The organism is Amycolatopsis nivea (assembly GCF_004522235.1).
Classification (GTDB): Bacteria; Actinomycetota; Actinomycetes; order Mycobacteriales; family Pseudonocardiaceae; genus Amycolatopsis; species Amycolatopsis nivea.
Genome location: NZ_SDLT01000001.1, coordinates 281,390 through 335,687, shown reverse-complemented (window position 1 = coordinate 335,687; position 54,298 = coordinate 281,390). Strand labels below are relative to the sequence as shown.

Below are 54,298 nucleotides of genomic sequence, written 5' to 3'. Positions count from 1 at the left end.
GCGCAAGCTGGCCGGAGTGCTCGTTTTCCGCGGCCGTCTTGCTGGTCAGCCCGCCCGCCTCGGCGGCCGGTGCGGCAGTGAACGGCGGCGACGCGATGTACACCGTCTCGCCGGGCCCTGGGCGCGAGCCCTACTACTGCTCGGCCGGGTTCGCGATCCTGGTCAAGGACGTCCGTTACCTCCTCACCGCGGGGCACTGCACCGAGCACGGGCTCGACTGGAAAGACATCGGGCGCAATGTGGACAGCCACTTCCCGGTGACCGACTACGGCCGCGTCGAGGACCGCTCCGGTTCCGGGCACAGCCAGGTCGATCTGTACGACGGCAGCACCCAGCGGATCCTGCGCGCAGGCACCCCGCAGGTGGGGCAACTGGTGTGCAAGAGCGGCATGACCACGAAGAAGACGTGCGGAAAGGTCCTGGGCCTCAACCAGACCGTGAACTTCGGCGACGGCAAGCAGGTCGTCGGGACGATCGCCACGGACATCCCGGTCGGGGCCGGCGACAGCGGCGGCCCGTTGTTCTACGCCGGGGTCGGGTACGGGGTGCTGTCCGGCGGGAACAACCAGGTCAGCTTCTTCCAGCCGTTGCCTCCGGTGCTCGCCGCCTACGGAGCAACGCTCGCCTGAGCGCCAATGCCCGGAGCTTAAGAAGGTGCGGCAGGCACCTTTCCAGATGCGTTCGCCAGGGTCGACGGCGCGTCCGGGGCGGGATGTGGGGCCAGCGGTCCGTGAAGGGCTCCTTGAGGGAATCAGATTCCCTCAGGGAGCCCTTCACGGACCTCAAACATCAGTCAGATGACCATCAATTGGGCATTTCGGCACCGCTGGCGTCTCGTGTGGACGGTCAGCGGGCGGAATCGGCACGGCTTAAGTTTCTGGCATTGACTCTGATTCCCGCAGGTTTCTCTCACGGACGGCAAACCCGCGCACCGGGCGGGTGTCAGCGCGGCGCGGAAACCGCCCGACCACGCTGTCCGTCACCCGCTCGGAGCCTCTCCCGGGATCCCCGCGCGGACCTGCCGGTACAGCCGCGGCACCGTCGGCGCAGGCAGCGCCGACAACCGGCGCGGGCTGGCCGATCCGGTCGCGGCCAGATCGCACAAGACGTGGTAAAGGTGGCTCAGCGCGCGCAAAGCCGGGTCTTTCGCCCGCTCTCCGGCGGCTGCCGGGGTGTACGCGAACAGGGCCACATCGGCGCGCGCCAGCGGGCCCTCCGCGGCCGGTCGACCCGTTCCCGGGGGAGCCGCGGTCAATTCCTCGACCGCCTCGGCGAGCGCGGTGCACGCCGCCACCGGGCCTTCGGGATGTCGGGTGCACGAACCGGGCGACCGCATCGCGACCGCGAGCGCCCTGCCGTGCGTGGTCAGCGCGGCGTAGAGCGACAATCGGTGCCGCAACCGGGGCGAGGTCGTACCGCCGAGGACCGGGCGGGTGAGCGGGCGCGCGACCAGTGCGAGCTGGTACAGCCGGTGGTCGAGATCGCGGGCGAGCGCGTCGAAGTCCGCCTGCGCGCCGGGGTCCCGTTCGAGCCGGGCCGCGGCGGCGGTCAGCACCTCGTGCAGTGCGCCGAGGAGGTTGTTCCGCACCGTGCGCACAGTGTCCCGAGTGGACAATGGGGTGACGAGCAGCGCGACCAGCAGGCCGACCGCCGCGCCGATCGCGGTTTCCTCCAGCCGCAGCAGGAGCAGGCCGGGCGAGAACTCGTGCAGCACGCTGTAGAGCTGGCCGACCATGATCGTCACGAAGAAAATCATGTACGCGTACGACAGGCGGATCAGGTAGAAGCCGAAGAACATGCTCGCGCAGATGGTCGCCAGCACGGCCGTGGCGTTGCCCGCGGTCAGCGCGGCCAGGCCGATCGACGCGGCGAGTCCCACGAACGTGCCGAGCACCCGGTTGAAGCCTTTGAGGAAGGTTTCGGTGCGGGTGGCGGTGCCGGTGAACATGACGAACGCGGCCAGCACCGCCCAGTAGTAGCGGGCGTCGGACAACTGCTTGCCGGCCAGGATCGCCAGCGCGCCCGCGATCGCGCCCTGCACCGCCTGCCTGCTCACGAAATCGAGGCGGGACAACGGGTTCCACCCGGCGTGCCGGGCCGGGACCTCGCCCGCGGCCGCCGCCGAACCCGGCAGCGCGCCGAAGACCAGGCCCACCGCCGGCTGGAAATCGTCGACGGGTTCGGCCCCGGCCGCACCGGGCCGCCGCGCCCGTTCGAGCACCGGGGCCAGTTCGAGCGCGGCCGCCGCGAAGTGCCGGGCGGGCCACCACCCGCCCGCCGTGCCGCCCGTCCTCTCCGCCAGCGCGGCCAGCCGGTACGCGACCTGCGCCGCGCCCCGGTCGTCGTGCCGGGCCAGGCGGTCGGACACCTCCGCGGCCAGCACGGTCAGCCCGGAACCGCTGTCGACGAGCGCGCACGCGGAGGTCGCCAGCTGGTCGAGCAGATGGTGCGCGTCGACCATCGCGCGCCGGAGCGCGGCCGCTGAGAAGCCCTCCGGCACCGCACCGGGTTGTGCCGACCACGCCTCGATCATCAGCGCGGCTTCGGCGATCCGCGCCTGCCGCCGCTGCACTCGCCGCCGGAGCCGCGCGTCCTGATGCGGGTCTGGGCTGGTCAGCAGATCCGCGCAGGACCGGGCGAGCGCCCGGCCCCGTGCATCGAATGCGCGCACCACCTGGCCGAGCGTGCGTTTCGGGCTGGTGCGCAACACCGTCAGCGACAACAGCAGCACCCACGCCGACGCCACGACTACGGCGAGCAGCAGCGAAGGCAGCGTCGCGACGCTCGCGTGCAGGAACGACGCGAAGAAATACCCCATCCAGGCCATGAAGCCGTAAAAGAAGAAAACCGGCCCGAACCGGCGGACGAACACCGCCAGGAACATCACCACGACGAAGACGACGAGCATCAGGTCCGGATGCGCGCCGACCGCGGCACCCGGCGCCATCCCGGCCCCGAACGCGACTGGGAAGAACACCGCGGTCTTCACCTTGGTCCACGCGGGCGAATCGCCGAGGGCCATCGACCCCATCATCGCGACCACCGCACCGAGCAGCATCCCGACCAGCGCGCCCTTCGGATCCGCGCCGGTGAGATGCGCCAGCAGGTACTCCACCCCCAGCGCGGTGCCCATCGACACGGTCGCCGCGAGCGCCGAGCGCAACCGGCTCAGCCCCGGATCCGAGGCGGCCACCCGGTCCCGGATCTCCGTTGCCCTGGGCAGCATCCACCCCGCCTTCCCGTCCTCGTGCGCGATCACCGGTATGATACCGATATTTCCGCGACGCCTCTTCGGCTCATCGGAGGACCCGGGCCATGGACCAGCCCCCCGAACCGCTCGACGTGCTGGAACGCGCCACCGCGGTGCTGGTGCGCAATTTCGAGATGCTGCGCCGCCGCACCGACGTCTACGCCGAACTGGACCAGGCCGAGTACCTGATCCTGCGCACGCTCGACGACCTGGGCCCCGCCGACATCGGCACCCTGGCCGGCGCGCTGGGCCTCGACCCGTCCACCGCCGGACGGCAGGTCTCGGCCCTGCTCCGCAAGGAACTGGCCGAACGCAACCCCGTCAGCGACGACCGCAGACGCTGCGTCATCACCCCGACCGACCACGGCCGCGACCTCATGCACCGCACCCGGGCCCGGCGGCGATCCACCGTCGGGGAACTGCTGGGCGACTGGACGCCTGGCGAACTCGACACCTTCGCCGAACTGCTGACCCGCTACAACAACAACGTCACCCGCCGCTACCTCAGCGACTGACCTCGCCGGACGACCGGCCCAACGCAATCGCGCAACCGCCGAGCGACCGGACACCCGGCGAACTCGACGCCTTCGCCGGGCTGCTGACCCGCTACAACAGCGCGGTCACCCGCCGCTACCTCAGCGACTGACCTCGCCGGACGGCTGCCCGCCGCCGCCGAGGTCGATCCAGAACCGATCCTCGCCCCGCTTCCGACCATCTGGCACGCCGCCGTTCGAGAGGATCACCCGGCGCGAGGGTTCGTTGTCCTCGGCGCAGGTCAGCAGGACGCGGTCCAGACCGAGGCCGCGGCATTCCGCGAGCCCGGCGGCCAGCATCCGCGTGGCATGGCCCTGCCTCCGCCACGGGGGCACCACGTGATACCCGATGTGCCCGCCCGCTTCGGCGAGTTCGGCGGTGAGTTCGTGCCGGACCACCAAGGTTCCCAGGTAGTACTCGCCGGAGACGTACCAGAAGATCGTGGACGGCACTCCCCACCGCTGCCGCACCCCGCGCCGGGCGGCGACGAACCCGGCGAAGTCGTCGCTCGCCTCGTCGAGCCATTCAGTCGGGCGGCCTTCGAGCAAGCAGTCAGCCTGCTCGCCGACGAGGTACGACGTCCGCACCGCAGTCGTGGGCAAGACGAGACGCGGCGGTTCGACGAGACGGATCATCGGCCCAGTCTCCCTGCCGAAAGCCCGCCGCACAGCTCATTTTCGCGTCCGGGCGTCACGCCTTTGCGAGGTCCGCGTGCCCTTCCCGCAGCGCGCGCTTCACGATCTTCCCGCTCGGGTTCTTCGGCAGCGCGTCCACGAACACCACGTACTTCGGGCACTTGTACCCGGCCAGGTGCTGCCGGGCGTGCGCGAGCACCTCGTCCTCGGTGAGCGTGACGCCCTCGCGCGGCACAATCGCCGCGGTGACCGCTTCGATCCAGTGCGGGTGCGCGACGCCGAACACCGCGACCTCGGCGATCCCGTCGAGCAGGTACAGCGCTTCCTCGACCTCGCGGCTCGCGACGTTCTCGCCGCCGGTCTTGATCATGTCCTTCTTCCGGTCCACCACCGAGAGATAGCCCTCTTCGTCCAGCACGCCGAGGTCGCCCGAGTGGAACCAGCCGCCCTCGAAGGCCGCCGCGGTTTTCTCCTCGTCCTCGTAGTAGCCGAGCGTCGCGTGCGGACTGCGGTGCACGATCTCGCCGACCTCGCCGGGCGGCAGTTCGCGGCCGTCCTCGCCGACGATCCGGGTTTCGACGTTGATGGACGCCCGGCCCGCCGAACCCGCTTTCGCGAGTTGTTCGTGCGGGCGCAGAATCGTGGCGAGCGGAGCCATTTCGGTCTGGCCGTAGAAGTTCCACAGCTGCACGTCCGGCAGGCGGCGCGCGAGTTCGCGCAGCACCTCGGCGGGCATCGGCGACGCGCCGTAGTAGCCCTTTCGCAGGCTCGACAGGTCGGTCGTGTCGAACGCCGGGTGGCGCAGCAGCGAGATCCACACCGTCGGCGGCGCGAACAGCTTCGTCGCGCGTTCCCGTTCCACCGCGGCCAGCAGCGCCGCCGGGTCCGGGCCGGGCAGGATCACGCTCGTCGCGCCGAGGTAGACGTCGACCGACAGGAAGCAGTCCAGCTGCGCGCAGTGGTAGAGCGGCAGCGAATGCACCTCGATGTCGTCGCCGGTCATGCTGCCGTCGATCGCGCATGAGACATATTGGGCGATCAGCGAACGGCTCGACAGCAGCACGCCCTTCGGCCGCGATTCGGTGCCTGAGGTGTACATCAGCCGCAGCGGGTCGTCGTCCGCCACCAGCACCGCGGGCGCCGTTTCGTCGCCGGGCTGGTCGATCCAGTCCGCGACGCTCTCCCATTCGCCGCCGCTACCGCCGATCCGGGCCCGCAGCGCGTCGGTGCGGCCGGAGCGCTTCAACGCCTCCGCGGCGGTGTCGAGCAAGGCGTCCTCGGCGATCAGCCCGGACACCCCGGCGTGGCCGAGGATGAACGCGACCTCCTCCGCGCCGAGCATGAAGTTCACCGGCACCAGCACCACGCCCAGTTTGGCCGTGGCGAACACGAGCACCGCGTACTCCCAGCAGTTGCGGCTGAGCAGCGCGAGCCGGTCGCCCTTCGCGAGGCCGCGCTCGGCGAGCCGGTGCGCGCAGCGGTTGACCGCCGCGTCGAACTCGCGGTAGGTCGCGCGGCGCTCGCCGGAGACGATCGCGAGCTTGTCCGGCAGGCGCAACGCGGTGCGCCGCAGGAGATCCCCGACGGAATGCTGGCGGGCGTGCTGGATCGCTTCCGCCGTTTCGGCGCTGAACGGGCTCGGCATAGCGGGAGTCTCATCCACCGGCGCGGCGCGCGCAAGCAGGACCGGCGGCGGCCCTCGGTAGGCTCTCCGGCACCACCCGGGGAGGGGCGCGTGGACGAGACCGAAGCACCGACGCTCGACCGGCCGGACATCACCGGCCGGCTGCCCCGGTACCGGCTCGTCCGCCAGCTCGCACGCACCCGGATGAGCGAGGTCTTCGAGGCGGCCGACACGAGGGACGGGCGCGCGGTGGCGCTCAAGGTCGTCGGGCCGGAGTTCATGGCGGTGCCCGGATTCCGCACCCGGTTCGAGCGCGAAACCCGGATCGCGCGCGAGCTCGAGCACCCGAACATCGTCCCGGTGCTGGACGCCGGGTTCACCGAAGACGGCTACCTCGGCTACCTCGCGATGGAGTACGTGCGGGGCACGAACCTCGCGCGGACGCTCGCCGACCGGGGTCCGCTGTCGTTCAAGGAGACTCTCGGCATCGGCCGCGAGATCGCCGCCGCCCTCGACGCGGCGCACGACCGGCGGCTCGTGCACCGGGACGTCAAACCCGGCAACATCCTGCTCGACGCCGACGGCCGCGCGTACCTGTGCGACTTCGGCATCGCCCGCCAGCTCGACCTCACGCAGCTCACCGCGACCGGCGCGTTCCTCGGCACGGTCGGCTACGCCGCGCCCGAACAACGCCAGGGCAAACCGGCCGGACCGGCGGCTGACGTGTACTCGCTCGCCTGCGTGCTCTGCGAATGCCTGGCCGGCGCTCCCCCGGGCCACCACGCCGAACTCGGCCACCCCGGCGTGCGCGCGCTTCGCCGGTCGCTCAGCACCGATCCGGCCGCCCGGCATCCGACCTGCACCGCGCTGGTCGACGATCTGGTCGCCGCCGAACGCTGGGACCGGCGGCGCCGGTGGCTGCTGCGCGCGGGAGTCCCGGCGGTCGCCGCGGCCGGGCTGCTCGTCGCCTCGCTGACCACCGGCGCCCTGTCCGGGGTGGACGACGCCACGCTCGCCCGGATGCCTGCCGCCCTGCGGACCGACTGCGCGACCGCGGACACGCCCGTCTCCGGCGCGACCGCGACCATCACCTGTCACGACCCGTCCGGCCGCGCCGCGACGACCGCGCTGTACGCCGACCAGAAACAAGCCTCCGACGCCTACTCCGCCTTGCTGTCCCGCGTCGGCGAGACGGCCGGGCAAGGAGACTGCGCCGTCGCTTCGGGGGCCGAACATCGTTACCCAGCAACCGGTCCCGCACTCGGCCGCGTGTTCTGCCATGCCGGAGGCGGACAGTCCATGGTGGTCTGGAAGGACGACGCCGTCCGCGCGGTCACCACCGCCACGGCTTCGGCGAACGACGACGCCGCCCTGCGCGCCGCCTGGGTCGGCTGGACCGGGGCACCGGCATTCCCGACCCCGGACGAAACCGCCCTCGCCGAGATCGCCGCCGGGAACAAATGCCACCGCGCGGCACCAGCGGATCTCGGCAACTACCCCGGAGCCATCGCCGGAATCTCCTGCACGCCACGCGGGACCGGCGCCCGCGACGTGTCCTACTACCGTTTCCCCGACACCCGGACGCTGCGCGCCAGCTTCGACGGTCTCGTCACCGCCGCGAAGGCGCCGAGCGGGAAACCTTGTCCGGGCGCGTCGCCGAGCACCACCCGTTTCGACTGGCTGAGCGTCGACCTCGGCCAGGTGCTCTGCCGTCCCGGCCGCGAAGGTACCGTCGCGATCGACTGGAGCCTCGATTCCTTCCACGTCCTCGGCCACGTCGCCGGCGCCAGCCAGGAAGGCACCGGCGGCTGGTGGACGCAATGGCATCTCGCGCCGCTGAGCCGGATCGTCGCGCAGGTCAACCGCGAGTCCTCCCCCGCGTTCCCGACCCCGGCGGAAAACGCGCTGCTGCACCGGATCCCGCCAGCCTCGCGGATCAACTGCGTGCGCCCGTCCGCGGACCAGCGCTGGCAAGACCTCGGCGCGGTGCAAGCGGACGCCGCTGTCGCGTGTGGACAGACCAGCGGCGCCGGACTGGTCGTCTACTACCAACTGCCCGACGCCGCCACGATGAACCAGGTCTTCAACAGCACCCAGACCACCGAGAAGGCGTGCACCGACCAGCCGCCCGATTTCGCCGCCGACCGCCCGTACGCGCGCGGCGGCCGCACCGGACGCCTCGCCTGCGCGACCCTCCGGCCCAGCGGCGAGCGCTATCTCAAGTGGACGGACGACCAGTCGGGGATCCTCGCGGTCGCGCACCGCGGCACCGAGCCGTTCGCGATGATCGACTGGTGGAACCACGACTCCGGCCCGTCCTGAGCGCTCAGCCCTCCACGGAGCCGCCGATCGAGGCCGACCCGGTGACGTTCCCGTGCCCGCCGCTCGCGGTGTGCACGGATTCCTTGCCGTCCACGACGGAGTACATGTCCACCTGGCCGCTCGCGCCGGAATAGGTGATCTCCAGCGTCCACTGGTGCGGTTTCCCGTCGGCGGGCACGGTGAGCGACTGCCGCCACGGCATCTTCACCTGCCCGGTTTCCTTGGTGACGCCGTCCAAGGTGTAGGTGATCTGTTTCAGGGAACCGGAACCGGTCGCGTTCAGCACGAGCGTGTGCGGCTGGCGATCCGGCACCTGTTCCTTGACCGGCGCGGCGGAAGAAGACGACGGCGCGGGGGCCGGGGCGGGGCTGCCGGAGCACGCGGTCAGTGCGGCGAGGAGCGCGACCGGCGCGAACACCGTCCGGGCAGCAGTGCGAAGTTCCATGCGCGCACCGTACTGATCCGCGGCCGGGACCGGTCCCCGCTCGGGAAATCCGCTCAGCCGTCTTTCGCCCACACGCGCACGGCCACCGCGACCGCGATCCCGGCGACGCCGAGCACGATCCCCGCGACCAGCAGCCCGGACGCGATGAGCCCGAGCGCCGCGGCCGCGAACAGCGCGACCTCCAGGAAGAACCGGGTCGGCTCCGGACTGCGCCGCTTCGCCTTCGGCGCGATCACGAGCCCCCAGATCGCCGCCGCCAGCGCGGGCCACAGCACCGCGGACAGGATGTTCAGGAACACGTTCCCGCCCAGCCGCGCGCCGGCGACCGCGAGACCGGCCAGCAGCGCCAGTTCGGTCAGGAAGCGGACGGCGAGCACCGCGCCGGGGAAACCGCGCGATGCGGGTCGAGTGGTGGTCACGCCGCGAAGCCTAACGGCCGGGCCCGCGCTCCGTGCGCGGAGTGCGGACCCGGCCGGAATCAGCGTCGCGCCACCATCCGGGACAACGTCATCAGAATCGCCCCGAACACCAGCAACGCCGCACCGAACACCGCGAGCCGCGGCGTGCTCACCCCGGTCTTCGCGAGCGCCTGCTGCTTCGGCTGGCTGGCTTCCGGCGCGGAGGTCTGCGTCGGCTGGCTCGTCGTGACCTTCTGCGGAGCCGAAGCCTTCGGCGTCACCTTCGCGACCTCGTGGACGCGGGCGGTGAGCGAGTCGGCGTGCTTGGCGTCCGAGAGCGACCCCGGCGGGTTCGCCTGCTTGCCGCCCGCCCAGACGAGACCGCTGATGTCCTTCTTCGCCGCGGGCGACGAGGTGGACGCGGGCGGCTTCGTCGCCGAGGACGTCGGGCTGCTGGACGTCGTCGGGCTCGCCTTCGTCGTGGTGCTCGGCGAAGGCGACGCGGTGGCCGAGCTGGTCGGCGTCTTCGTCGGAGTCTTGGTCGCCGAGGACGTCGGCGGCGCGCTCGTGGTCGGCTTGGCCGACGTCGGCGGCTTCGTCGAGGTGCTCGGCTTCGGCGGCACCGGGGCCTCGCTCTTCGGGGCTTCGCCCCCGGCGAGCTTGATCAGCTGCTCCATCGACCCGTTGAACGAGTCCTGGTCGCCGGGCTTGTTGCCGGAGTCGGAGTACTGCCAGATCGTGTAGTAGCGCCAGCCCGAGGGCAGCGGGCCCGCGCTTTGCGCGTACCGGGCGATGAACAGCGGATGCGTGTCGCCGAACGCCGCCGAGTTCCCGGTGCAGGTCTTCCACCAGTCGGTCGTGGTGTAGAGCATCGGCCAGCGCGACGTTTTCGCGTGCAGCCGCTCGGAGAACGACTTCACCCACGACACCATCGCCGGCTTGGACAGGCCGAAGCAGGTCGAGCCGTAGGGGTTGTATTCGATGTCCAGCATCGGCGGCATGGTGCGGCCGTCCGCGGACCAGCCGCCGCCGTGCGCGACGAAGTAGTCCGCCTGCGTCGCGCCGTCGGACACGTCCGGACGCGCGAAGTGGTACGCGCCGCGGATCATCCCGACGTCGTAAGAACCGTTGTACTGCTGCGCGAAGTACGGGTTGCGATACCCGGTGCCCTCGGTCGCCTTGACGTACGCGAAACGCGCGCCCGCGTTCCAGGCCGCTTTCCAGTCCACATTGCCCTGGTGCCCGGACACGTCCATGCCCGGCACCTCGGCAGGCGCTGCCACCGCCTGGGGCGCGTGCAGCAGCCCCAGCGCACCGGCGGCAGCCACCGCTGCCGCCGCGACGACCGCACCCGCCCGAGCCGCTATCCGCCCGGAGCCCGTCATCCTCTACTCCCTCTTCTTTTCCCGCCCTGGGAGCGCTCCGGCCGTCCGCCTCTCTTCCCCAAGAGCGGCACCGGATCACCTGGGCGAGCCCCAGTGTGTGTGACACGCGGGACGCCTGTAAACCACTGGGAGTGATGTGACGCGTGGTACACAAGAGGTTTTCCGAGGTCACCAGGGGTGCGCCCGGTCCGCGCCGGAATGAAACTCACCCACCCCGGGTCACTGTCGGCGGCGATTCCGGCACTCGTAGCAGCGGGTGATCACGCTCGGCCGCGCCGGAGCAGCCGTCATGTCCGGACCGGACAGCGGCCGCCCCGGATCCGAAGTCTTGTCGTCGCGCAAGGGCCGAAGGTCGTTCGCCCGGAACTGTCCGAGACCCGCCCGCGGCGCGCGACACGCCCGGCCCGGCGAGCCGTTCACGAACAACTCCCCCGCACCGGAAACCCTTGCCCGCACTGCGGAAATCGCGCTCTACCAGCACTTTTCGCGCCAGCGCCGGTAATCGCGCGGACACACAGCGTCAACCAGGCGGACGTCTTCGCAACATCTTGGCAACCGGCTTGACACCGGCTGTGGTCCGGACCACCCTGCAGGACATTGGTCTACACCATTTGTCATACCGCCCCGGTCGCCGACGACCGGGCACCGAAAGGACGAGACACGTGAAGCGCTGGCTCATGCTGGCGGCGGGAGCCGCCGCCATCACGCTCGCCACGGCCGGCTGTGCCGGTTCGGGCGGGAGTGAGAACGCCTCGAGCGCTGGGGGCGCGCAGGACGGCAAGCTGACGGTCTGGCTCATGACCGGCTCCGCGCCGGACAGCCTGACCGCCGCCCTGAACAAGGAATTCGAAGCCGCCCACCCCGGCGTCAAGGTCGACTACCAGATCCAGCAGTGGAACGGCATCCAGCAGAAGCTGACCACCGCGCTGGCGAGCGACACCCCGCCGGACGTCATCGAGGTCGGCAACACCCAGACGCCCGCGTTCGCCGCGCAGGGCGTGCTGGCCGACCTCTCCGGCGACGTCAACAACCTCAACGGCGGGCAGTGGCTCGCCGGGCTCAAGGCGTCCGGCCAGTACGACGGCAAAACCGTCGGCGTGCCGTTCTACGCCGCCAACCGCGTCGTCATGTACCGCAAGGACATGTTCGAGCAGGCCGGCATCACCCAGCCGCCCGCCTCGAACGACGAATGGCTCGCGGACATCGCGAAGCTGAAGACGAAGTTCGGCAGCGACCCGCAGTTCCAGCCGCTCTACATGCCGGGCCAGAACTGGTACGCGCTGTCGTCGTTCATCTGGGACAACGGCGGCGACATCGCCAAGGCCGAGGGCAAGTCGTTCAAGTCGTCGCTCAACACGCCGGAAGCCAAGGCGGGCCTCGAGTTCTACAAGAAGCTCGTGGACTCCTCGGGCACCACCGCGCCCAAGGACAACGACGAGGCCACGCCGCAGCAGGCGGGCATCTACGGCGCGGGCAAGGTCGCCATGTTCATCGGCACCCCGAACGAGGTGGCGACCGCCGCCAAGACCGACCCGGGCATCACCGCCAAGACCGGCGCGTTCCCGATCCCGTCGAAGACCGCGGGCCAGACCGCCCCGGTGTTCCTCGGCGGCTCGAACCTGGTCGTCCCGCTCAACAGCAAGCACCAGGACCTCGCCAAGGACTACCTGAAGCTGCTGACCAGCACCAAGTACATGACGCAGCTCGCCGCCGGCGGCTACGTGCCGGGCACCTCCACCGACGTCAGCGCCCTGGACAAGGACCCGCTGGGCGCGGTGATGGCGAAGGCGTCGAAGAACGGCCGCGCGATGCCGGCCAGCCCGAAGTGGGGCGAGGTCGAATCCGGCCAGAACCCGCTGAAGGACATGCTGACCGCGTACCTGACCGGGAAGAAGACTCTCGACCAGGCGGCGGCCGACGCGAACACGGCCCTCGACAAGATCATCGGCGGATGACCGCGACGAAGGACAAGCCGATGCCGGCGGGGGCGACCCCGCCGGCATCGGCGCACGTCGGGGCGGCGCGGAAGCGGGGAAGCGGCTGGTTCAGCGAACGGCTCATGCCGTACCTGCTGATCCTTCCCGCGCTCGCGGCCGTGCTGGTGCTGCTCGGCTGGCCCACCGTCCAGATGCTCGGCATCAGCCTGCGCCGGCTCGACCTGCGCGAGCTGGTGACCGGCAAGATGGTGTGGATCGGCTTCAAGAACTACACCGACGTGCTGTCCGACCCCGAGTTCTGGGCAGTCGCGCTCCGCACGATCCTCTTCACCGGCGCGCTCGTCGCCGGGACCCTGCTCGTGGCGCTGCTGATCGCGGTGCTGATGCGCCACCTCAACCCGGTGCTGCGGATCTTCGTGCAGGTTTCGCTGGTGCTCGCGTGGGCGGTGCCGGTCATCGCCACCACCACGGTGTTCCAGTGGATCTTCGACCAGCAGTACGGCATCCTCAACAAGACGCTGGACCGGCTGGGCTTCCATTCGTTCATCGGGTACTCGTGGTTCTCCACCGGCACGAGCACGCTCGTGGTGATCGGGCTGCTGGTGCTGTGGCAGGCCGTGCCGTTCGTCGCGTTCACGCTCTACGCGGGCCTCATCGGCGTGCCGCGCGAGCAGTACGAGGCGGCGGGCATCGACGGGGCCGGGCCGTGGCAGACGTTCCGCGCGGTCAGCTGGCCCGCGATCCGGCCGATCCTGACGATGGTGACGTTCCTGTCGATGCTGTGGGACTTCAACATGTTCGCCCAGGTGTGGGCCATCCGCCAAGGCGGCCCGGACGGCGCGAGCACGACGCTGGCGATCCTGCAGTACCTCAAGGGCATCGCGGGCAGCCACTTCGGCTCCGCCGCGGCCATCGCCACCATCATGCTGGTGCTGCTCCTGCTGGTCACCGGCCGGTACGTGCAGCTGCTGGTCCGGACCAAGGACGGGGAGATCGCATGAGGAAGTCCCTGCCCGCCCGGGTGCTGGTGTCGGCCGCCGGCATCCTCGTGGCGCTGCTGTTCCTCTTCCCGACGTACTGGATGTTCACGACGTCGCTCAAGACGCCGGGCGACGTGCTGTCGCCGAAGTACGACCTGATCCCGACTTCGGCGACGCTGTCGAACTTCGCCTCGGCGCTGACCAAGCCCGGGTTCGTCACGTACCTGACCAACAGCCTGATCGTGACGCTCGGCGCGGTGCTGGCCGCGCTGGTGGTGGGCGTGCTCGCGGCGATCCCGCTGGCGCGCTTCCGCTTCCGCGGCCGCAAGGGGTTCCTGCTGCTGATCCTGGTGGCGCAGCTGGCCCCGCTCTCGGCGCTGTTCATCCCGATGTACCTGCTGATGCGCGACATCGGGCTGCTGAACACGCTGCCGTCGCTGCTGCTGGTGTACTTCGCGACGTCGCTGCCGTTCACCGTGTGGATGCTCTACGGGTTCGTCAACGGCATCCCGTACGACCTCGAAGAGGCCGCGATGATCGACGGCTGCAGCCGGGTCGGCGCGTTCCGCCGGGTCACGCTGCCGCTGCTCGGGCCGGGACTGGTCACCACGTCGGTGTTCAGCTTCATCACCGCGTGGAACGAATTCCTGTTCGCCCTGGTGTTCATGCGCGACCAGTCGAAGCAGACGCTGCCGGTGTGGCTGTCGTCGTTCAAGACGGCGTTCTCGATCGACTGGGGCGGCGTCATGGCGGCCTCGGTGATCTACGCGATCCCCGCGGTGATCTTCTTCCTGATCGTGCAACGGAAACTCGTGTCCGGCATGACCGCCGGCGCGGTGAAGGGATGACGGTGGCTGACCTGTCCGAAACCCGCCGGCTGGCCGAAGCCGTTCTGCTGCCCGGATTCGCCGGGACCACGGCGCCGGACTGGGTGCGCCGCCGGCTCGCCGAGGGGCTCGGCGGCGTGATCCTGTTCGGCCGCAACGTGGTCGACGACGAACAGGTCGCCGCGCTCACCTCGGCGCTGCGGTCCGAGCGGGACGGCGTGGTCGTCGGGATCGACGAGGAAGGCGGCGACGTCACCCGCCTCGACGTCGGCAAGGGCTCGTTCGTGCCCGGTCCGCTCGCACTCGGCGCGGCCGGGGATCCGGAGCTGACCGCGTCCGTCGCGGCCGCTCTCGGCGAGCGGCTCGCGGCGTGCGGGGTCACGGTCAACCTCGCGCCGTGCGCGGATCTCACGCTCGCGGCGGAGGATCCGGGCATCGGCGTGCGGGCGTTCGGCTCGGACCCGGCGGCCGCCTCGCCGCACGTCGCGGCGTTCGTGACCGGCATGCAGAAGTACGGGGTCGCCGCGTGCGCGAAGCACTTCCCCGGACACGGTGCGGCGACCGAGGACTCGCACCTCTCGCTGCCGGTGCTGCCGCGGACCGCCGCCGAGCTTCGGGAGGTGGAACTGGTTCCGTTCGCCGCGGCGATCGAGGCGGGCGTCCGGACGGTCATGTCCGGGCACCTCGTCGTGCGGGAATGGGGCGAGGAACCGGCGACGTTCAACCGGACCGCGCTCGTCGACGTGCTGCGCGGCGAACTGGGGTTCACCGGCGCGGTCATCACCGACGCGTTGGAGATGGGCGCCATCTCCGGGGCGTACGGGCGGCACGACGGGATCGGCGAAGCCTCGGTCCGGGCTCTCCTGGGCGGCGCGGACGCGCTGTGCCTCGGCGGGGCCGCGTTCGACGCGGAGACGCTGGACCGGACCGCGGAGGCGATCGTCGCGGCGGTGACCGAGGGGCGGCTTTCCTTGGCGCGCCTGGCCGATGCCGCGGCCCGGACCGCTTCGCTGGGCTCCTCCCCCGCTCCCGCCGCGGTGCAGCCGGTGGACTACTCGCTCGGCCTGTCCGCCGCGCGGGCCGCCTTGCGGATCACCGGCACGCCGCGGTTGACCGGCCGGTCGCTCGTGGTGGACGTGCAGACCGAACCGGGCATCGCCGCCGGGCCGATGCCGTGGGGGCTGGGCGCGCATCTGGCGGAACTGGTTCCGGCAACCCGGACGCTTTCGGTGTCCCCGGACGACGTCGCGACGGTGGTGGCCGAAGCCTCGTCAGTGGACAGCATCGTGGTGGTGACCCGGGAAGCGCACCGGCACCCGGCGGTGCGGGAGTTCCTGGCCGGTCTGTCCACTGTGGACTACATTCGGGTCGAGACCGGGGTGCCGGGGCCGGAAGCCGGTGCCGCGCCGCGGATCGACACGTTCAGCGGCTCCTACGTGAGCCTGCGGGCAGCGGCGGAGTATCTCGCCCGCGCCTGACGCGGTACGTGAGGGGAACCCTCAGGGAATCACCTTCCCTGAGGGTTCCCCTCACGAACTTTCGCGCGGTTAACCCCTGCCGCTCCAAGGGGATCCGGCGTCCGTGCGGAACGCGCTGCTCCCGGGTTCCAGGTCGAGGACGTCGAGCAGGCTTTGGTCTTCGTCGATGGCGTGGTGCAGATGGCCGACCTTCACCGTGCCCCGGTCGGGCTCGGAAGCGCCGGACAGAAGCCAGACGCCGTCGGCCGCGTCGTGCCGGACGTGCAGAATCGGCTCCTGGCGCTCGAAAACCTCGGCGGTCTGGACGCAGGGCGTTCCGAGCAGCCAGTGCAGCAGCCACCACGCCCGCCGATCGCGCTCCACGACCAGATCGGCGACCGCCCAGACGAACGGCAGGTCCGGGTGAGCGCGCGCCTGGTCCGCCGTCAGGTCCGGGCCGCCTTCCGGAACGCGTTCGAACGGGTCGTCGGTCAGCGAGAAGGCGTGCCCGTCTTCGCTGTCGAAGATGACCGCGTGAAAGGTCCCGCCGCCGGGGTTGCCCGCACCGATCCCGACCGACAACCGCGCGACGTGCGGGTCCGCGCCGGTCGTCCAGCCGAGCGCGTACGAAGCCAATTCTCCCCGCGGTCCCACGAATTCCCCGAACGCCCGCCGGTCCATTCCCGTGACCGCACGGGTCGGCGCCTCGAGCAGCGCCCCCTCCACCACCTGGATGTCCACTGCCGCAACATAGCGGATCAGAGGGCCAGTTCGGCCCAGACGGTCTTCCCGCCTTCCTGGGGCGTCTGGCCCCAGCGCACGGCGATCGCGTTGATCAAGGCCAATCCGCGTCCGCCGCCCTCGTACCCCTCCCGGTAGCGGGCGAGGACCGGAAGCGAATCGGACACCTCGATCAGGAGCCGGTCTCCCGGCAAGGACAGGGCCACAGTGCACGGCGGACGGGCGTGCCGCATCGCGTTGCAGGCCATCTCGTCGAGCACCAGGCGCACGTCCGCCACCGCGTCCGCGTCAGCGTGCGGGCGGTGGCCGTGCACGAACGCCGCTGCCTGGTCCCGGATCCCGCGCAACGTCGTGGAATCCTGCGTCAGCATCAGGTCCAGTCGCGGGATCGCGCCCTCCGGCGACGCGGCGCGCGCGGGCAAGCGGCTGGACTGGAACTCGTCCACACTCATCGCTTGACCTCCTCTCGGCCGTACTGCGCCTGTCCGGGGACAGGTACCCGCGCGACGTCGTGCCAATCTTTCGGCGCTGCCCGCGAATTCCGCGGCGATTTCCCGGCAGTTCTCCGGAACTGGATACCCGCAGGCCGCAGGCGGCAAACCGGAAACCCGGGAATGGCGCGCGAAGTCGCCCGCCGCGCAGTTTTCCCGGCCCGGTTTCGCGCTTGCCGTGCGGGGTTTCGTGTGCTGTGCCACCGTTTTTTCATGACTGACATGCCTGTTTACCCGTCCCCTTCCGCCGGAACTCCCGCCGAAGCCACGCCGCGCCCCGCGGTGATCACGGGCGCTTTCTGGGCGTTCGTCGCCGCGACGCTCGTCGGCTTGGCCGGAGCCGTGTTCCTGTTTTTCGCGCATGACGCGCTGGCCGACGCGATGCGAAGAGCGAACGGGCAGAACGCCGCGCGTCTCACCGACGCCCAGATCGACCAGGCGGTCACGATCGGGATCGTCGTCGGGGTGGTGATCGCGGTCGTGATCGCGTTGCTGCGCCTGCTGTTCGCGTTCAAACTCCGCGCGGGCCGCAACTGGGCGAGGATCGTGCTCACCGTGCTCACCGCGCTCCAGGTGATTTCCCTGCTGGCCGGGCAGAGCACGGTCATCGGCTACGTCAGCACCGCCCTGGCCGTGCTCGGCGTGGTCCTTTCCTTTCTGCCGGAAGCCAATCAGTACGTCGCCGCCGCGAAGGCGCCCCGCTGACCGCGCGGCCGGTTTGCGCACTGCCTTCAGCGGGTAATCCGCGATTCCCCGGACACGAAAAGAGGGCATCGACGATGAGCGACACCGCCGGACACAAGGCCGAGGAGCTCAAGGGCAAGGCCAAGGAAGCGCTCGGCAACGCCACCGGGAACGAACAGTGGCAGGCCGAGGGGAAGGCCGAACAAGCGAAGGGCGCGCTCAAGCAAGCGGGAGAAAAGGTCAAGGACGCCGTCAAAGGCGTGAAAGACTGACCTGCGGCGCCGAGCGGCGGCCGGGACTGCGGTTCCGGCCGCCGCTTCGCGTCCGCCCGTCCTCCAGTCCGCCGGTCCGGTTTAGCGGCCCGGTAAAGTCCGGCGGTGCGGCCCGGTGGCGGGCAGCGGCAAAGGAGGCCGGGGTGACGGACGCCGACACGCAGACCGATCAGGGCTGGGAAGCCGACCGGGTCGCGTTCTGCGCGGAACCGGCCGTCGACGGCTGGGCCCGCAGCGGCGTGGCCCTCGACGGCCCGCTCTCCCGGCAATTCGGCACGCTCGCGCTTCTCCTGCTCGACGCGGACTCCCTGCACGAGGCGATGGAGCGCGTGGTGTCCGCCGCGCTGCGGATCGTGCCGCAAGCCGATCTGGCCAGCATCACCCTGCGGTCGTCCGACGGCGGGTTCCACACCCCGGTCTGCACCGACCCGGCCGCCGAGGAGCTGGACCGGATCCAGTACCAGACCGGCGAGGGCCCGTGCCTCGAGGCCGCCCGGCACGAACGGCCGGGACACGCCTTGACCAACAACCTTCCGGAGTCCGACGCCTTCCCCGAATTCGGCGTGCGCGCGGGACGGCTCGGGTTCGGCTCGCTGCTGGCCACGACGCTGTTGCCGGACGCCAAGTCCGACCTGCAGCCCGGCGCGATCAACCTCTACAGCCGCCAGCCCGGTGCGTTCGACGACGACGCCGTCGACAGCGCGCTCATCCTGGCCTCGCACGCCTCGCTCGCCCTCGCCGGATCCTCCGCGCACACCGCGGCCGCGCTCAAGGAAGTCCACCTCCAGCGCGCCGTCGACAGCCGCGACCTCATCGGGCAGGCCAAGGGCATTCTCATGAACCGGCGCGGGGTCACCGCCGACGCGGCGTTCGACATCCTGCGCCGCACGTCCCAGGACCTCAATGTCAAGCTGGTCGAACTCGCCCGCACGGTGACCGAACGGCACCGCGAACTGGACCTCTGACTCCCGCCGGTTTCCGTCCCGGCCCGTCCGGCTTGTGTGAATTCCCGGCGAACGGGTAGCCGGGGACCAGGGTCGGCCTCCGGCGCGCAGGAGACCGGGACCGAGGCTCCGCCGGTCAAGACCCGAGGCCGGCGGAGCCGCCCGGTAACCGTCACTCCTGTCCGAGTTCGCCGTGGCGGTCCGCCAGCGTGCGGGCCACCTCGACGAGTTTCACATTCAAGTCCTGTGAAGTCCGCCGCAGCAGGTCGAACGCTTCCTCCGCGGTGAGGCCCTCCCGGTTCATCAGGATGCCTTTGGCCTGCCCGATCACGTCCCGCGTATCGACGGCTCGCCGGAACTCGGCGCGGCGCAGTTCGGCGGTCTTCCGCAGATGCGTGTTCGCCAGCGCCAGCGACACGTGGGTAGCCAGCAGCAGGGCGATGCGGCGGTCGGTCTCGGCCAGGCTGTCCGGGCGGCGCGAGTAGACGGTCAGCGAGCCCGCCGTCCGGTCGAGGCCGGGTGCTGCCGGGAGTTCGGTGGAGAACGCCGCGCGGCAGCCGAGGGCGCGTGCGGCGGCGGTGAACCGGGGCCATCGAGGTTCGGCTGCCAGGTCCGCGCTCGCGACATAGCTCGGGCCGTCCGCGCGGGCCGCCTCCACGCAGGGGCCTTCCCCGTCGCGGTACTGGATCCGGTCCAGCTCCGCGGCGGTCTTCCCGGTCCGGGCAGCGGTGGAAAAGCGGCCGTCTGGACCCAGCACCGTGACGCTGACCCAGTCCGCTCCGGCGACCGCCGCGGCGGTCGCTTCCACGACCTGGCGCAGCACGTCCGCGACCGAGCTCGCGGACAACAGCATCCTGCTCAGCGACTCGAACCGGTCCGCGGCGTCCGGCCTGGCGCGATCAGCCGCACCGGATTCGCTTTTCACCGCGATCGCCGTCCGAACGAAGCCCCGGCTGCCAGGGAAACGAACTTGCTCGGCTGTGTCCCGGTGCAGCGTCGACGACGGCGACTCGCCGTACGCGGCCCGGTAGTGGGCGGCGAACACACTGGGCGCGTAGCCCCATCGGGCCGCGATCCGGGCGACGGTGTCCTGCTCCGGCACGGCGGCGCGCAGTTCCGCTCGGGCGCGGTCGAGACGGGCCCGGCGCAGGTAGGCCATCGGAGTCGTGCCGAGATGTCTGCGGAAGGCCAACTGCACCGCGCGGGCCGAGACCCGGGCATCCGCGGCGATCTCCGCGATGTCGATCGGCCGGTCGAGATTGGCTTCGATGAAGGAAATCGCGCGGCGGAGCGTCTGCGAATGGGCGTCGAGCCCGTCCCCGGTGCGCTCTGCGGAGGCCGTGTGGGGGAACGCGTTCAGCACGGCTATGGCGAGGTAGCGCGCCGCCGTCGCCACAGCCAGCGGATTCTCCCCGACGCCGGGCACGCCGAGGACGTCGTCGCGCAAATGCGCGACGGTGGACCGCAGGTGCTGGGCGGCGCTGGCGTCGACCGGCCGGTGGTCGAGGAGCCGCACCGGCCGGTCGACGCCCGCGGCCTGGCTCAGCAGGGTCGGATCCAGCATGGTGATGCTGTATTTGGCGCGCGCGATCCGCCCAGTGTAGGGCCGGTCCGGGGGCGAGAAGGACACCAGATCCCCAGGGCCGAACGTCTCCGCTTCCGGCCAGCCGTGCACGATGTGGTCCTCGATCGTGCCCGATTCGAGGTCGCACAGGCAGATCGTGCCCAGCGGCTCGACGGCGTAGCTCATCTCGAAAGCCAGGTCGAGCCGGTCGGCGCTCAGGCCGTCCACCGCGTGCCTGCTGATGTGCGTGCGCGCGTGGCCGGTGTCGCTGCCGATCCGCATCGGCGCGTACGCGCTGCTCAGGAACGCTTCGGTCCGGCTGAGATCGTCGCTGTCGAAGGCGAGCGACCGCACCGCGCCGCTCGCCGCGAACGGCTGCCGGACGTCACCGGGTTCGGCCAGCGCCTCCGCCAGCGACGCGGCCCGCCGGACGGCCGCGTCCGGATCAGCGCTGTCCAGCCTCGTGGCCTGATCCGGTGCCGCCACCAGCACGCAGTCGCGATCGCGGGCGAACGAGACCAATGCCCGGGCCAGCAGCGCGGTCAGCGGCCTGATCCCGCGCAGGTCCACCACCAGGCGCGGGCCCGGCGCGACAGCGCGGCCCGCCGCGTGCAGCGCCTCGACGATTTCGGCCGAGTGAGTCTTCGCGAGCCGGTCCGGCAAGGTCAGCACCACGGCATCCCCGAGGTGCCGAGGGGCGATCTTCAGCTCCGTCACGGCAGCCGCACGACCACGTTTCGCCCGAAATCGCCCGGATCGGGCTTGGCCGCGCATCTCTGCGCCGGACGGGATGCTCGGCTCTCGGCGGTCGCCACACGCACTCCTAGGAGCGGGCCGGACCGGGCGCAGGGCGCGCCTCAGCCAGGGAGTTGTGGACGCTGCCTGCTTAACGCACCGAGGAAAAAGCCTACCCGGCACGATCTTCCGCCGGAGCGGGGCACGCCGGAACCGGCGGCGGGCGTTCCCGGCCGGACTGTCTACTGTGGACTACCGACGGAGCGGCCCGTTCAGCCGCGCGGCCCCGCGGCGCGGCGAAGCCGGTTCGCGATCGCGAGCCCCAGCCCCTTCTCCTCCGGCAGCGACGCGACAATCAGGTCGCATCCCTTCCGGTCCAGCTCGCGCAGAAAGCCGTAAAGACCGCGCGCGTATTCGGCCAGCGAAGCCGGAACCGCCACCACCGCGTGCGCCCCCGGCGCTGCGACGTCCTGGGAAGGCGGCAGGAAGACACCCACCTGGTGCCCGAGTTTCCGCGCGCGCTCCGCTTCGGCGGCCACCTCGTCGGGCTCGACGAGAATCACCCGGGCCCGCGGCGCGTAGTGCGACGGATGCTGGCCAGGAACCCGGATCGGGCTCACGGACGGCACCTCGAGGGAACTCCCGAGCACCGCTTCGAGGTCTTCCCGCGGCACGCCGCCGGGCCGCAGCACGCTGAGGGTGTCGCTGGTGGCGTCGACGATGGTGGACTCGACACCGACCTGGCAGGGACCGCCGTCCAGAATGAAATCGACAGCCTCGTCCAGCTCCGCGCGGACATGCTCGGCGGTGGTCGGGCTGACCGAGCCGAACCGGTTGGCCGACGGAGCCGCCGCGCCGCCGCCGAACGCCGACAGCAGCGCGAGCGCCACCGGATGGTCCGGGACGCGCACCCCCACCGTTTCCAGCCCGCCGGTCGCCGCCGACGACACGCGCGGGCCGCGCCGCAGCACCAAGGTGAGCGGTCCTGGCCAGAACTGCTCGGCCAGCAGCCGCGCGGGCTCGGGCACCTTCTCGACCCAGCCGTCCAGGTGCCCGGCACCGGCGAGGTGCACGATCAGCGGATGCGTGGGCGGGCGGCCCTTCGCCTGGTAGATGCGAGACACCGCGGCCGGGTCCGAGGCATCGGCGCCCAGGCCGTAGACCGTCTCGGTCGGGAAGGCCACCAAGCCCCCGGCGCGCAGCACCCAGGCCGCCTTCTCGATGTCGCCAGCTGCCGCGGTCACGCTCGCACTCTCCTGCCAGACGGATAGCTTTCCTCGCCCCGTCAGCCTAAGCCGCCCGCGCCGGGCGGTTTCACCCGGCGGCGAACCGCGCCTCCACCGTCGACCCTGCCGGATCCGAATGCACCCGCCGCGAGATGGTTCACCAGCAGCAGGCCCCGGCCACCCTCTCGATGTCACCAGCTGCCGCAGATAGTTCCCTCGCCCCGTCAGCCCAAGCCGCCCCCGCCAGGCGACTTCACCCGGCAGCGAACCGCGCCTCCACCGTCGACCCCGCCGGATCCGAATGCATCCGCACCAGATCCGCCAGATGGTTCACCAGCAACAGACCCCGGCCGCGGACCTGGTCCGGGGCAGCCGGGACGCGACCGGCCATCGGATCCGCCAGCCATCCCTCGTCCCGGACCTGGCAGACCAGCTCGCCGTCGGCGAACCCCAGCCGCACCACCGCGGCCCCGCTGCCGTGCTCGACGCTGTTGACCGCCAGCTCCGACACCGCCATCACCGCGTCCTCGACCCGGTCCTCGGGCAGGCCGTGCCGCCGCGCTGTCTCGGCGGTCACCGCCCGGAGGTCGACGAGGTCGGGTTCGGCGACGACGAAGGACCGGGCGCCGGGCGGGGGCGGCAGCTCGCGGTTGTAGTCGGCGACCACCGCGTCGGGCGCGTAGTCGCCGCTCGAGCGCCACTCCCCCGTGCCGTCGATCAGCCAGGGGTGCGTGCGGAGCGCATCGGCCAGCTCGGTCGCGCCCAGCGCTTCGGCGTCGTACGGGCACAGGATGGTGGCCCAGCGGCCCTCGAACGCCAGGTTGATCAACGCCTCGTGCTGCGCGCACGCCGGGTACTCCGCCGGCGACCGGCCCGCCCAGATCGGCTCCCCGACGATCCGCACGTGCCGGTCCGGATGCCCGTCGGCGAACGCGCGCAGCACGCCCGGGATGATCCGGCCCGGATTGCGGCCCGCCTCGGTCATGTCGACCAGCAACACCCGCTCGGCGTCCGCGCCCAGTTCGGCCCGGACCAGGCTCACGTGCTCCGGCGGCGCGGCGACCGCGACCGGCTCGCCCGCCGCCAGCCCCTCGCGGACGAACGCGACCACCCCGGCCGTGAACTCCTCGGCGCTTCGGTAGAAGAGCGCCGGATGCAGGAACGCCTGCTCCGAGTACTTCATGGACGCCCCGAAGGAAACACCGACATCTTCGCGGCCACCACGATCACTACCTCACCTCTGCCGTCCGCCGGACAGCTCGGTTCACCTTGCCCCTCAAGGCTAACCCAGCCGTCCGACAGTTCCGCACGCCCGACCGGACGCCGCGGTGCGACAGGCCCGGAGACCTGCCCTTCTGTCGCCGATCAGGCCAGGTCGAGCACTGTCTTCCCCCGCCCGTGCCCGGAATCGAGCCGCTCGTGGGCCTGGCGCACCTGGTCGAGCGGCAGGACCTGGTCGACGACGGGACGGGCCTGGCCGCGCTCGAACAGCGGCGTCAGCTCCTCCAGCCGGCGACGCTCCCGGGTGAGCAGGATCCCGTGCAGCTGCTGATTCCGCTGGTAGAGGGAGCGCAGCTCGCCCTTCGGCGGCAGCACCGTCGCGATCCGGCCGAACGCCCGGGCCGCGGCGGAGCTCTTCGCGACGTTCTTCCCGCCGACGAGGTCCAGCACCGCGCCGGCACCCTGGCCGCCGGTGTGCTCGAACGCCGCTTCGACCGGGTCGGCCTCGTGGTAGTCGATCGGAACGGCACCCAGGTCACGCAGCAAATCCTGGTTGTCCGGGCCCGCCGTCGCCAGCACCCGGGCGCCCGCCGCGACCGCGAACTGCACGGCGAACGAGCCGACCCCGCCCGCACCGGCGTGCACCAGCACCGTCTCCCCCGGCCGGACCGCCAACCGGCGGACGATCGCCTCCCATGCCGTCCCGCCGGCGAGCGGGATCGCCGCTGCCTCGACGTGACTGAGCCCCCGGGGTTTGGGCGCCGCGATGGCCGCCGAGACGACGTTCAGTTCGGTGTAACTGCCCAGGCGGGACGCCATTTCCGGGGTGTAGAACACCTCGTCGCCCTCGGCGAAGTCAGTCACGCCGGGGCCGACTGCCGCCACGACGCCCGAGACGTCGCCGCCCAGCACCGCGGGCAGTTCCAGATCCGGGATCGCCACCCCCTGCCGGATCTTCGCCTCGACCGGGTTCGTGCCGGACGCGACCACGCGCACCAGGATCTCGCCCGGCCCCGGCTCGGGACACTCGACCTCGCGCAGCGTCAAAACGTCCGGGCCGCCGAACTCGTCCATCACCACAGCTCGCACAGACATTCCGCCCTGATACCCGGCACCGGCGCGGCGAAACGTCCTGTTCCGCGCTAAAGCCGAGCGGTCCACTGTGGACCGCTGCGCGGCCGCCGGTTACCCGCCGCCCGGCCGGGTATCCCCGCCCGCATGGACACGTTGCTCGGGATCTACCTCAACGACCAGCTGGCCATGGGACTGGCCTGGCGCGAGCTGGCGCGCCGGGCCGCCCGCACCAACCAGGGCACCGAATTCGAGACGCCGCTGCGCGAGGTGGCGTCGGCGATCGCGGAGGACGTCGAGACTTTCCGCGGCATCCTGCGGGCAGTTCCGGTGCGGGCGAACCCGGTCAAAGCCGGGCTCGCGATCGTGGCCGAGCGGCTGGGACGGTTCAAGCTGAACGGCAGGATCACGTCGCACTCGCCGCTGAGCCGGTTCTGGGAACTCGAGGCGCTGGCCATGGGGGTCGAGGGCAAGAAGATCCTGTGGACCACGCTGCGCGACTCGGCGAACCTGGGAAAGCGGCTGGCCGACGTGGATTTCGACGCCCTCCTGCTGCGCGCGGACCGGCAGCGCTCGCTGCTGGAACCAGCACGCGTCCGGGCGGGCGAGGACGCGTTCGCCCGGCACTCCTGACCAGGCGGCGAAACCGAGGATCCCCCGGGCGCCCGGCACCTGGTTGTCGGAATTCCGCGGCGCAGCTACCGTGGCAGCATCGGTTCAGCAAGGAGCCGGCCGCCCAGCACAAGCGAGGCAGTCCAGCGCCGGTCCGCCTCCGCCGGTCCGCAGGAGGCCCCCGATGACTCACCCCGTTCGCCCGGCGAGGCTGCCCACCGGCGCAGCGCCCCTCACGGACATCACCGTCAGCACCGCCGACGACCACACGGTCGTCGCGGTCTCCGGAGACCTCGATTCTTCAAGCGCTGACACGTTTTTCGAGCACACCGTCACGGCGATCGCCCAGTCGCCCGGCGGAGTGATCGCCGATCTGGGCGCCGTCACGTTCTGCAGCTGCCGCGGGCTGTCCGTCCTGCTGGCGGCCGACCACACGGCTCGCCTCGCGGAGGTGTCGTTCACAGTGCTGGCGCGCCACCGCGCCGTGCTGCGTCCCCTCCGGCTGCTCGGACTCGACCGGACCCTCGACGTCCGCGCCGACGCCCGTCTCGTTCCGTTGCCCCGCAAGGAACTCTCGTAACCGCGGGCGGTTTGCGCCTCCGATCAGCCGGGTAGCCGGGGAGTTCGGCAAGACTTCGCTGAACTCCGAGGAAAGGTGCCCATGGCTGCTGCAGCGCATTACGTCGAGGTCAACGCTCCCGCGCAGGCGTGCTACGACTGGTGGCGTCCGCTGACCCGGCTGCCGGAGCTCTTCTCCGACGTCCAGTCGGTCGAAGCCCTGGACGGCAACGGGACGCGCACCCGGTGGAAGGTCGACGGACCCGCAGGGTCCACAGTGGAATGGCAGGCCCGGATCGTGGAGGACGCACCGCCGCGCAAGATCGCCTGGACCACGGTCGACGACGCCGATCCGGACGTGCGCAACTCCGGCGTCGTCCGGTTCGACGACAAGGGCCACGGCCGCACCGGCGTGGAGATCTCCCTCGAATACGAGCCCCCGGCAGGCAAACTCGGCGAGGCGGTCGCTTCGCTGCTGGCCGATCCGCAGAAGAAGGTCGAGCGGGCTGCCGAACAGTTTCGGACGGTCATCGAAGCCCGGTGACCACGGTCTCGCGCCCCTTTACGGTGCATCCACGCCCGGACGCGGTTCTCGCCTACCTGACGGCAGCTCGCGTACGCGCTCAACGGCTTGATCGGTGAACCGACGGCCTGCTCAGCGCTTCTGCGCCGCGCGAACCACTTCGAGCACCTGGTTCGCCTCATCGCCCACGAACAGCGCCAGCGGGGCGATCAGCGCTCCGCTGGCGCGATGCCCGGTGAGTTCGCGCTTCTCCCGGTCGCCGAACTCGACCGCCCGGCCGCCCCGGTAGTCGGTGATCGAAGGCTTCACGAGATCCGCCAGGCGCTCAGTGCGCCAGATCGGCCGCCCCCACCACGAGCCTTCGACCAAGACCCGCCGGGTCGTGACGGTGTAGCGGCCGCGGGTGAGCGTCCTCTTCATGCTGTACCGCTCGAGCAGCGTGCAGGTCAGCGCGATCCCCGCGACGCGGAACACGATGTCCCAGCCCCCGGCGGCTCCGAGCACGAACAGTCCGAGCACACACCCGAGCAATCCCAGCCGCAGCCACCGGTTTCTCCGTTCGGGTGGCGACTGGCCGGTCCACAGCACCGTCTCGCCAGGTTCCAGCTCCTCCGGTCTTCGTCCTCCCATGCCGACCGCATACCCGGCCAGCCCGCTCCCGAAGCCGGATCCGCGTTCTGCCGGGAGTCAGGCCGCGATGCTACGGGTGAACGCGACCCGGTCCAAGCCCGGCCCGTCGTAATCCGGGAGTACGTCGGACACCTCGAACCCGAGCCGGGCGTGGTACGCGCGCGACGCGGTGTTCTGCGGGCTGGTGATGCACTTCACCTTGCGCACCCCCGATTCCCGCACCTGCCCGAAGAACCACTCGTACAGCGAACGGCCGATCCCCTGCCCGTGCAGCGCCGGGTCGACGCCGACGAAGTGGATGTAGGCGGTGTCGGGGTCGGTCTGCGAGACGAAGCCGATCAGGAAGGCCGCCAGCGTCCCGTCCGGACGCTCCACCAGGCGGCTCGTCGTGGTGAAGTGCTGGAAGTACAGCCGCGGCACCAGCAGCGCCCGCTCCTGCGCACCGGCTTCGCCCTTCAGGCCGCCCCACCACGGTCCCAGCGCGGCGAGCACGCGCGCGTGGTCGTTTTCGGTCGGCTGGCGGAAAGTCAGGTCGGCACTCATGTCCCGACCCTCTCGTTTCCGCGCCCGCCGGGCAACCTGGTTACCGGCGCGGGTCGACGTGGATCTTCGGCGCCCCCGCCGGCCGCTCCCCGCCGAGCACCGCCGCGACCTCGCCCAACCCGACCGTCGCCGCCACCAGCGGCCGCGGATCCACCTCGCCGGACGCGTACGCGTCGATCGCCTGCGCCAAGCCCGGCGAACCGCTCAGCACGCCAATCGCGGTGACGTCCTTCAACGCCAGCATCCGCGTGTCCAGCAGGCTCGGCCGCCCGGACAGCCCGATGCAGACGATCCGGCCCGCGGGTTCGACCACCTCGGCGGCGAGCGCGGGAGCGGAAGGATCGCCGGTCGCGTCGACCACCGCGTCGAACGGCGGCTCCGGAACGCTCGTCCCGGCGGAAAAACCCAAGCCGCGCGCGAATTCCACCGACCACGGCGTCGCGCCGACAAGATGGACCTCGCTTCCCGCGGCCCGGAGGAACAGCGCGGTGAGCAACCCGATCGTCCCCGGGCCGAGGACCAGCACCCGTTCGCCCGCGGCCGCCCGCGCCGCCCGGAAGGCGTTGCCGCCCGGTTCGGCCAGCGCGCCCGCGACGGGATCCACCGCGTCCGGCAGTTCGTGCAGCGAGCGCACCGGCACGGCGAGGCGTTCGGCGAGCGCTCCCGCCCGGCCGCCGCGGATGCCGACCTCCTGCCGGTCCGCGCAGACGTGCTGATGCCCGCCCCGGCACCGCCGGCAGTCCCCGCACCCGAGCATCGTGTCGCCGGTGACGCGGCGGCCCACCCACGCCGGATGCACGCCCCGGCCGACCGCCGACACCGTGCCGCACCATTCGTGGCCGAGCCGCATCGGGTACCGGGCGTGCCCGTCGGCGAGGTACTGCATTTCGCCGGTGAAGAACTCGACGTCGGTGCCGCACACCCCGGCCCGCTCCACGTCGACCACGACCTCGCCGACCCCGGCCTCCGGCTCCGGCACCTCGGCAGGCCCGGCCTCCCCCGGTCCGGTCACCACGAACGCCCGCATGGCCCCGATCGTAGCGGCGCTCAGCCGGTCACGCGCTCGCGCAGGAACGCCGCCGTCGCCGGGTCGGCCGGATAGAACGACTCGATCACCAGCTCGGCGACCGTCACGTCCAGCGGCGTCCCGAAGGTCGCGACCGTGCTGAAGAACGTCAGCTCCAGATCCCCGTGCCGGTAGCGCAACGGCACGAAAATGTCGCCCGGGCCGGGGATCTCCACCTCGGGGACCTCGTCGTCGCACGGATACCCGCGCAGTTCCTCCAGCAGCTCGGCGAGCCCGGCGTCCGCGGTCTGCTCGACCTGACGGCGCAGCCGTCCCAGCAGATGCGCGCGCCATTCCCCCAGGTTCAGCACCCGCGGCGCCATCCCGTCCGGGTGCAGCGTCGCGCGCAGCACGTTCACCGGACCGGTCAGCAGCGACGGCGCGATGCCCTCGGTGAGCACGCCGAGGCTGAGGTTGGCGTCGACGAGATTCCAGCCGCGGTCGACCACCGCCGCCGGATACGGGTCGTGCCCGGCGAGCAGCCGCCGGACGGCTTCGCGGATCACGGTCATTTCCGGCGCTCCGATGTCGGACTCGCCGTAGGCGGGCGCGTAGCCCGCGGCGAGCAGCAGGCGGTTGCGTTCGCGCAGCGGGATGTCGAGATGCTCGCCCAGCCGCAGCACCATGTCCCGGCTCGGCTTGGACCGGCCGGTCTCCACGAAGCTCAGGTGGCGCGTCGAGATGTCCGCCGAGATCGCGAGATCGAGCTGACTGATGCGGCGGCGGTCGCGCCATTCCCGGAGCAGTTCGCCGATCGGGGCCTTCACCGTGGTCGTCACGCGTCCGAAGCTACGGGGTCGCGCGCCGGGAGACCATTACCCCTGAGGTAACGGCGCGTGCACCACCAACGCCTCCGCCAGCGGCTTGCGGTCCAGATCCGGCACCTCACAGTCCGGCGCGGGATAACCCACCGGGAACAAGATGTACGGCCGCTCAGTCACCGGCCGCTCGAAAACCTCGTTGAGGAAACCCATCGGATTCGGCGTATGCGTCAACGTCGCCAACCCCATCGTGTGCAGCGCCGTGATGAACATGCCGCACGCGATCCCGACGCTCTCGTTGACGTAGTAGTTCTTCCGCAGCGAACCGTCCGGCAGCGGGGTGCTCTTCTGCGCGAACGCGACCACCAGCCACGGCGCGACCTCGAGGAATTCCTTGTGCTCGTCGGTTTCGAGCCGGGCGAGCGCCGCGTGCCAGTCCGGCGCGTTGCGTTCGCGGTAGAACTTCCGCTCCTCGACCTCGGCCGCCTCGCGGACCGCGCGCTTGACGTCCGGGGCGGCCGTCGCGACGAACGTCCACGGCTGGTGGTGCGCCCCGCTCGGCGCGGTGTTCGCGATCCGCACCGCGGTCTCGATCGCTTCGAGCGGCACCGGGTCCGGGGAGAACCAGCGGACCGACCGGCGGCGGTCGAGCAGCCGGTACAGCTCCTGCCCTCGCGCGAGGCTCTCCTCCGGGGACAGCCGCGGCGGCGCGTACGGGACGAACGGGTGCTGGTGCCGGGTCATGCCCCGACCCTGCCGCGTCGACGGTCATCGGTCCAGTTCACATTTCTGGTGAAGGACATAAGCTGAACTGATGTCACCCTCGTTGCGCCAGCTCGAGTACCTGGTCGCGGTCGCCGACACCGGCGGCCTCACCGCGGCCGCGGACAGCTGCCACGTGTCGCAGTCGGCGGTGTCGCTGGCGATCGCTTCGCTGGAACGGACTTTGGGCGTCCAGCTCATCCTCCGCGGCCCCGGCCGCACGACCGCGCTGACCGACGCCGGGCGCCAGGTCGTCGGCGAGGCCCGCGCGGTGCTCACCTCGGTGGCGGAACTCGGCACCACTGCCCGCGACTACGGCCAAGACCTCGCCGGACGCCTGAATTTCGGCTGCTACACCCCGCTCGCGCCGTTGCACGTGCCCGCCGCGCTGGCGACTTTCCGCACCCAGCACCCGGAAGTCGACGTCTCCTTCGTCGAAGGCACCCTGCCGGACCTGCAGCACCTCCTGCTGGAAGGCCGCTGCGACCTCGCCGTGCTGTACCGGCAGGATCTCGTGCCGGGCATCGCAGTGGACCAGCTCTACGACCAGCCGCCGAGCGTGCTCCTCCCGTCGGCGCATCCCTTGGCGCGCCGGAAGACGGTTTCGTTGCGCGCCTTGGCCGACGAGCCGTTCATCCTGCTGGACGTACCGCCGTCGGAACGCTATTTCCGGGACGTCTTCGCCGCGGTCGGCCTGCCGATGCCGGTCGCACACCGCACGACGAGCTTCGAACTCGCTCGCGCGTTAGTGGCGCGAGGACTCGGCTACACCCTCTCGGTGCAGCGGCCGCCGCTGGAACTTTCCGTCGAGGGCACGCCATTCGCGGTACGTCCGCTGCGGGAGCGAGTCCCGACGACACCGGTCGTGCTGGCTCGCGCGGAGGGTGCGCGGCTGACTCGGCGGGCGGAGACGTTTCGCACTTTCTGCCGGGAGTTTTTCGGTGCTAGAGCGTGATTCCGCGTGGTTCGCGGCCGAGAAGCTCGGCCAGTACTGGGCTCGTCTCGGCAAAGTGGCCTTGCCGGGAGGCCTCGAACATCGACAGCTTCATCCGCGCCACTTCCTCCGGCTCGCCCGCGACCCACTCCTCGTCCGCTACCACTACGCGCCGCACCGCACGCCCGCTGACCCGCGACGCGAGCTCGGCCACGTCGTCGAACGTCACCGCCTGCCGCGCGGTCAGCGCAACCGGCCCGTCGAACTCCCTGTCCCCGGCCAGAATCACCGCCGCCGCTTCCGCGACATCAGCCCGATCGGTCCACGAAACCGGGCCGTCCTCCGGGGCCGCGATCACCCCGTCCTCCCGCCAGTTCCCGAGCAGCCAGCCGATGCTGTGCGCGTAAAAACCGTTCCGCAGCGCGGTCCACGCGACCCCGGACCCGGCGAGGATCCGCTCGGTCGCCGCGTGCTCCGGGCCTGGCGGAAAAGGTGTGTCCATCCGGGAATTCTGATGGCTGGTGTACAGAATCCGTTGCGCCCCGGCCGCTACCGCCGCCTCAACGCCCGCCCGATGCAGGCTGACCCCGTCCGCGTGCGGATCGTTCGAGGACACCAGCAGGACTTTTTCCGCCCCCTCGAACGATTTCCGCAATGCCTCGGGATCCTCGTAGGACCCCTGCCGCACCCGTACGCCCCGGTCCGCTAAGTGCCGCGCCTTGGCGACATCCCGGACGCTGACGCCGATCTCCTCCGCCGGGACGCGCTTGAGCAGATGCTCCACAGTCGCCCCGTTGAGCGCGCCGGTCGCCCCCGTGATCACGATCATCTCCGGATTCCCTTCAGCAATGGCAGCAGGATGTCGTCCACGAGATGCCGCAGGAACCGGTCGTCGCACGGTTCGCCGGCGAAGACGATCCGGTGCACGATCACTCCCGGCGCGACCTCGGCGAACAGTTCGGCCGCACCAGGCGCCGATGCGGTGCGCCGCACCCGATCCGCCATCGCCGCCTGGTCCCGGCGGAGGATCCGGCGCATCTCGTCCGCGAGCCGCGGATCGCTGCGCATCCCCGCGAACAGCGCGCCCAGCACCCCGATCTCCTGCTCGGCGATCTCGCGCGCCAGCCACCGCACGACGGCCAGCAAGTTTTCCCGCAGTCCGCCGGAGACGGCCTCGGGCGGAGCCGAGGTTTGCCGCTGCTCCGCCGCCGCCGCGACGACAGCCGCCTTGTCGCGGTAGCGCCGGTAAACCGTCGTCTTGGCAACACCGGCGCGGGCCGCGATCGCCTCGATGGACAACTGGTCGTAGCCGACTTCGGGCAGCAGCGCGAGGGCCGCCTCGTGGATCGCGGCATCCCTTCGGGCATCACGCGGCCTGCCCACCGAGAACTCCTCCGACACGATGCCTCTTTTCGATACGCTCCCGTTGCGTATCGAAAGTACGCCCGAGCCGGCACCCCGTCAACCGGGCCAAGGCAGGACGGTCAGCTCCGGCCATTGTTCCTGCCAGCGCCGGGCTTTCGCCTCGTAACTGCTCCGCGGCGCGTGTCCGGGATTGGGCCGGACGACGAGATTGAACATGTCCGCGAACCCGTGCGGCGCGTAGACCTGCCACTCCCCTCCTTCGGCCAACCGGATCCCCAGACAGGGCGTCGTGGACGGGAACGAGTCGATGGCCGCCTCGGTGGACGGGTACGGCGCGCACGGGACGCCGAAGCGGTCCTCGTACCAGAGATGCACCCGCGCCTCGTTGCGGATTTCCACCGTGATCGGGAGATCCCCGAACCTCCGGGCGCCCTCCTCGATGACCGCGTTCTCCGCGTCCCAGCTGAGATCCGAGTCGTCGAAGTAGAACAGGTCGTAATCCTTGATGCTCTCGGCGGGCGGGCGTCCGGTCACCACGTTCCACACGGTCTGGCACAGGCAGCCCGCGGTCAGGTACCAGCCGGGAAGAGCCAGTTTCGCCGCCCGTGCCAGCACTTCCGGCACCAGCTCGTTGCGCGTCACGAGCTCGCGGAAGGTCCCGAGCTGCCTGTCGATCGCCATCCGGCCGTAGTCCATGCCCCGGTTTAGCACGGCCAGCCGATTACCTCCCGCGTAATCGACCAGCCGCCGATCGTCGGCCAGGCTTGGCCTTACCGAAAACGGGACAACGCAAGGAGAACCCCGACATGACCACCATCGCACCGACCGCCGCCGACCTCGCCCGCCGTTACATCGACGTCTGGAACGAGACCGACCCGCAGCGGCGCCGCCAGCTCGTCTCGGAGGTCTTCGCGCCGGGCGCGACCTACACCGATCCGCTCGGCGCGGTCGCCGGCCAGGACGAGATCGACGGGTTCATCGGCGGCGCGCAGGCGCAGTTCGCCGGGCTCGTCTTCAGCCTGCCCGCGGAGCCGGACGCGCACCACGATCTCGCGCGGTTCCAGTGGCACCTGTCGGCTCCCGGCGCCGCTGAGCCGATCGCGATCGGGTTCGACGTCGTGGAGATCGCCGACGGCCGGATCGCCAAGGTGCACGGCTTCCTGGACAAGATTCCGGGCTGAGCCGCCGGAAACGCCGGGGATGTGGTCTTGACCACAGGCACGAGGTTCAGACCACCCGGGAGGTCTGAACCTCACCCGGCCAAGCCGCCACGCCGGACGAAAGGCGTGGCCCTCCCCACTCTGTCCGTACCCCGCGGGGCGCCTGAGAGTTTCACCCGCGTGGATAGCCGGGTTTGCACCGTCGGCGGCACCGGCTGGTGGTCTCCTGCCGATGCGCTTTCCAGAGGCGTCTCGTCCGCGCGGTCCAGGGTGCCTGAGAGGTTCCGGGGAGGACTTGCTCCTTCGGCGCCGGACCGGGGATGCCGGTTCGGTCTCTCCCGCGCGGGTTCGTCGATCGCGCGCCCAGTCTAGCGCGGACGAAGATCAGCCCGTGCGGCGGGCGTTGCGGCGCTGGGTCAGCTCGTCCGGCACGACGGCCTCGACCAGTCCGCCGTCGGCGCGCTCGGCCGGGAACTCGTGGATCGTGCCGCTGATCTCCTGCATCGCCCCGCTGACCGCGATGCCGAACACGCCCTGGCCGCCCTGAAGCAGATCCACGATCTCCTCCGGCGACGTGCATTCGTACACCGTGGTGCCGTCGGAGAACAGCGTGACCTTCGCCAGGTCGCGCACTCCGCGCACGCGCAGATGGTCGACCGCGACGCGGATGTTCTGCAGCGAGACCCCGGTGTCCAGCAGGCGCTTCACGACCTTGAGGACCAGGATGTCCTTGAACGAGTACAGCCGCTGCGACCCCGAACCGTGCGCCGTCCGGATGCTGGGCGCGACCAGCTTCGTGCGCGCCCAGTAGTCCAGCTGGCGGTAGGTGATCCCGGCGATCTGGCAGGCCGCGGGACCGCGGTAGCCGACCAGCTCGTCGGGCAGCGAGGCGTCGGGGAACAGCTCGCCCTGCTCGCCGTCGGCGACAGGTCCGGCAGGTATCTCCGGACGACCAGCCTCGACCACCGCAAGCCTCCCCTCGCCCGGCCTCGCGGCGGGGCGTTCGACAGGCCGGTCGAGCCCAGGATCGGGATCGGCCGGGGAAAACTGCCACGAGCGCGCCGGGTCGGCGAATCACATCGTGGCGATTTACCGCCTTTGACGGTAAGGCTGCGCCGCGAGCCGGTCAACGCGACGCGCGGCGGACCTCGAGGCCGTGTCGAGGCTTTGGCCCGTTCGCCGTACGGGATTGACCTTTTTTACTCGGCCGAGTAACTTATTACTCATGCAAGTAAACATCGACACGCAAGCCGAACTCGGCCTGAGCGTCACCGAGGCCACCACCCGGGCCCAGATCATCGGCGCGACCATCGCCACGATCGCCGACCACGGGTACGCGCGCACCACCTTCGCGCGCATCAAGGAACGGGCCGGGCTCAGCAGCACGCGGCTGATCTCGTACCACTTCACCAACAAGGCCGGCCTCATGCAGGCGGTGCTGAGCACGGTGTCCGAGACCAAATCGGAATACCTGCGCGAGCGCAGCGAAGGCGTCGACCCGGCGGACCGGCCGGGGAACCTGCGCGCGTACATCGAGACTTCGGTCGCGTTCCTGCGCGACTACCCGCAATGCGAACGGGTGCTGGTCGAGATGGCCGCGCACGCCGACGACCGCGACGGCTGGGCGATGACCGGCGTCATGGTCGGGCAGCTGCGCACCGGCGCGCTGCAGCGGCAGCTGGAACAGGGCCGCAAGGAGGGGGCGTTCGGCGACATCTCGCCGGAGATCGTGGCGCTGTCGATCGCGCAGGCCGTCGACGGGGTGGCGGCCGCCTACGCCGCCGATCCGTCCGTGGACCTGGACCGGTACGGCCGGGAACTGGCGGACCTGTTCGCCCGCGCGACCGCGCGGTGAGCTCGTGCCCGGCGGGAGACCGCCGGGCAGGGGCGATCAGGTGTCGGCGCCGCGGAAGTCTTCCGGGGACACGGAGTCGAGGAACTCGCGGAACTTCTCGACCTCGTCCTCCTGCTCGTCCGGGATGATCAGGCCGGCTTCCTCGAGCACCGCGTCGACCGCGTGGATCGGGACGCCGATCCGCAGCGCCAGCGCGACCGAATCGCTCGGGCGGGCCGAGACCCGGATGTCGCCGTCGAAGACCAGCTCGGCGAAGAACGTGCCTTCTTTGAGGTCGGTGATGACGACCTGCTCGAGCTCGCGGCCGAGCGCGCCGATGACCTCTTTGAGCAGATCGTGGGTGAGCGGCCGGGCGGGCCGCACGCCTTGCTGTTCCAGGGCGATCGCGGTGGCTTCGACCGAGCCGATCCAGATCGGCAGGTACCGCTCGCCCTCGGTCTCCCGCAGCAACAAGATCGGCTGATTCGCGGGCAGTTCGACCCGCACTCCGACGACGCGCATCTCGCTCATCGGGCTTCGCCTCCCTCTCGTGCACACGGGCCGCAGCGCTGGCGACGGCTGACGACCGTTGTCTCCGACGCTACCCGTCATCCGGGCGCTGTGCTCGCTCGCAGCGGACATTCTCGGTTCGTGGTCTCGCGAACCGTCTCTCACGGTACGGCATCCCGGCGCTGAGGTTCAGTCATTGACAAGTGACCGACAACGCGTCTCGGGCATAAGGGTCAATCGCCGGCGACGCCGCGGATGCCCGCTTTGACGAGCAGCGTGTGCAGCGTGACCGACAGCGCGGCCAGTTCGCGCACGACCTCGTCCGCGCGCGCTTTCGCGTCCGCGTCACGATGCCGGTACGCCGGGGTCACGATCTGCTCCAGCAGGCCGACCTCGCGGTCGGCCGCGGCGCGGAACGCGCGCAGATGCCGCGGTTCGAGCCCGAATTCGGTCATCGCCTTGACGGTGCGGGCGATCAGGACCGATTCCGGGCCGAAAAAACCCGCCGCGCCGGGGCGCAGCAGGCCGTACTGGCACAGCTCGGCGAGCATCGCGTCGTCGATGCCCGCCTGCTCCAGCAGGTCTTCCTGGGTGAGCCGGGTGTCCGGCCCGGTCTCGAAGTCCGCCGCCGCGGGCAGTCCCGCCGGATCGCTCCCGTCGCCGAGCGGCACGAGCCGCCGCGGCAGCTGGGGAGCCGACGGGACCGGCGCGGGCGGTTGCGCGCCCGCGTCGGCCGCGTCGAGCTGCTCCTTGATGACCTTGAGCGGGAGGTAGTGGTCGCGCTGCGCGGACAGCACGTACCGCAGGCGTTCCACGTCCGCCGGCGAGAACTGCCGGTACCCCGAGGGCGTGCGGCCCGGGCGGACCAGGCCTTCCGCCTCGAGGAAGCGGATCTTGGAAATCGTGACATCGGGGAAGTCCCCGCGCAGCTGCGCGAGCACCGCCCCGATGCTCAACCCGTCCCGCCGGGCCTCCTGACGACCGGGCTGCCCGGCCGCCGTCACTGCGCCCCCTGGCCCCCGTGCCCCGGGCCGGTCAGGAAGACCAGGCGGAACTTGCCGATCTGCACCTCGTCGCCGCCGGCGAGGACGGCCTGGTCGACCGGCTCGCGGTTGACGTAGGTGCCGTTCAGGCTGCCGACGTCGATCACGACGAACTCCCCGCCCTCGCGCCGGAATTCCGCGTGGCGGCGGGAAACCGTGACGTCGTCGAGGAAGATGTCGCTGTCGGGGTGCCGTCCCGCGCTGGTGGTGTCGCGGTCGAGCAGGAAGCGGGAGCCCGCGTTGGGCCCGCGCTTCACGACCAGGAGGGCGGAACCCGGCGGAAGGGCGTCGACGCCCTGCACCGGTGCCTCGGCGGCCGGCGCGGACTCCTGCTGGCCTTCCATGTCGGCCAGGAAATCGGCCCGGAAGACAGAGGTCCGCTCCGGAGACTGCTCCGGGGGAACGCCGGGCCCGTCGTTCGTGCTCACCTGAGCTCTCCTCTACGCATGAAGTGTTGTCATCGACCAAGAACGTGCAGCTGTCAACGTACCGTGCCCGACCGGCCCGGAACCCTCGGGCTCCCCTTGAGGCTCCGGGGCCCGGCCGAACGGCTCAGCCCTTGATGAGGGCCTGGTACGCCTCGGCCTCGAGCAGCGCCTCGAGACCGGCCGGGTCGTCGAGCCGGATCTCCACGAGCCAGCCCTCGCCGTAGGGGTCGGAGTTGACGAGCTCCGGCGAATCGGCGACCGCCGAGTTGACCGCCACGATCTCGCCGTCGACCGGCGCGAACAGCTCCGAGACGCTCTTCGTGGACTCGACCTCGCCGAACGCGTCGCCCGCCCCGACCTGCTTGCCGACCTCGGGCAGGTCGACGAACACGACGTCGCCGAGCTGGTCCTGCGCGTACTCGGTGATGCCCACCCGCACGAGCGAACCCTCGCGGGTCGCGACCCACTCGTGCTCCTCGGTGTAGCGCAGTTCTTCCGGAGTGGTCAACGCCGCTCCCCTTCCTGGTGCTGGCTTCCGTGCCGACAATCTTCCATCACCGGGTGCGCAGCGCGCGAGCCGCCTGCACGACGTAGAGCGCCCCGGACCAGACATACAGGACGCCGCCCCACACCATGAACGCGTAGGCGATCGGCCGCGCGACCGCGGCGACGTCCGAGCCGCCCTGCGTGAGCAGGAGGAATGGGAAGGCGTACATGAGGACGAAGGTCGCGCCCTTGCCGATGTAGGTGACCTCGGGCGGCGCGAATCCGCCGCGGCGCAGCAGCACCACGCACACCCCGAGCACCAGCTCGCGCAGCACCAGCGGCACGACGACCCACCACGGGATGATGTCGCGGATCAGGAACGCGACGAGCGTGGCGAGGATGTAGAGCCGGTCCGCGGCGGGGTCGAGCAGCTGCCCGAGCCGCGACATCTGGTCGAGCCAGCGGGCGAGCTTGCCGTCGAGCCAGTCGGTGAGCGCGGAGAAGATCAGCAGGGCGAGCGCCCAGCCGTCCTCCTTCGGGCCGAGCAGCAGCCACAGGAACACCGGGACGCCCGCCAGGCGCAGCAGCGACAGCAGGTTGGGGACGTTGAGCGCCTGCCGCCACAGGGAGGGCTCGGTCTGGGGCTCGTCGGGGACCGTGGTCACGCCGGTCAGCCTAGAGCGGACGGGATCGCGAGGTTTGTCCTGGCGGGTGAAAGGCGGGGGTTAGGTTGTGCTGGGGGTGGCTTCGGGCGCGGGAGGTCCCAGGGTGCTCTGGTCTGGTGCGGCGGTGGGGCATGCGTGGCGGTGGGTTCCTCGCTTCGGCTGACGGGCGCTGCGCGAGGCCGGGGTGGGTCTCGCCGCCGGTGCGGTGCCTTGGGGAGGCGCGCTGCGGCGGGCCCGCCGCGCACCCGCACCTCGCTGCGCGGCGCGGGGTGCTCGGCGAATCGGCGCGGCCGGAGCCGTTCGGCTCGGCGCTGGAACGATTCCGTCGGTGCGGCAGGTGAATCGCAGCAGCGGGGAGGGCAACAGGGCGGGGGGCCAACGCCGCGGCAAGGCGGTGCGGCAGCCGGTCCGGCGCGGCAGGCGAGCTGGCACGGTGAGTGAACCGGTGCCGCGGGAAGCCGGTGCGGCAGCTCCCGGTACGGCAGGCGGGCCAGCGCGAGCTACCCGATACGGCAGGCGGGCCAGCACGGCGAGCCAACCGGTGCCGCGGCAAGGCAGTGCGGCAACCCGGTGCGGCAGGCGGGCCAGCGCGGCAGGGCGAGCTGGCACGGTGAGCGAACCGGCGCCGCGGCAAGGCAGTGCGGCAAGGCAGTGCGGCAGGCGGGCCAGCACGGCGGGTGAATCGATGCCGCGGCCGAGCCGCCGCAGCGGGTGAATCGGTGCAGCGCCGGGAAAAAACGCGGATCCGCCGGACGGCGGCCGGAACCCCTCCCCGGTTCCGGCCGCCGTCCGGCGGAAGATTCAGCGGGAGCGTCGCCTGCTGGCCGCCCGGCGGTGGCTCCAGCCGCGGCGCTGCAGCTGCGCGTTGCTGAGCGTTTCGGGGCGGCCGCGGCCGTCGGTGCCCACCCAGCGCGGGCGCACGGCTCCGGCTTCGAGCACGTAGGGGCGGCCGCCGCACCACACCACGCTGCAGGGTTCGGTCGGCGGGTCGGTCGGGGCGTCGGTCTCGGCTGCGGGGGCGGTTTCGGTGCTCATGCTCTCGGTGACTCGTGCTCTCTGGCGTCGGGCTTCGGGGACCTGGAACGCGCGGGGCGCCTGCCCTCTACGTCGGCGCGGGACCGCCGAGCGTTAACCGCCCCGGGACGGATTCCTCCGAACGATGCGTCCCGGCGATGCGGATTTCCCCGTCCGGAAAGCGAAACCAACCGTCCACAGTAGACTCAACCGGCACCGCTCCGGTGTGTCGGTGCCGCTCAGCGGGGGCGCCAGGGGCCAGAATGGGCGCGACCCCGGAGAAAGGATCGCGGTGCTCCCGTCGAAAACCGTGTACGGGCCGCTGTGCGCGGCTGTGGTGGTTTTGCCCGCGCTCACCGCCTGTTCGGGGGATCAAGCGCCACCGGCAGCCGCGTCGTCGGCGCCCTCCGCTATCGCCTCGGTCGCGCCGAGCACGCACGCTCCCCCGCCGCTGCCGCAGACCGCGGGCGCGAGCAGCCCGCCCGCCGCGCCCAGCAGCACCGCGGCCGCGCCGAAACCGTCAAAGCAGGCGCCGCCGTCCACTCCGGGCACGTGCGGCACGGTCACCGCGGCGAGCGGGATGACGCTGTACGTCTACGACAACAAAGCCATCCCGTGCGCGGACGCGATGGCGCTCGTCAAGAAGTTCCACCAGGCGATCAACGGCCGCCAGGCGGCGGGCTCGAACAACCCGGTCAACGCGACCGTCGACGGCTGGCTGTGCGTGTCCGGCCCGCCCGCCGCGCAGGGCGGCACCACGTGCAGCAAGAGCGAGCAGACCGTGCTGGCGGCGGTGGTCCCGGCCGAATAGGACCGGGACCGCCGCCGCGGCTCAGGACTTGAGGTCCGGGAAGTCGTCCTCGCGGAACTCGCCCTCGGGCCGCTCGCCGCCTTCCCGGCCGCGCAGTTCGACCCGGCGGATCTTGCCCGAGATGGTCTTCGGCAGCTCCCCGAACTCCAGCCGCCGGATCCGCTTGTACGGCGCGAGGTGCTCCCGCGCGTACGCCAGGATCTCGCGCGCGGTCTCGGCGTTGGGCTCGCGCCCGGAGGCGAGCACGACGTACGCCTTGGGCACGGCCAGCCGGATCGGGTCCGGCGCGGGCACCACGGCCGCCTCGGCGACCGCCTCGTGCTCCAGCAGGACGCTCTCCAGCTCGAACGGCGAGATCCGGTAGTCCGACGCCTTGAAGACGTCGTCGGTGCGGCCGACGTAGGTGATGTAGCCGCGTTCGTCGATCGAGCCGACGTCGCCGGTGTGGTAGTAGCCGTTCGCGAAGGCCGCCGACGTGCGTTCGTCGTCGTCCGCGTAGCCCGCCATCAGGCCGACCGGCCGGTGCGCGAGGTCCAGGCAGATCTCGCCCTCGGTCGCGCGCTCGCCGGTGACCGGGTCGACCAGCGCGACCGCGAACCCGGGCAGCGGGCGGCCCATCGACCCGGCCACGACGTCCTGGCCCGGCGTGTTCGCGACCTGGACGCTGGTCTCGGTCTGCCCGAAGCCGTCCCGGATGGTGACGCCCCACGCCTTCTCGACCTGCTCGATCACCTCGGGGTTGAGCGGCTCCCCCGCGCCGACGACCTTCTTCGGCGGCGTCCGCAGCGCGCTGAGGTCGGCCTGGATCAGCATCCGCCACACCGTCGGCGGCGCGCAGAAGCTGGTGATGCCGCAGCGGTCCATCTGCGCCATCAGCGCGGCCGCGTCGAACCGCGCGTAGTTGTACAGGAACACCGTCGCTTCGGCGTTCCACGGAGCGAAGAAGTTGCTCCAGGCGTGCTTGGCCCAGCCCGGCGACGAGATGTTGAGGTGGACGTCGCCCGGTTCCAGGCCGATCCAGTACATTGTGGACAGATGGCCGACCGGATAGGAAACGTGCGTGTGCTGCACGAGTTTCGGCTTCGCGGTGGTGCCCGAGGTGAAGTACAGCAGCAGCGGGTCCTCGGCGCGGGTGACCCCGTCCGGGGTGAATTCGGCGGCCGAGGCGTACGCGGTTTCGAAGGCGTGCCAACCGGAAACCGGCTCGCCGACCGCGATCCGCGTGTAGTCGCCGGCGACGTCGGCGAACTTCTCCGCGTCGACGTCGCGCACGATCACGTGCTTCGCGTTGCCCCGCTCCACCCGGTCCACGAGGTCGGCCGGGCCGAGCAGCGTCGACGCCGGGATCACGACCGCGCCCAGCTTGATCGCCGCGAGGATGGTCTCCCACAGCTCGCCCTGGTTGCCGAGCATGACGATCACCCGGTCGCCGCGCGCGACGCCGAGGCCGCGCAGCCAGTTCGCGACCTGGTTGGACCGCGCCGACATCTCCGGGAACGTCCAGCGGTTCTCGGTCCCGTCCTCTTCCACGATCCACAGCGCGTACCGCTGCGCGTTCGCCGGGTCCGCCGCGATCGCGTCGAACCAGTCCGTGGCCCAGTTGAACTCGTCCAGCTGCGGCCACGCGAACTCGCGGTAGGCGGTTTCGTAGTCCAAGCGGTGGGCCTGCAGATAGTCCCGCGCCGCGCGGAATGCCTGGTAGCCGGTGACCTCAGCGCCGTTGCTCACGTCGTACTCCTCGTGCTCGCTTTCCCGTGCCTGTTTTACTCGCCCTTGAAGTCCGGCGCTCGTCGCTCCAGGAAGGCCTGGACGGCTTCCTGGAGGTCCTTGCTCGGCAGGAAGGCGGAGTTCCACGCGGCGACGTAGCGCAGGCCCTCGGCGACCTGGCGTTCGGTGTTCGCCGACAGCACCTGCTTGGTGCCCTGGACGACCAGCGGCGGGTTCGCGGCGATCTCCGCGGCCAGTTCGCGGGCCTTGGCGAGCAGCGTCTCCTGGTCCGGGTACACGTCGTTGACCAGGCCGATCTTCTCGGCGCGCGCGGCGTCGACGTCCTTGCCGGTCAGCGCCAGCTCGCGGACGTGCCCCTCGCCGATGATGGGCGCGAGCCGCTGCAGGCTGCCGATGTCGGCGACGATCGCGACCTTCACCTCGCGGACGCTGAACTTGGCGTCCTCGCTGGCCAGGCGGATGTCGGCGGCGGTGATGACGTCCACGCCGCCGCCGATGCACCAGCCGGACACGGCGGCGACCACCGGTTTGCGGCATTCGGCGATCGAGCTGACCGCCTGCTGCAGCCGCTGGATCTCGCGGTGGAACTCGGTGCGCGGCCCGGCCAGCGCGTCGCCGGCCAGCAGCGGGGCCCAGCCGCCCATCATCGCGGGCAGGTCGAGGCCGTAGGAGAAGTGCTTGCCGCTTCCGGTCAGCACGACGGCGCGCACGCGCGGGTCGGCGTCGAGGGCGGCGAACACCAGCGGCAGCTCGCGCCAGAAGTCGGGGCCCATCGCGTTGCCCTTGCCCGGGCCGAGCAGGGTCACCTCGGCGACCGGTCCGTCGAGGTCGACGCGGAGCGAGGCGAGTTCGGGAAGGGCGGCTACTGGTTCGGTCATGCCGATCATCTTGACTCATCCCCCCGACCCCAGCCCATCCGGTTGACACTGTGCCAACGGCGCTGCGGGATGCTTTCCTGGAGACCCGAGGTGGAGAGGGAGGCGCCCGTATGGACCCGGCACCCGTGCCCGTCGCCGACGCCCCGCCGGCCGAACCCGCGGCGGCCCGCAAGGCCCGGCCGATCGAGCTGTCCGGCTCGTTCCGGCACGAGGGCCAGCGCCTGTGCTACACCGAATACGGCAGCGGCGACCGCGTCGTGGTGCTGATGCACGGGATCATGTTCACCCGCCGGATGCACGCGCCGCTGGCCAGGCGGCTCGCCCGCGCGGGGTTCCGCGTGGTGACCCTCGACCTGCTCGGCCACGGCGATTCGGACCGGCCGACGCAGTCCTGGCGCTATTCGATGCCCGCGTTCGGCGAACAGGCCGTCGCGCTGCTCGACCATCTGGAGATCGAGGACGCGGTGGTCGGCGGCACCTCGCTGGGCGCGAACGTGGCGCTGGAGGTGGCCGTGGCCGCCCCGTCGCGGGTGCGCGGGCTGGTGGTCGAAATGCCGGTGCTGGACAACGCGATCATCGCCGGGCTGCTGACCTTCGCACCCCTGTTGTTCGCCGCGCGCTTCCTGCCCGCGACGGTGCGCGGAGTGGCGTTGGCCGCGCACCTGGTGCCGCACGGGAACCAGTGGGTGGACGTCATCACGGACACGCTGAGCCAGGAACCGGCGCCGATGGCCGCGCTGCTGCACGGCGTGCTGTTCGGCCGGGTCGCGCCGCCCAAGTCGATCCGGGGCACGATCACCACGCCGACGCTGGTGATCGGGCACGAGGGCGACCCGATCCACCCGTTCGGCGACGCGGGCAGCCTGGCCGAGGACCTGCCGAACGCCGAGTTCGTCCAGGCCCGCAGCCCGGTCGAGCTGCGGTTCGACCCGAAGCGGTTGAGCGCGGCGATCCGGGACTTCGCGTTTCGCCGCTACCCCGCCTGAGCCCGGCCCCCGCGGTCCGTGAAGGACTCCTTCCGGGAATCTGATTCCCTCAAGGAGCCCTTCACGGACTTGGTGGGGTGCGACCGCGTTTTGGCTTCACAGCGGGGCGGCTGCGCTGGTGGCTCGACCGCGGTCGGCTGGGCGGGCGGGCTTGGGACTCGCGGGGGCCGGGCGAGTGCACCCAATGTGGCATTGGGTGCGTGCGACGCAACCAATGCCGCATTGGGTGCGTTCCGGCGGCAGGGCTCGTCCGCGAAAGGCACCCTCCCGACCCGCGCCCGGCAAGGAAGGGAGACCTGCGGAAGCAGCGTCCGCCGGACTCCCCTGAGACTTCCGACCGGCCGGGGTCAGTCCTGGTCGGCTTCGGGGAATTCCGGCGGCGCCTGGAGGTCGTGGGCGCGGAACAGCACCGCGTGCGCCACCCCCATCGCCTTGCCGCTCATCGCCGTGAACTGCGGGATGAAGTCGGCGGGCGCGGGGTGGTCCGGAAGCGCGGCCAGGTACGCGGCGTGCGCCTCCAGGGAAGCGACGCCGCGCCGCAGCGGCTCTCCGGTGATGTCGACGCCGTGGGTCGCCCCGGAACCCGGAAGTCCCGGGACCAGGTACCAGCGCGCCGAATGCGGAGCGAGGCCCTCGTCGTCGATCTGCTCGGGGAAGACCCACCGGTTGCCCGCGTCGCGGATCGCGTCGAGGGTCGCGAGCCCGGCGGCGCGGTGGTCGGCCTGGTCGAAGCCGTAGGGCGTTTCGACGTCGAATCCGCAGCCGAGCACGACGTCGGGCTTGAACCGGCGGATCTCGCGGGCGATGTCGCGGCGCAGGTCGAGGCCGTAGACGAGCACGCCGTCCGGGTGTTCGAGGACGGTGAGGCGCTCGACGCCGACGGCCGCGCACGCGTTGCGCTGTTCGGCGACGCGCAGGCGGGCCGTCTCCTCGGGCGGGTTCGGCATGCCTGCCTCGCCGCGGGTGAGCAGGAGGTAGCCGACCTCGATGCCGCGCGCCGTCCAGCGTGCGACAGCGGCGGACGTGCCGTACTCCATGTCGTCCGGGTGCGCGACGACGCAGAGCACGCGCCGGAAGGACTCCTCGGGCAGGGCAGGCAAGGTCATACCGGACATCTTCGCGCGCGGACGGCCCGCTGTCTGCGTTATCCGGGCTGATTCCGGTCCAGCCCGGCCACCGGGCCGAACACGATCACCGCGGGCGGGCGGACTCCCGCGGCCGCCGCTTCCTCGGCCACCGAGGCGAGCGTCGAGCGCAGCACCCGCTGGGTCCGCATCGTCCCGTCCTCGATCACCGCGACCGGCGTGTCGCCGGGGCGGCCGCCCTCGAGCAGGGCGGCGGCGAACTTCGGCAGCCGTTCGACGCCCATCATCAGCACGATCGTCCCGCGCATCCGGGCCAGCAGCGACCAGTCCACCAGCGACCGCTCGTCCCCCGGCGCGACGTGCCCGGACACGACGACCACCTCGTGCGCGACCCCGCGGTGCGTCACCGGCACGTCGGCCACCGCGGGCACCGCGAACGCCGAGGTGATGCCCGGGACCATGGTCACCGGCACGCCCGCCTCGGCGCACGCCTGGACCTCCTCGAACCCGCGCCCGAACAGGTACGGGTCGCCGCCCTTGAGCCGGACGACGAACTTGCCTTCCTTGGCCTTCTCGATGAGCGTCCGGTTGATCACGTCCTGGCTCGCCGCGCGGCCGTACGGGATCTTCGCCGCGTCGACGACCTCGACCTCCGGCGCGAGCTCGTCCAGCAGATCGCGCGGGCCGAGCCGGTCGACGACCACGACGTCGGCGCGCGAGAGCAGCCGCCGGGCGCGGACGGTGATCAGGTCCGGGTCGCCGGGCCCGCCGCCGACCAGCGCGACGCCGGGCAGCGTGCCTTCCGGATGCGGCTGGCGGCCGTCCTCGATGGTGCCCGCGTGCAGGCCGTCCAGCATCGAATCGCGGACCGCGGCCGAGCGGAGCGGCTCGCCGCCGGACAGGACGCCGAACAGGAGACCGCCGTGCCGCCCGGTCGCCGGGGTCACCGCCGAACCGGACTCGCCCTCGTCGGCGCGGACGCAGAAGACGCGTTCCCGCTCGGCCTCGGCACAGATCGCGGCGTTGGTCTCCGGGTCGTTCGTGCAGGCCAGCGCGTACCAGGCGTCCTTCAGGTCGCCCTCGGCGTAGCGGCGCTGATGCCACACCAGTTCGCCCGCGTCCGCCATCCCCTGCACCGACGGCGTCGTGTGCGGCGACACCAGTTCGACGCGGGCGCCCGCGCTGATCAGGCGGGGCAGCCGGCGCTGGGCGACGGAACCGCCGCCGAACACCACGACGCGGCGGCCGGTCAGGTTGAGGCCGGAAAGGTAGTGCGGGTCGTCCATGCGCGGAAGCATATGGGCGAGGCGCGGTCTCGCACGGCGAGCGTGGGTCATGCCACGCCGGAGTGTGGCTCAGGCCGCTGAGTCCGCCCGCGCGCTTCGCAATTCGGACATGTCACCGACGGGTCCGCGCATCGTCGGTCACTCCACCCGGAAGACCGGACCGCGCGGCACGAACGGCAGCCGAGCGCCGCGCGGAACCAGAAACGCGTGCTCCCGCAACGGCCGCACGTGGTCGCACTGCGCGTCGGTGATGATCAGCACCGGGCCGTCCGCCGGGAAATCCGGCGCGCGACGCAGCAGATCGACCCCGGGCTGCAGGCGGGTGCCGCCGCGGCCGCGGACCTTCACCCGGCCCGCAATGTCTTCCACCGCAAGGTATCCGGCGTCGTAAGCCGCCGCGTCGCAGAACACCACCCGGGCGGCCGGGACGTCGCGGGCCCGCGCGTACGACGCGATCGCGCCGAGCGCCTTGCCCAGCAGTTCCGCGTTCATCGACCCGGACGTGTCCAGCACGACGCCGAAGGTCGCGCGGCGGTCGACGCGTTCCGGACGGACCAGGCCTGGGCGCGGGATATCCGGCGTCGCCGACTGGCGGCGCGACGCCCGCGCGTAGCTGCGCACCGGCCGCTCGGCCCGGACGTGCTCGTCGAACCACCGGGCCAGTTGCGCGTCCCACGGCAGCGGCGGGTGGTCCAGTGCGCGGATCTCCTGTTCCAGCCCGAGCGGCAGCAGGCCGCGGCCCTGCGCGTGGTGATAGACCAGGCCCTGGCTGAGCGCGCGGCGATAGAACTCGTCCAGGTCGACGCCGCCGGCCCGGTCGCCCTCGCGCCACGGCAGCGGCTTGGGTTCCGCGCGGCGCGAGGAGCGGCGGGCGGCGGCGTCCGGTTCGGACAGCCAGTCGCCGAGGACGTCGCCTGCCTCGCGGCCGCCCAGCGTGCGCAGTTTGCGGGCGCGGCGCAGGTCGGTGGTCAGCGTGTCGTACACCGATTCCGCGGACAGCCCGGCGAGCTGCGGATCGTGCAGCCCGTCGCCGGGCAGTTCGCCGACGCCGAGGACGACCAGCCAGCCGTTGATCACGTAGTCGCAGGCGACGTTCCACAGGTACGGGTCGCGGCCGAGCGCGCGGCGGTCGTGCCGGAGCGCGGCGTGCAGCATCTCGTGCGCGAGCACGAACCGCCATTCCTCGGCGGTCAGCGCGGCGTGCGGGTTGACGTAGATCTCGCCGTGTTCGGCGTCGACCGCCGCGACCGCGATGTCCCAGGCGCGGACCACCTCCGGATCGGCGATCAGCGTGAACCCGGCGGCCACCGCGCCCAGCAGCGGGAACGACGACGCGAACCAGCCCAGCGCGCGGTCCCACTCCCCCAGGGTCCGCCGGTGCCGGGTCTGGCCGCGCGCGTCGGCGGCCCGCTCCATCGCCTCGGTGGCCGAGGCGATCAGGCCCTGCGCGAACCGCTCGGTCCACGGCGCGGACTTCCCGTGGTACTGGACGTGCCAGCGGCTCGGCGGCTCCGCGAGCGCGAGGCACGGCCGGTCGCCGCCGGTGCCGAGCGCACGGAAGACCTCCGGGACGCCGGTGTCGCGCCAAGCGCGGGCAAGGGAAAGCTCGTCCGTGCCGGGAAGTTCGGGCAGGAGCGTGAGCGGCGTCCCGACCCGTACCGCCTCCGCGAACCGGTGCACCGCAACGCAACACGCCGCGCTGTAGCTCGCCTCGACGGCGCGGTCAGCGGTGATCGCGTCCGCCTCGTCGAGCTGTTCCTCGTCCAGATGGCCGAGGCCGAGATGCAGCAGCAGATGCGCGAACACCCACGCCCACTCGGCGGGATCGGCGTCGCGGGCACGGTTCGCGGTGATCAGTCCGGTGTCGGCGACGACGGCCCAGGCCTCGGAGCCGGTCAGGCTGGTGCGGTCCAGGCTCGCGCGCTCCGCGAGCCGCTTCAGCACGGTGTTCGCGCGGACCAGTGCCCAGCCCGCGTCGATCGCTTTGTTGCGGCGTTCGCGGAGGCGGGCGTCGGAACGGACACTGCTCATGCCCGAGCCGCCACCAGCCGCGGCAAGTCGCGCGCGGCCTCGACCAGGAACCACGAAGGCAGGCGCGGGTTGCCCGCTTCGTCGTCCGCGATCACCAGCTGCGCCATCTCCAGCGAGATCTCCGCCAGCTCGACCAGCAGGCTCTTCGCGCGGAACGCGAACTGGCGCACCGCCGACGACGCGTGCCGCTTGTCCGCGGGCAGGTCGCGGGCCAGCCGGACGCGGAACGTCTCGGCGAGGAAGTAGAGCAGGTCGCGCTCGTCCGGCTCGGCGGGCCAGCGCGCGTCGCCCTTGAGGATGGCCTCCAGGTCGTAGGCGTGCCGCGCGACCTTGAGGTAGGACCGGAACGCTCCGGCGTGCCGCGGGGTGAGCGTGGCGTACGCGAGCAGCCCGACGGTCTCGTCGTCGAGCGGATCGCCCGCCGAGTGCAGCAGGTCGGACAGCATGTGCCAGGACCGCGGCGTGGAGAACGGTTCCTCGGTCTTCGGCGGCTGGCTCCACAGGTGGTCCGGGCGCTGGGTCAGGTACTCGGCCACCGCCGGGTGGATGTCGTTGCCCGCCGCCCAGGCGAGCCAGTCGCCCGCCGACGCGCGCAGGTGGAGGTGGACCAGGCGGTTCACCAGCGCCGAGGCCATCGGCCGGGCGAGCGCCTGGTCGGTGGCGCGGTTCCCGGCGCCGATCACCACCGAACCGGGCGGCAGCTCGTAGGAGCCGATCCGGCGGTCGAGGATCAGCGAATAGAACGCCTTCTGCACGTCCGGCGACGCGGCGTTGAGCTCGTCCAGGAACAGGCAGTACGGCTCGTCGCGGGCGATCTGCTCCGGCGGGCAGAACCGGCTGCGGCCGTCGGCGATCTGCGGGACGCCGATCAGGTCCTCGGGCGCGAGCTGGGTGCCGAGCAGCGACACGCATTCGAGGCCGAGCGCCGCCGCGAATTCCCGGACCAGCGACGACTTCCCGATTCCGGGCGCGCCCCAGAGGAAGACCGGCCGGACGACGGCGGTCGTGAGCAGGATGTCGGGCAGCTGGGCAGGCGTGACCGTGAGCTGGGCGTGCACAACGCGGACCTTTCCGGTTTCAGGACATCCACGTGCGACGCCCGTTTCGTGCCGTTATCGTCCCGCGCCCGGCCCGCTGCCCGCATCCGGTTTTTTCAGCTCCGCGCCGCCGTCGGGTACGGCAGGAGCGCCATCTCCCGTGCGTTCTTGATCGCGGTGGCCACCTGTTTCTGTTGCTGCGGCGTCAATCCGGTGACCCGGCGGGCCCGGATCTTGCCGCGGTCGGAGATGAATTTCCGCAGCAGGTCGACGTCTTTCCAATCGACCTGGGTGATTCCGGCCGTATGGAAGGGATTCGGGCGGCGGCGCGGCGTGCGGTCCGGTTTGGGCACGGCGATCACCAGCTCGACTTCGAGACGCCGGGCAGTTCCCCGTTGTGCGCCATCTGCCGCATGCGCACCCGGGACAGCCCGAATTTCCGCAGGTATCCGCGCGGGCGGCCGTCGGCGGCGTCGCGGTTGCGAATCCGCGTGCGGCTCGCGTCGCGCGGCATCCGTTGCAGCGCAACCACTGCGTCCGCCTTCTCGTCGGCCGAGGCGGACGGCGACGCGATCACCGCCTTGAGCGCGCGCCGGCGTTCCACATACCGCGCGGCGATCACCTTCCGCTGCTCGTTCTTCGCGATCTTCGACTTCTTCGCCATCAGCGTTCTTCCTTGAATTCGACGTGCTTGCGCGCCACCGGGTCGTATTTCCGCAACACCATCCGGTCCGGATTGTTGCGGCGGTTCTTCTTGGTGACATACGTGTAGCCGGTGCCCGCGGTCGACCGCAGTTTGACGATCGGCCGGATGTCGGTGCTTTTCGCCATCTAGAACTTCGCTCCCTTCGCGACGAGATCGGCGACCACGGCGTCGATGCCGCGTTTGTCGATCGTCTTCATGCCCTTCGCCGACACCTTGAGCCGCACGGTGCGGCCGAGGCTCGGCACGTAGTAGCGGCGCGTCTGCAGGTTCGGCTCCCACCGGCGCGACGTGCGGCGGTGCGAATGCGAGACCTGCTTGCCGTAGCCCGGCTTGCGGCCGGTGACCTGGCACACGGCTGACACGGACCCTCCCAAGTTGATAGTGACATTCATGTTCAACTACGCTCGTCACCGTACCCCGCCCCGTCGTCTGGAGATCCAGTGCCCCAACGTCCGCGTGTCCCGCTCGTGCTCTGCAGCGGGATCGCCCGCACCGGCGACCTCGCCGCGCTCCTGCTCCGCGCGAGCCCCGGCACCGCCGTCGTCCACCACGACCTGCGCGACATCGGTTCCGGCGTCGTCCGCCGCCGGATCCTGCTGCGCGGGCGCGACGAGCTGACCCCGCTCGAACTCGCGCACGGCTGCGTCAACTGCACGCTGCGCGAGGACCTGCTGCCGCTGCTGCGCCGGCTGGCCCGGATGCCGCAGGTCGACCGCATCGTGGTGCGGCTGGACGAGGCGATGGAGCCGGAGCCGGTGAGCTGGGCGATCCGCAACGTGCTGGTCGGCGACCGCCCGGTGAGCGACGACGTCGAACTCGAAGCGGTGTTCACCGTGCTGGACTGCGCGACCTGGCTCGCCGACGTCACCGGCGACGACCTGCTCGCCGAGCGCGGCCTGCAGGGCAGCCCCGAAGACGAGCGGACGGTCGCGCAGGTCGCACTGTCCCAAGTGGAATCCGCGGACGTGCTCGTGCTCGCCGGAGCCGCGCCGGACGCGTGGTGCGCGGCCAAATCCGCCGCGGTGCTGGACCGGGTCGCGCCGTCCGTCCCGCGCGTCGAGCTGGCCCGCACCGACGCCGCCGGGCTGTTCGCCGCGATCCCGGCCGACGCCCGCCGCGGCGAGGTCACCGACCTGCACGGCGCGTTGCTGCGCGGCGCTCCGCCACTGCACCCGGACTGCGGCATCGAACTGCTGCGGTTCACCGCGCAGCGCCCGTTCCATCCGGAGCGGCTGCACGAGGCGATCGACCTGCTGCTCGACGGCGTGGTCCGCACTCGTGGCCGGGCCTGGGTGGCGAGTCAGCCGGACGTCGCGTTCTGGATCGAATCGGCGGGCGGCGGGCTCGGCATCGGGCACGCCGGCCCGTGGCTCGCCTCGCCGGACGGACCGGACTGGGCCGACGTCTCCCCCGAACGCCGCACGCTCGCCTCGCTGCGCTGGGACCCGGTGCACGGCGACCGCGCGCAGGAGCTGGTGATCGTCACCGACCAAGCCGCTCCCGCGGAAATCGAGAGCGCGTTGCAAGCCGCCTTGCTCACCGACGCCGAACTCGCCGAAGGCGAAGCGGCCTGGCGCGCCTACCCCGACCCGTTCGGGGACTGGCACGAGGACCCCTGCGAAGAAACCGAAGAACCCGACCGGCACGCGAACGCCGCCAACCAGAAGGACGAAACCCTGTGAAACCCGGCATCCACCCCGACTACCACCCGGTGGTCTTCAAGGACTCGTCGACCGGCGACGCGTTCCTGACCCGCTCCACCGCCACCTCCGACCGGACCATCGAATGGTCCGACGGGAACACCTATCCGCTGGTGGTGGTGGACATCAGCTCGTGGTCGCATCCGTTCTGGACCGGCACCCAGCGGATCCTCGACTCGGCGGGCCAGGTCGAGAAGTTCCACCGCCGGTACGGGCAGCGCCGCGCAGGGGGTGCGCGCTGATGGCCGTCCCGAAGCGGAAAATGTCCCGCAGCAACACCCGGTCCCGCCGCTCGCAGTGGAAGGCGGCGGCGCCGGACCTGGTGCCGATCGTCGTGGACGGCGAGCGGAAACTGGTGCCGCGCAAGCTGATCAAGCACTTCCAGCGGCTCGAGCGGTGAGCGTCCCGGTCACTGTCCTTTCCGGATTCCTCGGCGCCGGGAAAACCACGCTGCTCAACCGGATCCTCGCCAACCGCGAGGGCCTGCGGGTCGCGGTGATCGTGAACGACATGAGCGAGGTCAACATCGACGCCGCGCTCGTGCGGGACAGCGTGTCGCGGACCGAGGAGCGGCTGGTCGAGATGACCAACGGGTGCATTTGCTGTACCCTGCGCGAGGATCTGCTCGACGAGGTCGCCCGGCTGTGCGACGACGGCCGGTTCGACCACCTGCTCATCGAGTCGAGCGGCATCTCCGAGCCGATGCCGGTCGCGGCGACGTTCTCCTTCCCCGCCGACGACGGCTCCCCGGTGCTGTCGTCGGCGCGGCTGGACACGATGGTCACCGTGGTGGACGCGGCGAACTTCGCGCGCGAACTGGCGCGCGGGGACAGCCTGGCCGAGCGCAGGCTGGACCAGTACGAGGGCGACGAGCGGACGGTCAGCGACCTGCTGATGGACCAGGTGGAGTTCGCCGACGTGCTGCTGCTGAACAAAACCGACCTCGTCACCCCGGCCGAACGGGACCGGCTGCTCGCCTCCCTGCGCCGCCTCAACCCGGCCGCCGACGTCGTGTCCGCCGAGTTCGGCCGGGTCCCGCTGGAGCGGGTCTTCGGCACCGGCCGGTACGACGCCGAACGCGCGCAGGAAGCGCCGGGCTGGGTGGCGGAACTGAACGGCGATCACGTGCCGGAGACCGAGGAGTACGGCATTTCCAGCGTCGTGTTCCGCTCCGCGCGCGCGTTCGACCCGGTGCGGTTGTGGGAGTTCGTGACCTCGCGACTGGACTCCGGCGAGTTCGGCACGGTGCTGCGGTCGAAGGGATTCTTCAGCCTCAGCACCCGGCCGGGCACGCTCGGGCTGTGGTCACAGGCAGGCAGCGTCGCGCGGTTCGAGCCACAGGGCGTTGCCGACGGGCCGCGGCAGGAGCTGGTGTTCATCGGCGTCGGGCTCGAGCACGCCGCGCTGCTCGGCGCGCTCGAAACCTGCCTCTCCGAAGCCCCCGCCACCGACGACCCGTTCCCCGAATGGGAACCGGTCCACGTCCACTAAGGACAGTTCCGGCTCACGGCCGCACCACCGTGAGCCGGAACCGGCCACCCACCGCAGCCGCGTGCTCCACCGCCTCGCCGACCGCGGACAGCGCGAACTCGTCCACCGAGAACTGCGTCAAGTCCAGCAGTCCGCACCTCGCCAGCGCGATCAGCTTCGGCACCGCGTCGCGCGGGTACATCCACCGGCCGCGCACCGTCACGCTGTTCAGCATCAGCCACGGGTACGGCAGCGCGAGGTCGTCCCCGATCCCGCCCATCAGCACCACGCGGCCGAACTCCCGGACCGTCATCGCGGCCGCGCGCACGGCGGCGACCGACGCGGACGGCGGCAGCAGATCCAGCACCAGATCCACCGGTCCCGCCACGGAGAGCATGGCCTCGCGGTCCTCGTCTTCGTTGCCGCTCACCACGACCGTCCGGACGCGGTGGCCGAAGCGCCGTTCCAGATCGGCCAGCGCGGCCCGGTTCCGGCCCGGCGCGATCACCTGACCCGCGCCCATCGCGAGCGCCACAGCCACCGCCGCCCCGCCGTACGTGCCGGTCGCGCCGCTCACCAGCACCGTTTCCCCCGGCTGCAATCCGCCGTCGAGCAGTCCGCCGTACGGCACCAAGCAGATCCCGAGCGCGGCCCAACGGCCCGCGTCGGCCTCGTCGATCTCTCCCAGCGGGGCCGCGTTCTCCGTCGGGACCATGATCTGCTCGGCGAACCCGCCGTTCCGAAAGTGGCGCTGCAGAGCCAGTCCCCCGTCGCCGCGCGCCGTCAAACCTTGCAGGACGACATCCGGCGTCACCGCGTCGTCGCGGGAGCGGACGGTCGGATCGCAGCGGACCCAATCGCCCGGCCGGAGTTTCGTCGCGTCGGGGCCGACTGACCGCACCCGGCCGACCGCGCCGGTGCCCAGGATCGCAGGCAGTTCCAG

At 71.4% G+C, this 54,298-nt stretch carries 61 protein-coding genes and 1 riboswitch (2 of these 62 cut by a window edge); of the genes, 22 read left to right on the top strand and 39 right to left on the bottom strand.

Translation table 11 applies throughout. The features are described 5' to 3' along the window. Positions 1–629, top strand: partial view of a S1 family peptidase gene (locus tag EIZ44_RS01635; protein WP_240691197.1) — the 3' portion only. Its footprint begins 34 nt before the window's first position; only the last 629 of its 663 coding nucleotides appear in the window; its start codon lies off the left edge, out of view; it ends in the stop codon at positions 627–629. 350 nt (positions 630–979) lie between these two features. On the opposite strand, the gene EIZ44_RS01630 is transcribed toward EIZ44_RS01635, so the two are convergent. Next, positions 980–3,226 (bottom strand): FUSC family protein, encoded by a 2,247-nt coding sequence (locus tag EIZ44_RS01630; RefSeq protein ID WP_134727496.1) that lies wholly within the window; start codon positions 3,224–3,226, stop codon positions 980–982. 89 nt (positions 3,227–3,315) lie between these two features. Here EIZ44_RS01630 and EIZ44_RS01625 point away from each other — a divergent pair, with 89 nt between their 5' ends. Next, positions 3,316–3,765 (top strand): MarR family winged helix-turn-helix transcriptional regulator, encoded by a 450-nt coding sequence (locus EIZ44_RS01625; RefSeq protein WP_134727495.1) that lies wholly within the window; start codon positions 3,316–3,318, stop codon positions 3,763–3,765. A 120-nt stretch (positions 3,766–3,885) separates the two neighbouring features. On the opposite strand, the gene EIZ44_RS01620 is transcribed toward EIZ44_RS01625, so the two are convergent. Both EIZ44_RS01620 and EIZ44_RS01615 read right to left on the bottom strand, forming a co-directional pair. Continuing rightward, positions 3,886–4,419 (bottom strand): GNAT family N-acetyltransferase, encoded by a 534-nt coding sequence (locus EIZ44_RS01620; protein ID WP_134661601.1) that lies wholly within the window; start codon positions 4,417–4,419, stop codon positions 3,886–3,888. Positions 4,420–4,474: 55 nt separating this feature from the next. Then, complete coding sequence (locus EIZ44_RS01615; protein ID WP_134727494.1) at positions 4,475–6,064, bottom strand: acyl-CoA synthetase; 1,590 nt, start codon at positions 6,062–6,064, stop codon at positions 4,475–4,477. A 90-nt stretch (positions 6,065–6,154) separates the two neighbouring features. Between EIZ44_RS01615 and EIZ44_RS01610 the strand changes: the two genes are divergently transcribed. After that, complete coding sequence (locus EIZ44_RS01610; RefSeq protein ID WP_167753940.1) at positions 6,155–8,365, top strand: serine/threonine-protein kinase; 2,211 nt, start codon at positions 6,155–6,157, stop codon at positions 8,363–8,365. 4 nt (positions 8,366–8,369) lie between these two features. Here the strand turns inward: EIZ44_RS01610 and EIZ44_RS01605 are convergent, their stop codons facing one another. The 3 genes from EIZ44_RS01605 to EIZ44_RS46225 are packed head-to-tail and all read right to left on the bottom strand — an operon-like array spanning position 8,370 to position 10,593. Continuing rightward, complete coding sequence (locus EIZ44_RS01605; protein ID WP_134727492.1) at positions 8,370–8,810, bottom strand: hypothetical protein; 441 nt, start codon at positions 8,808–8,810, stop codon at positions 8,370–8,372. A 53-nt stretch (positions 8,811–8,863) separates the two neighbouring features. Then, on the bottom strand, positions 8,864–9,229 hold the full coding sequence (locus EIZ44_RS01600; RefSeq protein WP_037805762.1) for a YrdB family protein: 366 nt from the start codon (positions 9,227–9,229) through the stop codon (positions 8,864–8,866). Between the two features lie 59 nt (positions 9,230–9,288). Then, on the bottom strand, positions 9,289–10,593 hold the full coding sequence (locus EIZ44_RS46225) for a lysozyme (RefSeq protein WP_134727491.1): 1,305 nt from the start codon (positions 10,591–10,593) through the stop codon (positions 9,289–9,291). A 662-nt stretch (positions 10,594–11,255) separates the two neighbouring features. On the opposite strand from EIZ44_RS46225, the gene EIZ44_RS01590 reads away from it, so the two are divergent. From EIZ44_RS01590 to EIZ44_RS01575, 4 genes are read left to right on the top strand one after another with little or no spacing between them, the layout of a single operon-like run. Further along, on the top strand, positions 11,256–12,548 hold the full coding sequence (locus EIZ44_RS01590; RefSeq protein ID WP_134727490.1) for a sugar ABC transporter substrate-binding protein: 1,293 nt from the start codon (positions 11,256–11,258) through the stop codon (positions 12,546–12,548). After that, positions 12,545–13,531: a carbohydrate ABC transporter permease gene (locus tag EIZ44_RS01585; RefSeq protein ID WP_134727489.1), complete on the top strand. Its 987-nt coding sequence runs from the start codon at positions 12,545–12,547 to the stop codon at positions 13,529–13,531. Before EIZ44_RS01590 ends, EIZ44_RS01585 begins: the two co-directional genes overlap by 4 nt. After that, the gene (locus tag EIZ44_RS01580; protein ID WP_043834374.1) at positions 13,528–14,358 is read left to right on the top strand and encodes a carbohydrate ABC transporter permease; all 831 of its coding nucleotides are present in this window, start codon (positions 13,528–13,530) and stop codon (positions 14,356–14,358) included. Before EIZ44_RS01585 ends, EIZ44_RS01580 begins: the two co-directional genes overlap by 4 nt. Beyond that, positions 14,355–15,815 (top strand): glycoside hydrolase family 3 protein, encoded by a 1,461-nt coding sequence (locus EIZ44_RS01575; protein WP_134727488.1) that lies wholly within the window; start codon positions 14,355–14,357, stop codon positions 15,813–15,815. The genes EIZ44_RS01580 and EIZ44_RS01575 overlap by 4 nt, the downstream gene beginning before the upstream one ends. A 69-nt stretch (positions 15,816–15,884) precedes the next feature. On the opposite strand, the gene EIZ44_RS01570 is transcribed toward EIZ44_RS01575, so the two are convergent. Next, a complete protein-coding gene (locus EIZ44_RS01570) occupies positions 15,885–16,535 on the bottom strand; it encodes a hypothetical protein (protein WP_134727487.1) in 651 nt (216 codons plus the stop codon). A gap of 17 nt (positions 16,536–16,552) precedes the next feature. Next, complete coding sequence (locus EIZ44_RS01565) at positions 16,553–16,987, bottom strand: ATP-binding protein (protein ID WP_134727486.1); 435 nt, start codon at positions 16,985–16,987, stop codon at positions 16,553–16,555. 252 nt (positions 16,988–17,239) lie between these two features. On the opposite strand from EIZ44_RS01565, the gene EIZ44_RS01560 reads away from it, so the two are divergent. The 3 genes from EIZ44_RS01560 (at position 17,240) to EIZ44_RS01550 (ending at position 18,947) form a co-directional block, all read left to right on the top strand. Continuing rightward, positions 17,240–17,731 carry a hypothetical protein gene (locus EIZ44_RS01560; protein WP_167753939.1) on the top strand — a complete coding sequence of 164 codons (492 nt, stop codon included), beginning with the start codon at positions 17,240–17,242 and terminating at the stop codon, positions 17,729–17,731. 74 nt (positions 17,732–17,805) lie between these two features. Further along, complete coding sequence (locus EIZ44_RS01555) at positions 17,806–17,982, top strand: CsbD family protein (protein WP_067587345.1); 177 nt, start codon at positions 17,806–17,808, stop codon at positions 17,980–17,982. Between the two features lie 143 nt (positions 17,983–18,125). Next, complete coding sequence (locus EIZ44_RS01550) at positions 18,126–18,947, top strand: GAF and ANTAR domain-containing protein (protein ID WP_134727484.1); 822 nt, start codon at positions 18,126–18,128, stop codon at positions 18,945–18,947. Positions 18,948–19,098: 151 nt separating this feature from the next. Here the strand turns inward: EIZ44_RS01550 and EIZ44_RS46065 are convergent, their stop codons facing one another. The 4 genes from EIZ44_RS46065 to EIZ44_RS01525 all read right to left on the bottom strand — a co-directional run bounded on the left by EIZ44_RS46065 (position 19,099) and on the right by EIZ44_RS01525 (position 24,767). Beyond that, positions 19,099–21,207, bottom strand: coding sequence for an ANTAR domain-containing protein (locus tag EIZ44_RS46065; RefSeq protein WP_338081046.1), 2,109 nt, complete (start codon positions 21,205–21,207; stop codon positions 19,099–19,101). A 290-nt stretch (positions 21,208–21,497) separates the two neighbouring features. After that, positions 21,498–22,469 carry an L-threonylcarbamoyladenylate synthase gene (locus tag EIZ44_RS01535; protein ID WP_134727483.1) on the bottom strand — a complete coding sequence of 324 codons (972 nt, stop codon included), beginning with the start codon at positions 22,467–22,469 and terminating at the stop codon, positions 21,498–21,500. Between the two features lie 235 nt (positions 22,470–22,704). After that, positions 22,705–23,634: a sensor histidine kinase gene (locus EIZ44_RS01530; protein ID WP_134727482.1), complete on the bottom strand. Its 930-nt coding sequence runs from the start codon at positions 23,632–23,634 to the stop codon at positions 22,705–22,707. Positions 23,635–23,816: 182 nt separating this feature from the next. Then, on the bottom strand, positions 23,817–24,767 hold the full coding sequence (locus tag EIZ44_RS01525) for a zinc-binding dehydrogenase (RefSeq protein ID WP_240691196.1): 951 nt from the start codon (positions 24,765–24,767) through the stop codon (positions 23,817–23,819). 123 nt (positions 24,768–24,890) lie between these two features. On the opposite strand from EIZ44_RS01525, the gene EIZ44_RS01520 reads away from it, so the two are divergent. The 3 genes from EIZ44_RS01520 to EIZ44_RS01510 all read left to right on the top strand — a co-directional run bounded on the left by EIZ44_RS01520 (position 24,891) and on the right by EIZ44_RS01510 (position 26,457). Next, positions 24,891–25,376, top strand: a complete 486-nt coding sequence (locus tag EIZ44_RS01520; protein ID WP_134727481.1) for a hypothetical protein — start codon at positions 24,891–24,893, stop codon at positions 25,374–25,376. Positions 25,377–25,539: 163 nt separating this feature from the next. After that, the gene (locus EIZ44_RS01515) at positions 25,540–25,935 is read left to right on the top strand and encodes an STAS domain-containing protein (RefSeq protein ID WP_134727480.1); all 396 of its coding nucleotides are present in this window, start codon (positions 25,540–25,542) and stop codon (positions 25,933–25,935) included. 81 nt (positions 25,936–26,016) lie between these two features. After that, positions 26,017–26,457, top strand: a complete 441-nt coding sequence (locus tag EIZ44_RS01510) for an SRPBCC family protein (protein WP_134727479.1) — start codon at positions 26,017–26,019, stop codon at positions 26,455–26,457. A 111-nt stretch (positions 26,458–26,568) separates the two neighbouring features. On the opposite strand, the gene EIZ44_RS01505 is transcribed toward EIZ44_RS01510, so the two are convergent. The 5 genes from EIZ44_RS01505 to EIZ44_RS01485 are packed head-to-tail and all read right to left on the bottom strand — an operon-like array spanning position 26,569 to position 30,180. Next, positions 26,569–27,066 carry a hypothetical protein gene (locus tag EIZ44_RS01505; RefSeq protein WP_134727478.1) on the bottom strand — a complete coding sequence of 166 codons (498 nt, stop codon included), beginning with the start codon at positions 27,064–27,066 and terminating at the stop codon, positions 26,569–26,571. A gap of 57 nt (positions 27,067–27,123) precedes the next feature. After that, a complete protein-coding gene (locus EIZ44_RS01500; protein WP_037805737.1) occupies positions 27,124–27,609 on the bottom strand; it encodes a GNAT family N-acetyltransferase in 486 nt (161 codons plus the stop codon). 40 nt (positions 27,610–27,649) lie between these two features. Continuing rightward, positions 27,650–28,636: a zinc-dependent alcohol dehydrogenase gene (locus EIZ44_RS01495; protein WP_134727477.1), complete on the bottom strand. Its 987-nt coding sequence runs from the start codon at positions 28,634–28,636 to the stop codon at positions 27,650–27,652. A gap of 20 nt (positions 28,637–28,656) precedes the next feature. Beyond that, positions 28,657–29,454 (bottom strand): helix-turn-helix domain-containing protein, encoded by a 798-nt coding sequence (locus EIZ44_RS01490; protein WP_043834352.1) that lies wholly within the window; start codon positions 29,452–29,454, stop codon positions 28,657–28,659. Between the two features lie 36 nt (positions 29,455–29,490). Further along, a complete protein-coding gene (locus EIZ44_RS01485; protein WP_134727476.1) occupies positions 29,491–30,180 on the bottom strand; it encodes a nitroreductase family protein in 690 nt (229 codons plus the stop codon). A 70-nt stretch (positions 30,181–30,250) separates the two neighbouring features. Between EIZ44_RS01485 and EIZ44_RS01480 the strand changes: the two genes are divergently transcribed. Then, positions 30,251–31,153, top strand: coding sequence for a LysR family transcriptional regulator (locus tag EIZ44_RS01480; protein ID WP_134727475.1), 903 nt, complete (start codon positions 30,251–30,253; stop codon positions 31,151–31,153). Here the strand turns inward: EIZ44_RS01480 and EIZ44_RS01475 are convergent. The 3 genes from EIZ44_RS01475 to EIZ44_RS01465 are packed head-to-tail and all read right to left on the bottom strand — an operon-like array spanning position 31,143 to position 33,178. Then, positions 31,143–31,961: an NmrA family NAD(P)-binding protein gene (locus EIZ44_RS01475; protein WP_134727474.1), complete on the bottom strand. Its 819-nt coding sequence runs from the start codon at positions 31,959–31,961 to the stop codon at positions 31,143–31,145. The two genes, EIZ44_RS01480 and EIZ44_RS01475, sit on opposite strands and share 11 nt — an antisense overlap. Continuing rightward, the gene (locus EIZ44_RS01470) at positions 31,958–32,533 is read right to left on the bottom strand and encodes a TetR/AcrR family transcriptional regulator (RefSeq protein ID WP_240691195.1); all 576 of its coding nucleotides are present in this window, start codon (positions 32,531–32,533) and stop codon (positions 31,958–31,960) included. Before EIZ44_RS01470 ends, EIZ44_RS01475 begins: the two co-directional genes overlap by 4 nt. Before the next feature lie 60 nt (positions 32,534–32,593). Beyond that, entirely contained in the window at positions 32,594–33,178 is a 585-nt protein-coding gene (locus EIZ44_RS01465; RefSeq protein WP_240691194.1) for a nucleotidyltransferase family protein, read from the bottom strand. Between the two features lie 125 nt (positions 33,179–33,303). On the opposite strand from EIZ44_RS01465, the gene EIZ44_RS01460 reads away from it, so the two are divergent. Further along, a complete protein-coding gene (locus EIZ44_RS01460) occupies positions 33,304–33,678 on the top strand; it encodes a nuclear transport factor 2 family protein (RefSeq protein WP_134727472.1) in 375 nt (124 codons plus the stop codon). Between the two features lie 230 nt (positions 33,679–33,908). Further along, positions 33,909–34,008: riboswitch (glycine riboswitch) on the bottom strand. Positions 34,009–34,041: 33 nt separating this feature from the next. Here EIZ44_RS01460 and EIZ44_RS01455 read toward each other — a convergent pair. Beyond that, positions 34,042–34,623 carry a MerR family transcriptional regulator gene (locus tag EIZ44_RS01455; RefSeq protein WP_009078853.1) on the bottom strand — a complete coding sequence of 194 codons (582 nt, stop codon included), beginning with the start codon at positions 34,621–34,623 and terminating at the stop codon, positions 34,042–34,044. Between the two features lie 259 nt (positions 34,624–34,882). On the opposite strand from EIZ44_RS01455, the gene EIZ44_RS01450 reads away from it, so the two are divergent. Next, entirely contained in the window at positions 34,883–35,512 is a 630-nt protein-coding gene (locus EIZ44_RS01450) for a TetR/AcrR family transcriptional regulator (RefSeq protein ID WP_037805720.1), read from the top strand. Positions 35,513–35,548: 36 nt separating this feature from the next. On the opposite strand, the gene EIZ44_RS01445 is transcribed toward EIZ44_RS01450, so the two are convergent. The 7 genes from EIZ44_RS01445 to EIZ44_RS45310 form a co-directional block, all read right to left on the bottom strand. Further along, complete coding sequence (locus tag EIZ44_RS01445) at positions 35,549–36,022, bottom strand: bifunctional nuclease family protein (protein WP_009078856.1); 474 nt, start codon at positions 36,020–36,022, stop codon at positions 35,549–35,551. 212 nt (positions 36,023–36,234) lie between these two features. Further along, positions 36,235–37,005, bottom strand: coding sequence for a transcriptional regulator FtsR (ftsR, locus tag EIZ44_RS01440; protein ID WP_063697699.1), 771 nt, complete (start codon positions 37,003–37,005; stop codon positions 36,235–36,237). Then, complete coding sequence (gene garA / locus EIZ44_RS01435) at positions 37,002–37,472, bottom strand: glycogen accumulation regulator GarA (protein ID WP_009078859.1); 471 nt, start codon at positions 37,470–37,472, stop codon at positions 37,002–37,004. The genes ftsR and garA overlap by 4 nt, the downstream gene beginning before the upstream one ends. Positions 37,473–37,596: 124 nt before the next feature. Next, the gene (gene gcvH, locus EIZ44_RS01430) at positions 37,597–37,980 is read right to left on the bottom strand and encodes a glycine cleavage system protein GcvH (RefSeq protein WP_037805718.1); all 384 of its coding nucleotides are present in this window, start codon (positions 37,978–37,980) and stop codon (positions 37,597–37,599) included. A gap of 46 nt (positions 37,981–38,026) precedes the next feature. Beyond that, entirely contained in the window at positions 38,027–38,623 is a 597-nt protein-coding gene (gene clsA, locus EIZ44_RS01425) for a cardiolipin synthase ClsA (protein WP_043834337.1), read from the bottom strand. A gap of 801 nt (positions 38,624–39,424) precedes the next feature. Continuing rightward, entirely contained in the window at positions 39,425–39,658 is a 234-nt protein-coding gene (locus EIZ44_RS01420) for a hypothetical protein (RefSeq protein ID WP_037805714.1), read from the bottom strand. A 351-nt stretch (positions 39,659–40,009) separates the two neighbouring features. Continuing rightward, positions 40,010–40,204: a hypothetical protein gene (locus tag EIZ44_RS45310; protein WP_134727471.1), complete on the bottom strand. Its 195-nt coding sequence runs from the start codon at positions 40,202–40,204 to the stop codon at positions 40,010–40,012. A 13-nt stretch (positions 40,205–40,217) separates the two neighbouring features. Here EIZ44_RS45310 and EIZ44_RS45305 point away from each other — a divergent pair, with 13 nt between their 5' ends. Continuing rightward, complete coding sequence (locus EIZ44_RS45305; RefSeq protein ID WP_134727470.1) at positions 40,218–40,448, top strand: hypothetical protein; 231 nt, start codon at positions 40,218–40,220, stop codon at positions 40,446–40,448. Positions 40,449–40,469: 21 nt separating this feature from the next. Here EIZ44_RS45305 and EIZ44_RS01405 read toward each other — a convergent pair whose 3' ends face one another. Together EIZ44_RS01405 and EIZ44_RS01400 are read right to left on the bottom strand one after the other, a co-directional pair. After that, complete coding sequence (locus tag EIZ44_RS01405) at positions 40,470–42,176, bottom strand: AMP-binding protein (RefSeq protein WP_134727469.1); 1,707 nt, start codon at positions 42,174–42,176, stop codon at positions 40,470–40,472. A gap of 35 nt (positions 42,177–42,211) precedes the next feature. Further along, complete coding sequence (locus EIZ44_RS01400; RefSeq protein ID WP_439098575.1) at positions 42,212–43,063, bottom strand: crotonase/enoyl-CoA hydratase family protein; 852 nt, start codon at positions 43,061–43,063, stop codon at positions 42,212–42,214. A gap of 101 nt (positions 43,064–43,164) precedes the next feature. Here EIZ44_RS01400 and EIZ44_RS01395 point away from each other — a divergent pair, with 101 nt between their 5' ends. After that, complete coding sequence (locus EIZ44_RS01395; RefSeq protein ID WP_043834334.1) at positions 43,165–44,040, top strand: alpha/beta fold hydrolase; 876 nt, start codon at positions 43,165–43,167, stop codon at positions 44,038–44,040. 347 nt (positions 44,041–44,387) lie between these two features. On the opposite strand, the gene EIZ44_RS01390 is transcribed toward EIZ44_RS01395, so the two are convergent. The 8 genes from EIZ44_RS01390 to rpmB all read right to left on the bottom strand — a co-directional run bounded on the left by EIZ44_RS01390 (position 44,388) and on the right by rpmB (position 50,547). Beyond that, complete coding sequence (locus tag EIZ44_RS01390) at positions 44,388–45,155, bottom strand: PIG-L deacetylase family protein (protein ID WP_043831065.1); 768 nt, start codon at positions 45,153–45,155, stop codon at positions 44,388–44,390. A gap of 29 nt (positions 45,156–45,184) precedes the next feature. Continuing rightward, positions 45,185–46,411 carry a uroporphyrinogen-III C-methyltransferase gene (cobA, locus tag EIZ44_RS01385; protein WP_037806542.1) on the bottom strand — a complete coding sequence of 409 codons (1,227 nt, stop codon included), beginning with the start codon at positions 46,409–46,411 and terminating at the stop codon, positions 45,185–45,187. 138 nt (positions 46,412–46,549) lie between these two features. After that, positions 46,550–48,442 carry a vWA domain-containing protein gene (locus tag EIZ44_RS01380; protein ID WP_134727467.1) on the bottom strand — a complete coding sequence of 631 codons (1,893 nt, stop codon included), beginning with the start codon at positions 48,440–48,442 and terminating at the stop codon, positions 46,550–46,552. Continuing rightward, positions 48,439–49,500 carry an AAA family ATPase gene (locus tag EIZ44_RS01375; protein ID WP_134727466.1) on the bottom strand — a complete coding sequence of 354 codons (1,062 nt, stop codon included), beginning with the start codon at positions 49,498–49,500 and terminating at the stop codon, positions 48,439–48,441. The genes EIZ44_RS01380 and EIZ44_RS01375 overlap by 4 nt, the downstream gene beginning before the upstream one ends. A gap of 95 nt (positions 49,501–49,595) precedes the next feature. Then, positions 49,596–49,841 carry a 30S ribosomal protein S18 gene (gene rpsR, locus EIZ44_RS01370; RefSeq protein WP_037805702.1) on the bottom strand — a complete coding sequence of 82 codons (246 nt, stop codon included), beginning with the start codon at positions 49,839–49,841 and terminating at the stop codon, positions 49,596–49,598. Further along, a complete protein-coding gene (gene rpsN / locus EIZ44_RS01365) occupies positions 49,838–50,143 on the bottom strand; it encodes a 30S ribosomal protein S14 (protein ID WP_037805700.1) in 306 nt (101 codons plus the stop codon). The genes rpsR and rpsN overlap by 4 nt, the downstream gene beginning before the upstream one ends. Beyond that, a complete protein-coding gene (gene rpmG / locus EIZ44_RS01360) occupies positions 50,143–50,310 on the bottom strand; it encodes a 50S ribosomal protein L33 (protein ID WP_037805699.1) in 168 nt (55 codons plus the stop codon). The genes rpsN and rpmG overlap by 1 nt, the downstream gene beginning before the upstream one ends. Next, positions 50,311–50,547: a 50S ribosomal protein L28 gene (gene rpmB, locus EIZ44_RS01355; RefSeq protein WP_009078885.1), complete on the bottom strand. Its 237-nt coding sequence runs from the start codon at positions 50,545–50,547 to the stop codon at positions 50,311–50,313. A gap of 78 nt (positions 50,548–50,625) precedes the next feature. Between rpmB and mrf the strand changes: the two genes are divergently transcribed. Genes mrf through EIZ44_RS01335 form a run of 4 tightly spaced genes read left to right on the top strand, consistent with a single transcriptional unit; the run spans position 50,626 to position 53,376 of the window. Then, positions 50,626–51,867: a ribosome hibernation factor-recruiting GTPase MRF gene (gene mrf, locus EIZ44_RS01350; protein WP_134727465.1), complete on the top strand. Its 1,242-nt coding sequence runs from the start codon at positions 50,626–50,628 to the stop codon at positions 51,865–51,867. After that, the gene (locus EIZ44_RS01345; RefSeq protein WP_134727464.1) at positions 51,864–52,127 is read left to right on the top strand and encodes a type B 50S ribosomal protein L31; all 264 of its coding nucleotides are present in this window, start codon (positions 51,864–51,866) and stop codon (positions 52,125–52,127) included. Before mrf ends, EIZ44_RS01345 begins: the two co-directional genes overlap by 4 nt. Beyond that, the gene (gene rpmF, locus EIZ44_RS01340) at positions 52,127–52,285 is read left to right on the top strand and encodes a 50S ribosomal protein L32 (RefSeq protein ID WP_037805693.1); all 159 of its coding nucleotides are present in this window, start codon (positions 52,127–52,129) and stop codon (positions 52,283–52,285) included. The genes EIZ44_RS01345 and rpmF overlap by 1 nt, the downstream gene beginning before the upstream one ends. Then, positions 52,282–53,376 carry a GTP-binding protein gene (locus tag EIZ44_RS01335; RefSeq protein ID WP_134727463.1) on the top strand — a complete coding sequence of 365 codons (1,095 nt, stop codon included), beginning with the start codon at positions 52,282–52,284 and terminating at the stop codon, positions 53,374–53,376. Before rpmF ends, EIZ44_RS01335 begins: the two co-directional genes overlap by 4 nt. 13 nt (positions 53,377–53,389) lie before the next feature. On the opposite strand, the gene EIZ44_RS01330 is transcribed toward EIZ44_RS01335, so the two are convergent. After that, positions 53,390–54,298: the 3' portion of a zinc-binding dehydrogenase gene (locus EIZ44_RS01330; RefSeq protein WP_134727462.1), read on the bottom strand. It continues 156 nt past the right edge of the window; only the last 909 of its 1,065 coding nucleotides appear in the window; its start codon lies off the right edge, out of view; it ends in the stop codon at positions 53,390–53,392.

Coding starts and splice junctions, on each gene's coding strand:
- EIZ44_RS01525 (WP_240691196.1), bottom strand. CDS start 24,767: ATGTCTGTGCGAGCTGTGGTGATGGACGAGTTCGGCGGCCCGGACGTT.
- EIZ44_RS01450 (WP_037805720.1), top strand. CDS start 34,883: ATGCAAGTAAACATCGACACGCAAGCCGAACTCGGCCTGAGCGTCACC.
- EIZ44_RS01530 (WP_134727482.1), bottom strand. CDS start 23,634: ATGAAGTACTCGGAGCAGGCGTTCCTGCATCCGGCGCTCTTCTACCGA.
- EIZ44_RS01565 (WP_134727486.1), bottom strand. CDS start 16,987: ATGAGTGTGGACGAGTTCCAGTCCAGCCGCTTGCCCGCGCGCGCCGCG.
- EIZ44_RS01515 (WP_134727480.1), top strand. CDS start 25,540: ATGACTCACCCCGTTCGCCCGGCGAGGCTGCCCACCGGCGCAGCGCCC.
- cobA (WP_037806542.1), bottom strand. CDS start 46,411: ATGGACGACCCGCACTACCTTTCCGGCCTCAACCTGACCGGCCGCCGC.
- EIZ44_RS01400 (WP_439098575.1), bottom strand. CDS start 43,063: ATGATCGGCATGACCGAACCAGTAGCCGCCCTTCCCGAACTCGCCTCG.
- EIZ44_RS01560 (WP_167753939.1), top strand. CDS start 17,240: ATGACTGACATGCCTGTTTACCCGTCCCCTTCCGCCGGAACTCCCGCC.
- EIZ44_RS01475 (WP_134727474.1), bottom strand. CDS start 31,961: ATGATCGTGATCACGGGGGCGACCGGCGCGCTCAACGGGGCGACTGTG.
- EIZ44_RS01420 (WP_037805714.1), bottom strand. CDS start 39,658: ATGAGCACCGAAACCGCCCCCGCAGCCGAGACCGACGCCCCGACCGAC.
- EIZ44_RS01555 (WP_067587345.1), top strand. CDS start 17,806: ATGAGCGACACCGCCGGACACAAGGCCGAGGAGCTCAAGGGCAAGGCC.
- EIZ44_RS01575 (WP_134727488.1), top strand. CDS start 14,355: ATGACGGTGGCTGACCTGTCCGAAACCCGCCGGCTGGCCGAAGCCGTT.
- EIZ44_RS01395 (WP_043834334.1), top strand. CDS start 43,165: ATGGACCCGGCACCCGTGCCCGTCGCCGACGCCCCGCCGGCCGAACCC.
- EIZ44_RS45305 (WP_134727470.1), top strand. CDS start 40,218: ATGACGCTGTACGTCTACGACAACAAAGCCATCCCGTGCGCGGACGCG.
- EIZ44_RS01380 (WP_134727467.1), bottom strand. CDS start 48,442: ATGAGCAGTGTCCGTTCCGACGCCCGCCTCCGCGAACGCCGCAACAAA.
- EIZ44_RS01615 (WP_134727494.1), bottom strand. CDS start 6,064: ATGCCGAGCCCGTTCAGCGCCGAAACGGCGGAAGCGATCCAGCACGCC.
- EIZ44_RS01625 (WP_134727495.1), top strand. CDS start 3,316: ATGGACCAGCCCCCCGAACCGCTCGACGTGCTGGAACGCGCCACCGCG.
- EIZ44_RS01520 (WP_134727481.1), top strand. CDS start 24,891: ATGGACACGTTGCTCGGGATCTACCTCAACGACCAGCTGGCCATGGGA.
- EIZ44_RS01585 (WP_134727489.1), top strand. CDS start 12,545: ATGACCGCGACGAAGGACAAGCCGATGCCGGCGGGGGCGACCCCGCCG.
- rpsN (WP_037805700.1), bottom strand. CDS start 50,143: ATGGCGAAGAAGTCGAAGATCGCGAAGAACGAGCAGCGGAAGGTGATC.
- EIZ44_RS01480 (WP_134727475.1), top strand. CDS start 30,251: ATGTCACCCTCGTTGCGCCAGCTCGAGTACCTGGTCGCGGTCGCCGAC.
- rpmF (WP_037805693.1), top strand. CDS start 52,127: ATGGCCGTCCCGAAGCGGAAAATGTCCCGCAGCAACACCCGGTCCCGC.
- EIZ44_RS01505 (WP_134727478.1), bottom strand. CDS start 27,066: ATGGGAGGACGAAGACCGGAGGAGCTGGAACCTGGCGAGACGGTGCTG.
- EIZ44_RS01460 (WP_134727472.1), top strand. CDS start 33,304: ATGACCACCATCGCACCGACCGCCGCCGACCTCGCCCGCCGTTACATC.
- rpmG (WP_037805699.1), bottom strand. CDS start 50,310: ATGGCGAAAAGCACCGACATCCGGCCGATCGTCAAACTGCGGTCGACC.
- EIZ44_RS01485 (WP_134727476.1), bottom strand. CDS start 30,180: ATGACCCGGCACCAGCACCCGTTCGTCCCGTACGCGCCGCCGCGGCTG.
- EIZ44_RS01445 (WP_009078856.1), bottom strand. CDS start 36,022: ATGAGCGAGATGCGCGTCGTCGGAGTGCGGGTCGAACTGCCCGCGAAT.
- EIZ44_RS01620 (WP_134661601.1), bottom strand. CDS start 4,419: ATGATCCGTCTCGTCGAACCGCCGCGTCTCGTCTTGCCCACGACTGCG.
- EIZ44_RS01580 (WP_043834374.1), top strand. CDS start 13,528: ATGAGGAAGTCCCTGCCCGCCCGGGTGCTGGTGTCGGCCGCCGGCATC.
- EIZ44_RS01500 (WP_037805737.1), bottom strand. CDS start 27,609: ATGAGTGCCGACCTGACTTTCCGCCAGCCGACCGAAAACGACCACGCG.
- EIZ44_RS01510 (WP_134727479.1), top strand. CDS start 26,017: ATGGCTGCTGCAGCGCATTACGTCGAGGTCAACGCTCCCGCGCAGGCG.
- EIZ44_RS01630 (WP_134727496.1), bottom strand. CDS start 3,226: ATGCTGCCCAGGGCAACGGAGATCCGGGACCGGGTGGCCGCCTCGGAT.
- EIZ44_RS01465 (WP_240691194.1), bottom strand. CDS start 33,178: ATGGCGATCGACAGGCAGCTCGGGACCTTCCGCGAGCTCGTGACGCGC.
- EIZ44_RS01495 (WP_134727477.1), bottom strand. CDS start 28,636: ATGCGGGCGTTCGTGGTGACCGGACCGGGGGAGGCCGGGCCTGCCGAG.
- EIZ44_RS01605 (WP_134727492.1), bottom strand. CDS start 8,810: ATGGAACTTCGCACTGCTGCCCGGACGGTGTTCGCGCCGGTCGCGCTC.
- EIZ44_RS01390 (WP_043831065.1), bottom strand. CDS start 45,155: ATGTCCGGTATGACCTTGCCTGCCCTGCCCGAGGAGTCCTTCCGGCGC.
- EIZ44_RS46225 (WP_134727491.1), bottom strand. CDS start 10,593: ATGACGGGCTCCGGGCGGATAGCGGCTCGGGCGGGTGCGGTCGTCGCG.